Origin of the sequence: Streptomyces durocortorensis, assembly GCF_016901035.1 — a bacterium.
GTDB lineage: Bacteria > Actinomycetota > Actinomycetes > Streptomycetales > Streptomycetaceae > Streptomyces > Streptomyces durocortorensis.
In genome coordinates, this window is the sequence record NZ_JAFEUF010000028.1 from 1 (window position 1) to 47,981 (window position 47,981).

At 71.1% G+C, this 47,981-nt stretch carries 37 protein-coding genes, 3 tRNA genes and 3 pseudogenes; 17 read left to right on the forward strand and 26 right to left on the reverse strand.

Features of this window, described 5'->3' with window-relative positions:
* The coding region (locus JS521_RS37655; protein ID WP_443732175.1) for an SCO2400 family protein at nucleotides 1–323 on the reverse strand (323 nt) is incomplete at its 3' end.
* A 124-nt stretch (nucleotides 324–447) separates the two neighbouring features.
* Here JS521_RS37655 and JS521_RS08575 point away from each other — a divergent pair.
* The 3 genes from JS521_RS08575 to JS521_RS08585 all read left to right on the forward strand — a co-directional run bounded on the left by JS521_RS08575 (nucleotide 448) and on the right by JS521_RS08585 (nucleotide 3,803).
* Complete coding sequence (locus JS521_RS08575) at nucleotides 448–1,017, forward strand: hypothetical protein (protein ID WP_205082128.1); 570 nt, start codon at nucleotides 448–450, stop codon at nucleotides 1,015–1,017.
* A 135-nt stretch (nucleotides 1,018–1,152) separates the two neighbouring features.
* Nucleotides 1,153–2,190, forward strand: a complete 1,038-nt coding sequence (locus JS521_RS08580; protein ID WP_205082129.1) for a rod shape-determining protein — start codon at nucleotides 1,153–1,155, stop codon at nucleotides 2,188–2,190.
* Between the two features lie 89 nt (nucleotides 2,191–2,279).
* Entirely contained in the window at nucleotides 2,280–3,803 is a 1,524-nt protein-coding gene (locus JS521_RS08585; protein ID WP_205082156.1) for a sensor histidine kinase, read from the forward strand.
* A 24-nt stretch (nucleotides 3,804–3,827) separates the two neighbouring features.
* On the opposite strand, the gene JS521_RS08590 is transcribed toward JS521_RS08585, so the two are convergent.
* Nucleotides 3,828–4,259: an Lrp/AsnC family transcriptional regulator gene (locus JS521_RS08590; protein WP_205082130.1), complete on the reverse strand. Its 432-nt coding sequence runs from the start codon at nucleotides 4,257–4,259 to the stop codon at nucleotides 3,828–3,830.
* 118 nt (nucleotides 4,260–4,377) lie between these two features.
* On the opposite strand from JS521_RS08590, the gene JS521_RS08595 reads away from it, so the two are divergent.
* Nucleotides 4,378–5,601, forward strand: coding sequence for a nitrate/nitrite transporter (locus JS521_RS08595; RefSeq protein ID WP_205082131.1), 1,224 nt, complete (start codon nucleotides 4,378–4,380; stop codon nucleotides 5,599–5,601).
* A 60-nt stretch (nucleotides 5,602–5,661) separates the two neighbouring features.
* Here the strand turns inward: JS521_RS08595 and JS521_RS08600 are convergent, their stop codons facing one another.
* Both JS521_RS08600 and JS521_RS08605 read right to left on the reverse strand, forming a co-directional pair.
* Nucleotides 5,662–7,854 (reverse strand): glycoside hydrolase family 99 protein, encoded by a 2,193-nt coding sequence (locus tag JS521_RS08600; protein ID WP_205082132.1) that lies wholly within the window; start codon nucleotides 7,852–7,854, stop codon nucleotides 5,662–5,664.
* Complete coding sequence (locus JS521_RS08605) at nucleotides 7,851–10,340, reverse strand: PQQ-dependent sugar dehydrogenase (protein WP_205082133.1); 2,490 nt, start codon at nucleotides 10,338–10,340, stop codon at nucleotides 7,851–7,853. Before JS521_RS08605 ends, JS521_RS08600 begins: the two co-directional genes overlap by 4 nt.
* A gap of 328 nt (nucleotides 10,341–10,668) precedes the next feature.
* On the opposite strand from JS521_RS08605, the gene JS521_RS08610 reads away from it, so the two are divergent.
* Nucleotides 10,669–12,162, forward strand: a complete 1,494-nt coding sequence (locus tag JS521_RS08610; RefSeq protein ID WP_205082134.1) for an acyl-CoA synthetase — start codon at nucleotides 10,669–10,671, stop codon at nucleotides 12,160–12,162.
* Nucleotides 12,155–13,522: a carboxyl transferase domain-containing protein gene (locus JS521_RS08615; RefSeq protein ID WP_205082135.1), complete on the forward strand. Its 1,368-nt coding sequence runs from the start codon at nucleotides 12,155–12,157 to the stop codon at nucleotides 13,520–13,522. Before JS521_RS08610 ends, JS521_RS08615 begins: the two co-directional genes overlap by 8 nt.
* Before the next feature lie 28 nt (nucleotides 13,523–13,550).
* Here the strand turns inward: JS521_RS08615 and JS521_RS08620 are convergent, their stop codons facing one another.
* Nucleotides 13,551–14,816 carry an MFS transporter gene (locus tag JS521_RS08620; protein ID WP_205082136.1) on the reverse strand — a complete coding sequence of 422 codons (1,266 nt, stop codon included), beginning with the start codon at nucleotides 14,814–14,816 and terminating at the stop codon, nucleotides 13,551–13,553.
* Nucleotides 14,817–15,011: 195 nt separating this feature from the next.
* On the opposite strand from JS521_RS08620, the gene JS521_RS08625 reads away from it, so the two are divergent.
* Nucleotides 15,012–16,055, forward strand: a complete 1,044-nt coding sequence (locus tag JS521_RS08625) for a LacI family DNA-binding transcriptional regulator (RefSeq protein WP_205082137.1) — start codon at nucleotides 15,012–15,014, stop codon at nucleotides 16,053–16,055.
* Here JS521_RS08625 and JS521_RS08630 read toward each other — a convergent pair.
* The 3 genes from JS521_RS08630 to JS521_RS08640 are packed head-to-tail and all read right to left on the reverse strand — an operon-like array spanning nucleotide 16,039 to nucleotide 19,552.
* Complete coding sequence (locus tag JS521_RS08630) at nucleotides 16,039–16,749, reverse strand: sulfite exporter TauE/SafE family protein (RefSeq protein ID WP_205082138.1); 711 nt, start codon at nucleotides 16,747–16,749, stop codon at nucleotides 16,039–16,041. The two genes, JS521_RS08625 and JS521_RS08630, sit on opposite strands and share 17 nt — an antisense overlap.
* Nucleotides 16,746–18,227, reverse strand: a complete 1,482-nt coding sequence (locus JS521_RS08635; protein ID WP_205082139.1) for an amidohydrolase family protein — start codon at nucleotides 18,225–18,227, stop codon at nucleotides 16,746–16,748. Before JS521_RS08635 ends, JS521_RS08630 begins: the two co-directional genes overlap by 4 nt.
* Nucleotides 18,224–19,552: a uracil-xanthine permease family protein gene (locus tag JS521_RS08640; protein ID WP_205082157.1), complete on the reverse strand. Its 1,329-nt coding sequence runs from the start codon at nucleotides 19,550–19,552 to the stop codon at nucleotides 18,224–18,226. The genes JS521_RS08635 and JS521_RS08640 overlap by 4 nt, the downstream gene beginning before the upstream one ends.
* An 810-nt stretch (nucleotides 19,553–20,362) precedes the next feature.
* Between JS521_RS08640 and JS521_RS08645 the strand changes: the two genes are divergently transcribed.
* The 3 genes from JS521_RS08645 to xdhC are packed head-to-tail and all read left to right on the forward strand — an operon-like array spanning nucleotide 20,363 to nucleotide 25,171.
* Entirely contained in the window at nucleotides 20,363–21,844 is a 1,482-nt protein-coding gene (locus JS521_RS08645; RefSeq protein WP_205082140.1) for a xanthine dehydrogenase small subunit, read from the forward strand.
* Nucleotides 21,841–24,342, forward strand: a complete 2,502-nt coding sequence (gene xdhB, locus JS521_RS08650; protein WP_205082141.1) for a xanthine dehydrogenase molybdopterin binding subunit — start codon at nucleotides 21,841–21,843, stop codon at nucleotides 24,340–24,342. Before JS521_RS08645 ends, xdhB begins: the two co-directional genes overlap by 4 nt.
* A gap of 1 nt (nucleotide 24,343) precedes the next feature.
* Entirely contained in the window at nucleotides 24,344–25,171 is an 828-nt protein-coding gene (gene xdhC / locus JS521_RS08655; protein ID WP_205082142.1) for a xanthine dehydrogenase accessory protein XdhC, read from the forward strand.
* A 57-nt stretch (nucleotides 25,172–25,228) separates the two neighbouring features.
* On the opposite strand, the gene JS521_RS08660 is transcribed toward xdhC, so the two are convergent.
* The 3 genes from JS521_RS08660 to JS521_RS08670 form a co-directional block, all read right to left on the reverse strand.
* Nucleotides 25,229–25,639: a hypothetical protein gene (locus JS521_RS08660; protein WP_205082143.1), complete on the reverse strand. Its 411-nt coding sequence runs from the start codon at nucleotides 25,637–25,639 to the stop codon at nucleotides 25,229–25,231.
* 439 nt (nucleotides 25,640–26,078) lie between these two features.
* Nucleotides 26,079–27,134, reverse strand: coding sequence for a hypothetical protein (locus JS521_RS08665; protein ID WP_205082144.1), 1,056 nt, complete (start codon nucleotides 27,132–27,134; stop codon nucleotides 26,079–26,081).
* A 352-nt stretch (nucleotides 27,135–27,486) separates the two neighbouring features.
* A complete protein-coding gene (locus tag JS521_RS08670) occupies nucleotides 27,487–27,879 on the reverse strand; it encodes a PPOX class F420-dependent oxidoreductase (RefSeq protein WP_205082158.1) in 393 nt (130 codons plus the stop codon).
* A 41-nt stretch (nucleotides 27,880–27,920) separates the two neighbouring features.
* Between JS521_RS08670 and JS521_RS37480 the strand changes: the two are divergent.
* Both JS521_RS37480 and JS521_RS08680 read left to right on the forward strand, forming a co-directional pair.
* Nucleotides 27,921–28,443 (forward strand): annotated as a pseudogene (locus JS521_RS37480) (transposase); the annotation flags it as partial.
* A gap of 452 nt (nucleotides 28,444–28,895) precedes the next feature.
* Nucleotides 28,896–29,414, forward strand: coding sequence for an SMI1/KNR4 family protein (locus JS521_RS08680; protein ID WP_205082145.1), 519 nt, complete (start codon nucleotides 28,896–28,898; stop codon nucleotides 29,412–29,414).
* 111 nt (nucleotides 29,415–29,525) lie between these two features.
* On the opposite strand, the gene JS521_RS08685 is transcribed toward JS521_RS08680, so the two are convergent.
* The 8 genes from JS521_RS08685 to JS521_RS08720 all read right to left on the reverse strand — a co-directional run bounded on the left by JS521_RS08685 (nucleotide 29,526) and on the right by JS521_RS08720 (nucleotide 36,912).
* Complete coding sequence (locus tag JS521_RS08685) at nucleotides 29,526–29,795, reverse strand: XRE family transcriptional regulator (RefSeq protein WP_205082146.1); 270 nt, start codon at nucleotides 29,793–29,795, stop codon at nucleotides 29,526–29,528.
* 179 nt (nucleotides 29,796–29,974) lie between these two features.
* A complete protein-coding gene (locus JS521_RS08690) occupies nucleotides 29,975–30,349 on the reverse strand; it encodes a nuclear transport factor 2 family protein (RefSeq protein ID WP_205082147.1) in 375 nt (124 codons plus the stop codon).
* Between the two features lie 89 nt (nucleotides 30,350–30,438).
* Nucleotides 30,439–30,969 carry an SDR family oxidoreductase gene (locus JS521_RS08695; RefSeq protein WP_205082148.1) on the reverse strand — a complete coding sequence of 177 codons (531 nt, stop codon included), beginning with the start codon at nucleotides 30,967–30,969 and terminating at the stop codon, nucleotides 30,439–30,441.
* On the reverse strand, nucleotides 30,962–32,734 hold the full coding sequence (locus tag JS521_RS08700) for an ABC transporter ATP-binding protein (protein WP_205082149.1): 1,773 nt from the start codon (nucleotides 32,732–32,734) through the stop codon (nucleotides 30,962–30,964). The genes JS521_RS08695 and JS521_RS08700 overlap by 8 nt, the downstream gene beginning before the upstream one ends.
* Nucleotides 32,731–35,052 carry an ABC transporter ATP-binding protein gene (locus tag JS521_RS08705; RefSeq protein ID WP_239486968.1) on the reverse strand — a complete coding sequence of 774 codons (2,322 nt, stop codon included), beginning with the start codon at nucleotides 35,050–35,052 and terminating at the stop codon, nucleotides 32,731–32,733. The genes JS521_RS08700 and JS521_RS08705 overlap by 4 nt, the downstream gene beginning before the upstream one ends.
* Nucleotides 35,049–35,471, reverse strand: a complete 423-nt coding sequence (locus JS521_RS08710; RefSeq protein ID WP_239486969.1) for a hypothetical protein — start codon at nucleotides 35,469–35,471, stop codon at nucleotides 35,049–35,051. The genes JS521_RS08705 and JS521_RS08710 overlap by 4 nt, the downstream gene beginning before the upstream one ends.
* A gap of 212 nt (nucleotides 35,472–35,683) precedes the next feature.
* Nucleotides 35,684–36,031, reverse strand: a complete 348-nt coding sequence (locus JS521_RS08715; protein WP_073958126.1) for a DUF1330 domain-containing protein — start codon at nucleotides 36,029–36,031, stop codon at nucleotides 35,684–35,686.
* Entirely contained in the window at nucleotides 36,028–36,912 is an 885-nt protein-coding gene (locus JS521_RS08720) for a dienelactone hydrolase family protein (RefSeq protein WP_205082150.1), read from the reverse strand. The genes JS521_RS08715 and JS521_RS08720 overlap by 4 nt, the downstream gene beginning before the upstream one ends.
* A 53-nt stretch (nucleotides 36,913–36,965) precedes the next feature.
* Between JS521_RS08720 and JS521_RS08725 the strand changes: the two genes are divergently transcribed.
* Nucleotides 36,966–37,964 (forward strand): GlxA family transcriptional regulator, encoded by a 999-nt coding sequence (locus JS521_RS08725; protein ID WP_205082151.1) that lies wholly within the window; start codon nucleotides 36,966–36,968, stop codon nucleotides 37,962–37,964.
* Nucleotides 37,965–38,118: 154 nt separating this feature from the next.
* Here the strand turns inward: JS521_RS08725 and JS521_RS08730 are convergent, their stop codons facing one another.
* From JS521_RS08730 to JS521_RS08750, 5 genes and pseudogenes are all read right to left on the reverse strand, one after another.
* Entirely contained in the window at nucleotides 38,119–38,673 is a 555-nt protein-coding gene (locus JS521_RS08730) for a TIGR03086 family metal-binding protein (RefSeq protein ID WP_205082152.1), read from the reverse strand.
* A gap of 228 nt (nucleotides 38,674–38,901) precedes the next feature.
* Nucleotides 38,902–39,151 (reverse strand): annotated as a pseudogene (locus JS521_RS36540) (dihydrofolate reductase family protein); the annotation flags it as partial.
* 612 nt (nucleotides 39,152–39,763) lie between these two features.
* A tRNA-Ile gene (locus JS521_RS08740) sits at nucleotides 39,764–39,837 on the reverse strand.
* Nucleotides 39,838–40,072: 235 nt separating this feature from the next.
* Nucleotides 40,073–40,145: transfer RNA gene (locus tag JS521_RS08745), tRNA-Asn, on the reverse strand.
* Between the two features lie 5 nt (nucleotides 40,146–40,150).
* A tRNA-Asn gene (locus tag JS521_RS08750) sits at nucleotides 40,151–40,223 on the reverse strand.
* A gap of 182 nt (nucleotides 40,224–40,405) precedes the next feature.
* Between JS521_RS08750 and JS521_RS08755 the strand changes: the two genes are divergently transcribed.
* The 4 genes from JS521_RS08755 to JS521_RS08770 all read left to right on the forward strand — a co-directional run bounded on the left by JS521_RS08755 (nucleotide 40,406) and on the right by JS521_RS08770 (nucleotide 46,110).
* Complete coding sequence (locus JS521_RS08755; protein ID WP_003969335.1) at nucleotides 40,406–40,711, forward strand: hypothetical protein; 306 nt, start codon at nucleotides 40,406–40,408, stop codon at nucleotides 40,709–40,711.
* Nucleotides 40,712–40,771: 60 nt separating this feature from the next.
* Nucleotides 40,772–42,223, forward strand: a complete 1,452-nt coding sequence (locus JS521_RS08760; RefSeq protein ID WP_205082153.1) for an FGGY family carbohydrate kinase — start codon at nucleotides 40,772–40,774, stop codon at nucleotides 42,221–42,223.
* A gap of 225 nt (nucleotides 42,224–42,448) precedes the next feature.
* On the forward strand, nucleotides 42,449–44,182 hold the full coding sequence (locus JS521_RS08765; protein WP_205082154.1) for an ABC transporter ATP-binding protein: 1,734 nt from the start codon (nucleotides 42,449–42,451) through the stop codon (nucleotides 44,180–44,182).
* Nucleotides 44,182–46,110 (forward strand): ABC transporter ATP-binding protein, encoded by a 1,929-nt coding sequence (locus JS521_RS08770; RefSeq protein WP_205082155.1) that lies wholly within the window; start codon nucleotides 44,182–44,184, stop codon nucleotides 46,108–46,110. Before JS521_RS08765 ends, JS521_RS08770 begins: the two co-directional genes overlap by 1 nt.
* A gap of 15 nt (nucleotides 46,111–46,125) precedes the next feature.
* On the opposite strand, the gene JS521_RS08775 is transcribed toward JS521_RS08770, so the two are convergent.
* On the reverse strand, nucleotides 46,126–47,217 hold the full coding sequence (locus JS521_RS08775) for an RNA polymerase sigma factor (protein ID WP_205082161.1): 1,092 nt from the start codon (nucleotides 47,215–47,217) through the stop codon (nucleotides 46,126–46,128).
* Between the two features lie 236 nt (nucleotides 47,218–47,453).
* A pseudogene (gene dnaG, locus JS521_RS08780) lies at nucleotides 47,454–47,927 on the reverse strand (DNA primase); the annotation flags it as partial.
* Between the last annotated feature and the right edge of the window lie 54 nt (nucleotides 47,928–47,981).

Genomic DNA, 47,981 nt, shown 5'->3' on the forward strand with positions numbered 1-47,981 from the left:
CCCGGCTCCCCCCCGCCCGGCCGGGCCGGGCGGCGCGGGGGGGGGGGGCCGGGGCCCCCCGGCCGGGGGGGGGGGGGGGGCTCGGGGGGGGCCTCGCGCCGGGAGGGGCGGGGCTTGCGTGCGGCCTCGCGCCGGGCGTCCCTCCGGGCGCGGCGGGGGGCGTCGGTCTCGTCGGCCGGGGCCGCCGTCCCGTACGGCGCGTCCGGTGCGGAGCCGGCGGGCGCGGGCACGGCGTAGGGGCCCAGCGCCTCGGCGGGCGTACCGCACCCGGCGCAGGCCAGGGCTCCGTTGAGATGGCGTCGGCACGGGTGGCAGTAATCCATGGCGCCCGCAGATTAGGCGGGCGCGGAACAGCCGGGGAAGCCGCCCAGGTGAGGATTGTGTGAGGAAGCCCGGATTCCGGTGACGGCCGGTCCGATACGCCTGACACGCGGGAGGATGGGCCACATGAGCACTCCCGCCCCCTTCGGCCCGCTCCAGTTCCAGCTCGTCCTGCTGCGCCGGATGGCCGATTTCCAGCCGGACCTGGTCGAGGAGGCCCGGCACGAACTGAGCGCCTCCCTCGCCGACATGCGGGAGGCCAACCGCCGCTGGCAGGCCATGGTGCGGGCGCCCCGGGGACGCGGATCGCTGCGGCGCTACCGCTCGGTCCTCGGCGAACCGGAGCTGATCCTGCCGCGCCGGGTCGGGGACCTGGAGTGCGAGGCGCTTCTGTGGCCGGTGCCGCTCTGGCCCGACCTGCGGTTCGAGGTGATGGCCGGGCCCGGCGGCGCCGTCTGGAACGAGTGGCTGGTCCGGGCCCCGGGCGCGGCGGGCCCGGAGCTCACCTCCGTTACGGATCTGCTCCCCTGGTCGTGCACCGTGGACGAGGCGGCCCGCGCCTTTCCGCCGGCCCGGCCGATGGAGGGCAGCGCCCCGACCCGGTGGGCGCTGGCCGTCACCGACCCCACGTCCGGCCGTGAGCGGGTGGCCGAGTTCACCTGGGGCCTGTTCCAACGGCTGCTGCAGGACGTGTGAGCTGAGAGCCCGTCAGCTCCTCCTCCCCTTCCGGCGCATCTCAACGCGCGCGACGGGCCGGACAGCGCGACCATGCAAGGAGAGACCGGCCGCCAGCCGGTGCCCCCTTTCATCCGCGCGCTCGGGAGAATCGCCGTGACCGTCAGCCTTGAGCAGTTGCAGCGTTGCCATGTCGCCGTCGACCTCGGGGCCGCGAGGACCCGGGTTTACGTGAAGGGGCTCGGGCTCGTCGTCGACGAACCGAGCGTCGCCGCCGTCAACACCCGTACCGGCTCCCTCATCGCCGTCGGCGCCCTCGCCGAGCAGATGACCGGCCGCACCCCCGAGTACATCCGGGTGGCCCGCCCGGTCTCCGGCGGGACCGTCGTCGACATCGAGATGGCCCAGCGGATGCTGCGTCATCTGCTGGGCGACAAGCTCCGCCGCCAGTTGCGCCGCAAGCCCCGGCTGCGTGCCGCCGCCTGCACCCCGCACGAGGCCGATCCGCTGGCACAGCGCGCGACGGTGGAGACCCTCGTCGGGCTCGGCGCCCGCCGGGTCGAGCTGGTGGACACCCTGATCGCGGCCGCCGTGGGCTGCGGGCTGCCGGTCGAGCAGCCGACCGCCACCATGATCATGGCGTGCGGGGCCGCCACCACCCAGATCGCGGTGCTCTCGCTCGGCTCGATCGTCACCGCCGTCCGGATCCCGGTGGGCGGCAACGCGATCGACGAGGCGATCATCCAGCACCTGCGCCAGCACCACGAGCTGCTGCTGCCGAGCCAGTCGGTGCGCCCGCTCCAGCTGGCGCTGCACGGCAACGGCCTCCAGCTCACCGGCCCCGCCCTCACCGACATCCACGGCCGCGACGTGGCGACCGGCCTGGCCCGCACGGTGCAGGTCGACACCGCCGCCGTACGGCAGGCCATCAACACCCCGCTCACCGCGGTGCTGGACGGGGTCGGCAAGGTGCTCCGCGACTGCCCGCCGGACCTGGTGGCCGACCTCGCGGACCGCGGGATCATGATGGTGGGCGGCACGGCGCTGCTCCCGGGCCTGGACCAGATGCTGCGGGACGCGACGGGGATGCCGGTGCACATCGCGGAGCGGCCCGACGTCTGCTCGGTGCTCGGCCTGGGCGCGATGCTGGACGGCAAGATCCAGCCGATGGTCCTGAACCCGCTGGCGGGGTGAGCGCGTCGGCGCGGATGAAGGAGCCTGTGGAGTCCGGCCCGGCCGCGTCCGAGCCCGCCGAGTCCGGTCCGGGCGTCGGGCGGCTGCCGATGCTCCTGGAGGCGGTCCTCAACGTCGGCAGCGACCTGGAGCTGGGCTCCACCCTCCAGCAGATCGTGGAGACCGCCGCCGCCCTCACCGGGGCGCGCCACGGTGCGCTCGGGGTGCTGGACCCGGACCGGGACCGGATCGAGGCGCTGTACACCGCCGGGATGACGGAGGCGGAGCGGCAGCACCTCGACCTCTTCCCGGAGCTCTTTCCGGAGCTCTTTCCGGACCTGCTCCCGGACCTCCTTCCGGACGGCTCCGTCGAAGGGCCGACCGCGTTGACCCGGCCCGGTCCCCCGGCGGACCGCCCGCCGGTGCGGAACTCCCTCCGGGCGCCGATCGTGGTGCACACCGAGGTCTTCGGCCACCTCTGCCTCGGCGGAAAGCGGCCGGGGCCGTTCACCGACACGGACGTGGCCCTGCTGCGGGTCCTGGCCGCCCAGGCGGGCATCGCGATCGGCAACGCCCGGCTGTACGGGACGGCCCGGCAGCGCGAGCGCTGGATCGCGGGCGCGGCGGCCGTCACCACGGCCCTGCTGACCGGCACCGATGCGGCCGACGCGCTGATGACGGTGGCCGAGCAGGCCCGGGTGCTGGCGGGCGCGTCGGCGGGGGTGATCCTCCAGCCGACGGAGGAGGGCGGCATGGAGATCGTCACCGCCTCCACGACCGACGATCCCGCGGGCATCGTCGGCACGGTGATCGAGCCCGGTTCCGCGGTGCTGGTGCAGTTGCTCGGCGGCGAACCGGTCTTCATCGACGACTCGGCCACCGATCCCCGGATGACCACCGGCGTACGCTCCCGCTTCGGGCCCAGCATGATGCTGCCGCTGCAGAGCGGCGGGCGGCTCATCGGCACCCTCGCTCTGCCCCGGAAGCGCGGCGAGCGCCCGTACACGGACGTGGACCGGCTGCTGGCCACCCAGTTCGCCTCGCAAGCGGCCCTGGCCCTGGTGCTGGCGGACGCGCAGGCCGACCGGGAGCAGCTCGCGGTGTACGAGGACCGCGACCGGATCGCCCGTGACCTGCACGATCTGGTGGTCCAGCGGCTCTTCGCCACCGAGATGATGCTGGAATCGACCCGGCGACGCGCCACGTCGGAGGAGGAGAGCGGGGTGCTGCTGGGGCGGGCCGTGGACGAGCTGGACTCGACCATCCAGGAGGTCCGCACCGCCATCTTCGCCCTCCAGCAGCCGCCCGCCGCGGCCCCGAGCACCTTCCGGGGCCGGGTGCTGCGGGAGACCGGGGGCGCGGCGGCCCTGCTGGGCTTCCCGCCGTCGGTGCAGTTCACCGGGGCGGTGGACGCGCTGGTGGGCGAGGAGCCGGGCCGGGAGCTGCTGGCCGCCCTGCGCGAGGCGCTGGCCGCCGCGCACCGCAGGGCCGGGGTGTCGGCCCACGAGGTGGAGGTGGACGCCACGGTCCGGCTGCCGGACGGACGCAGCGGGGTGCGGCTGGTGGTCGCCGACGACGGGCGCGGTGAGGACGGCGGCCGGCCGACGACGGTCACCTGGCAGGCCCCGATCTGATCCCGGGCCCGCCCCCGCCCGCTCTCAGTGCTTCGGGGCCGCCCGCAGCGCGATCCGGGTGTTGGAGTGGGCGATGCCCGCCTCCCGTTTCAGCCGGCGCAGCAGGGTGTCCAGCGCCGCGGGGTCGGCCGCGGTGGCCCGCAGGAGGTAGTCGTGGCCGCCGGTCACGTGCACCACCTCCGTGATCCCGGGCAGCATCAGCACCGAGCGTTCGAACTCCTCGTTCGTCGTGTCGAGGCGCAGCGTCACATCGATGAAGACGACCAGGCCCGAACGGGTGTCGGCGGCCGGGTCGACGATGACGGTGAAGCCCCGGATGACCCCGTCGCGGCGCATCCGGCGGACCCGGTCGCCCGCCGCGTTGGCGCTGAGCCCCACGCGTACGCCCAGATCCCGGTACGAGATCCGGGCGTCCTCCTGGAGAATGCCGAGGATTTCCCTGTCCAGCCGATCCATACGGCGATTGTCCCAGCTTGTGACGATATTGGCTGAGGAAGCCCGGGGACGGACCGTAGTCGCCCGGTCGGCGCAGCCCGACGGGCCGTGCGATGTCCCGCGCCCTTGACTTGCTGGTGTGGACACCTCTGTCAAGCAGTCCCCCGAGCCGCCCGCACCGGCGGCAGCGGCGCCGTCCCCGGCCGCGTACCGCAATCTCGTCCTGGCGACGGTCGGCTTCGCGCTGACCTTCTGGGCGTGGAATCTGATCGCGCCGATGTCCGGGGACTACAAGGACCGGCTGGGGCTCAGCTCGTTCCAGCAGTCGTTCCTGGTGGCCGTGCCGGTGCTGGTCGGGTCGCTCGGCCGGATCCCGGTGGGGGCGCTGACGGACAAGTACGGCGCGAAGCTGATGTTCCCGCTGGTCTCGGCGCTGACGATCGTGCCCGTACTGCTGCTGATCCCGGCGAAGAACTCGTACGGCGCGATGCTCGCGGTCGGGTTTCTGCTCGGGCTCGGCGGGACGACGTTCGCGATCGGCGTTCCGCTGGTCAACGCGTGGTTCCCACCGCACAAACGGGGCTTCGCGCTGGGTGTGTTCGGCATGGGCATGGGCGGGGTGGCGCTGTCGGGGTACTTCACCCCGCGGATCGCCAAGCACGGCGACAATCTGCCGTTCCTGGTGGTCGCGGGGGCGCTGGTGGTGTTCGCGCTGGTGGCCGCCGTGCTGGTGACCGACCACCCCGGCCGGAAGATCCCCACGGACACCCTGGCGCACCGGCTCGGCGAGGCCGGGAAGCTGCGGGTGACCTGGGAGCTGTCGGCGCTGTACGCGATCGGCTTCGGCGGCATCGTGGCGTTCGGGGTCTATCTGCCGACGTATCTGAAGACCTGGTACGAGATGTCGCCGACCGAGGCGGGCACCAAGGCGGCCGGGTTCGCCCTGGTCACGGTGGTCTTCCGGCCGGTCGGCGGCTGGCTCTCGGACCGGATCCACCCGGCGATGGTGACGTCGGTGGCGCTGCTCCTGGCCGCGCTGATGGCGATCGTGCAGGCCTTCGAGCCGCCGCTGAACCCGGTCGGCACGATCGCGCTGCTGGCCATGGCGGCCGGGCTCGGCACCGCCAGCGGCAGTGTGTTCGCCCTGGTCTCGCAGGTGACGCCGCAGCCGAAGGTGGGCAGTGTGACGGGCATCGTCGGGGCGATGGGCGGGCTCGGCGGGTTCGTGCCGCCGCTGGTGATGGGCGCGATCTACAGCGCCAAGGACTCCTACGCGATCGGCTTCATGCTGCTGTCCGATCTGGCGCTGGCGGGGTGTGTGTACGCGTACGGGCGGATGCGGACCGTCCAGCGCGACGAGTGAGCCCCACCTGGGTGTGAGAACGGCCGCGTTCCCCCCGGCACGCGCCCGTTCGTGTACGAGCTACCGGCGCTGCCGGAGCAGTTGTTCGAACCGGTCGGCCCAGTACGCGGTCCGGTCCAGGTAGGCCGTCTCGGCGGCCTCGCCGGTCGTGCCGTAGGCCCCCTCGAAGGTCTCGTAACCGTGGCCCGGGGGCGGGGTGGAGGAGGCGGGTTCGATGGAGCTGCCCTCGTGCCACTCGTTGAACGAGGTGACGGAGACCCACGTGGGGTCGCCGCCGATGGCCGGGTCGAGGGCGTTGTTCCACTCCAGGTCGTACGAGGCGCCGCCCTCGCGGCCGAGGGTGGGGGTGGTGTTGCCGGGGACGGCCCGGTCGTCGATGAAGCCGGGGGCGACCGAGGGGGCCCAGACGAGACCGTTGGCCTTGGCGTAGTCGCCCGCGTTCTTCCAGCCGGGGGCGGTGGCGCCGGCGATGCCGTCGTAGGTGTAGATCCCGCCGAAGTGGTCGACCTTGGAGGTGTCGGTGGTCTGGGCGAGGACGATGGCGGTGTCCTTGACGGCGTCGAGGGCCGACCAGTCCTGGATCTTCAGGCTCTCGAAGATGTAGTAGGCGTTGCGGTCGCCGTTGGCCGCGTCCCGGTAGAACGCGGGGTGGTCGCCGAACTTCCCTTCCAGATAGGCGATGTCGTCGACGACGGACGCGGCGGTGCGGCCGCCGTACGGTTCGATGTGCCAGGCGACCTCGATGCCGTGGCGGGCGGCGGCGTCCATCACGTCACCGGCGAGGCCGTCCTCGTAACCCCCTTGTCCCCACCAGCTGTAGACGATGACGCCCGCGCCGGACCGCTTCACCCACTCCATGTGCTGGTCGACCGCCCCGGCGATGTCCCCGGAGTCGTACGGGCCGAGCTTCGGGTAGAGGTCGGCGCCGATGGCATCGGGCGGGGTGTGGCCGCCCTGCTGCCAGTGCCGCCAGTCGCCTGCCGGGCCCTCGGGGGTGCCGTACCACGGGTAGTAGAAGAGGTGGACGTTGGACGAGCCCTCGTCCTCGGTGGCCGGGGCGCGGGTGAGGGTGAAGCGGTCGACGTCGAAGAGCGCGCCCGCTCCCCCGGTGAAGCCCAGGAACAGCGGGCCCGTCCCGGCGCTCAGGGTGGTGGTGACCTCGGTGAAGGTCTCCCAGCCGCCGGTCGGGACGACGTCCGCCGAACCGAGGAGCGGGCCGGTGGCCGAGCCGGAGCGGACCTCGATCGTGCCGCCCGCGCCGGCCGAGGAGACGGTCGCGGTGAAGGCGGTGGCCCCGGCGGTGTCGAGGGAGGAGTAGCCCGCCCAGTCGCCGTCGTCGATGTAGCCGAGGGTGGCTCCGCCGCTCGCCGAACCATGGGCGGCGCTCTGGACGCCGGAGGAGGAGGTGTACGCCTCCGCCTCCGCGCTGTCGCCGCCCGGGTCCGGGCCACCCGGGTCACCGGCGGAGCAGTCCGCCTCGACGGCTCCGGCCGCGTACTGGACCCCGCCTAGCAGGAGTTGACGGAAGTCCGGGTCGGCGAAGGACTCGATGGTGTGGCCGAGCCCGGTGTAGAAGGAGCGCCCCTCCTGCTGTTCGTGGCACCACGTGATGGGGTGGTCGCCGCCCATCTCGCCGCCGCTGTAGCTGGATTCGTCCAGGGACTGGAGGACGTGGACGCTGTCGCGGGGGTTGGAGCGGTAGTTGTACCACTCGTCGGTCCGCGTCCAGGTGTCGTCCAGGTGGGCGGTCGCCGGGTGGACGTGGTCCTCGGTGGTGAGGCGGGCCTCCTGGATCGCGGGGTGGCTCTGGAACCACGCCCCGACCAGGTCCTCGTACTCCGGCCAGTCGTATTCGGTGTCGGCCGCCGCGTGTACGCCGACGAAGCCGCCGCCCCCGTCGACGTACCCCTTCAGGGCGCTCTGCTGGGTGTCGTTCAGGACGTCGCCGGTGGTGGAGAGGAAGACGACGGCCTCGTAGTCGGCGAGGTTCGCCGGGGTGAAGGCGGTCGCGTCCTCGGTCGCAGTGACGGTGAAGTCGTTGGCGGCACCCAGTTGTTCGAGGGCGGTGATGCCCGCCGGGATGGAGTCGTGGCGGAATCCGGCGGTCTTGGAGAAGACCAGGACCTGGTACGGGTCGGCGGCTGCCGCGCTCTGGACGCCGGGGCTCAGGAAGGCGGCCCCGAGGGCGAGAGCGACGGCGCAGGCGAGGCGGCGACGGATACGGGTACGAGGACGGGTACGGGTTCGTCTCATCGGTCGTTCACCTGTGCTCCCTGGGTGCTGAAGGTGAAGGCGTCCAGGTCGAAGAGGCTGCCCTGGCCCGTCGGGCCCTTGAAGACGAAGAACAACTCCGTTGACCCGGAAGGGGCGTTGTTCACGTCCGCCGTGACGTCCACATAGTTCTCCCAGCCGCCGGTCGGGGCGACGGTGAGCGTGGAGAGCAGCGTGCCGGTGGCGGAGCCGGCCCGTACCTCCAGGGTGCCGCCCGCGCCGCCCGAGGCGACCCGGGCCGTGATGGAGGTGGCGTTGGACAGGACGTACGGCTCGAAGGAGACCCAGTCGCCGTCGTCGGTGTAGCCCACGCTCGCGCCGCCCTCGGCCGGGCCGTGCGGGGCGACCTCGATGCCGTTCTGGGCGGCGAAGTGCTCGCCCTGGCGGTGGCGGGGCTGGAGGATCGAGTCGCTGTGCGTGGTGAGCCCGCCCGCGTCGGTGTACTCGGCGTCGAAGACCCCGTAGATGTTGGCGGCACTGTCGTGCTCCCCGTCGACGGGGACGTCGATGGTGCCGGAGCAGCCGTTCTTCGAGGTGATCTGGTGGCGGTGGCTGTCGTGGCCGAGGAGGTAGGTGACCTTCACCTTGGAGCAGTCGACCGTGCCGTCCTCGGGGTCGCTGACGCTCACGGTGAAGGGGACGGAGTCGCCGAAGGAGAAGAGGCTGCCGTCGGCCGGGGTGGTGAGGGTGACCGTGGGTGCGGTGTTGCCCACCGTCACGACCAGGCTCGCGGTGCCGGTGAGACCTTCGGGGTCGGTGACGGTCAACGTCGGGTTGAAGGTCCCGGCGGTGGTGTAGGTGTGGCTGGGGTTGGCGTCGGTGGAGGTGGCTCCGTCGCCGAAGTCCCAGGCGTAGCTGAGGTTTCCGCCCTCGGGGTCGGCGCTGCCCGCCGAGGAGAAGGAGACGGCGAGCGGGGTGGGTCCGGAGGTCGTGTCTGCGGCGGCCTTGGCGACCGGGGAGCGGTTGCTGCCCGCGAGGTACTCGACGCGGTAGAGCGCCTGGTTGTTCGCGCCGGTGCCGTAGTCGAGGACGTAGAGCGCACCGTCAGGTCCGAAGGCGGAGTCCATCACCTGGGTGCCGGTCCACGGGAAGGTGTCGATGGTCCCGGGTGATCCGTCGGCCTTGACCTCGACCGGCTTGATCCACTTGCGGCCGTACTCGGTGGCGAAGAAGCGGCCGTCGAGGGAGGCGGGGAACTTCACGGCGGAGTCGAGGTCCGCGTCGAAGTTGTACACGGGCCCGGCCATCGGGGACTCGGAGCCGCCGCCGAACTCCGGCGGGGAGCCCGCGTCACCGGCGTACCGGATCCAGGCGGGCTGGGCGGGCGGCAGGGTGGCGAGGCCGGTGTTGCGGAAGGAGTCGTTGGCGGGGCCGGAGGCGCAGTCGTACTTCGCGCCGGACGGGCCGCTGGGGAAGGTGTACTCGCCGTACGTCTCGGTGGGCGTGTTGGTGCCCGTGCAGTAGGGCCAGCCGAAGTTGCCGGGCTCGGTGACCCGGTTGAACTCGACCTGGCCGCTGGGGCCCCGGTTCGGGTCGGTGGTTCCGGCGTCGGGGCCGTAGTCGCCGATGTAGACGGCTCCGGTCGACTTGTCGACGGACATCCGGAAGGGGTTGCGGAAGCCCATCGCGTAGATCTCGGGGCGGGTGTTCGCGGTGCCGGGGGCGAAGAGGTTGCCCGCCGGGACGGTGTAGCCGCCATCGGCCGTGGGCTTGATGCGGAGCAGCTTGCCGCGCAGGTCGTTGGTGTTGCCGGAGGAGCGCTGGGCGTCGAACTGCGGGTTGCGGTCGGTGCGTTCGTCGATGGGCGCATAGCCGGCCGACTCGAAGGGGTTGGTGTCGTCGCCGGTGGTGAGGTAGAGGTTCCCGGCCGCGTCGAAGTCGATGTCACCGCCGACGTGGCAGCACTGGCCCCGGTCGCTCTCGACCTCCAGGACGACCTTCTCGCCGGCCGTGTCGAGCGTGCCGTCGGCCTTGAGGACGAAGCGGGAGAGGTTGAGGTGGCCCTTCCACGGTGCGAAGTCGGCGGCCGAGCCGGTGGTGGGGGCGTCGCCGGGCGGGGTGTCCAGGAGCGGCGAGTAGTAGAGGTAGACGTAGCGGTTCGTCGAGAAACCCGGGTCGACGGCGATGCCCTGGAGCCCCTCTTCGTCGTGGGTGTAGACGTCGAGCTTGCCCGCCGTCTTCGTGGAGCCGGCGGCGTCGGTGAGCCGCACCGTGCCGTCGCGGGCGGTGTGCAGCACGGACCGGTCGGGCAGCACGGCGAGCGACATGGCCTCGCCCAGTTCGGCCGCTCCGAGGGCGAGTTGGACCTGCTGGTAGTCGGCGGCGGGGATGTCGGCCGCGATACGCGGGGCGCGCGCCTCGGGGTCGGCGGCGAGGGCCGGTCCTGCGGCGGGGACGGCGAGCGTGGCCGCGAGGAGTGCGGCGAGGGCGGTGGCGTATCTGGACCACCGCGGGGGTGCGGGTGACATGGTCGGGTGGTTCCTTCCTGACGGTACGTGGGGTCTGTCAGGCAAGGCGCTGTCGCGCTTTGCGACGTGCAGGGGGGAGCCTCGGACGCTCGGGTGCGGGCGGGATTTTCCCTGGAGAGAGCGCTCCAACTCGCTTACTGGGCAAGCTTTTTGCATGCTGGCAACGCAAAATTAATTTGTCAATGCCGTGTCGAAATTGCGGTTCGATGCTCCGTGCAGCCATGTGGCGGACGGGGTCGGCCCTCCGAAAGCCCGACCTGGGGTGACGCTGCCCTCATCGGTCTCCGGGTCCGAGCGAGGCCGCCGCCGACGCCCTAGGCTTCCCGGCGTGACCGATCTTCTTCCCGCGCTCCAGTCCCCCGCCGGCCCGGCGGCCTCCCGGGAGGCCGTCCGCTTCGGTGACCTCTCCCTGACCTACGGCGAGCTGGCCGCCGCCTCCATCGCTCTCGCCGCCCGGATCGCGGACGCGGGCCGGGTCGCCGTCCGGGCCACCGCGACGCCGGAGACGGTGATCGCGGTGGTGGCGGCGCTGCGGGCCGGAGTGCCGGCCGTGCCGCTCAACCCGCGTACCGGAGAGCGGGAGCTGGCGCACATCCTGGCCGACAGCGAGCCCACGGCCGTGCTGGCCGGCCCGGAGGACACACTGCCGCCCGCACTGGAGAAGCTGCGGCGCGTGACGGTGGACGCGCGGGCGGGCGCGACCGATGAGGTGGGCGAGGCGCGCCCCGCCGTCCACGACGTCGGCGAGACCGGCCCCGAGGCCCCCGCCCTGATCGTCTACACCTCCGGCACCACCGGCCCGCCCAAGGGGGCCGTCCTGCCCCGCCGGGCCGTCGCCGCGTCCCTGGACGCGCTGGAGGACGCCTGGGGGTGGACCGGCGACGACGTCCTGGTCCACGCACTGCCGCTGTTCCATGTCCACGGGCTGATCCTGGGCGTCCTCGGCCCGCTGCGGCGCGGCGGCTCCGTACGCCACCTGGGGAAGTTCTCGGTCGAGGGCGTGGCCCGTGAGCTGGGGTCCGGGGGCACGATGCTGTTCGGCGTACCGACGATGTACCACCGGCTGGCGGAGGTGCTGGACGGACCGGCGGGTACCGCCGAACGGGACGCGCTGGCGGCTTCGTTGAGCGGGGCACGGCTGCTGGTCTCCGGCTCGGCGGCGCTGCCCGTGCACGACCACGAGCGCATCGCGGCGGCGACCGGGCGGCGGGTCATCGAGCGGTACGGCATGACGGAGACCCTGATGAACACGGGGATCCGGGCGGACGGCGTCCCGCGCCCCGGCACGGTGGGCCCGCCGCTCGCCGGCGTGGAGCTGCGCCTCGCGGAGGACGACGGCGCGGTGCTCGACGAGCCCGGGGCGATCGGCGAGATCCAGGTACGCGGCCCGAACCTGTTCACCGGCTACCTCAACCGGCCCGACGCCACCGCCGCCGCGCACACGGCGGACGGCTGGTTCCGCACGGGCGACGTCGGCACGGTGGACGCGGACGGATACGTCACCATCGTCGGGCGCAAGGCCACCGACCTGATCAAGAGCGGCGGCTACAAGATCGGCGCGGGCGAGATCGAGAACGTCCTGCTCGCGCACCCCGGGGTCCGGGAAGTGGCCGTGACCGGCGAGGAGGATCCGGACCTCGGCGAACGGGTCGTGGCCTGGGTCGTCGCCTCGGACCCCGACTCTCCGCCCTCCCCCGAAGAGTTGGCGGACCGGGTCTCGGCCGAACTCGCCCCGCACAAGCGCCCGCGCACCGTGCGCTATCTGGACGCCCTGCCCCGCAACGACCTGGGCAAGATCATGAAGAGGTCGCTCCGTGCCTGAGGAGACCCCCGCCCGGGCGACGGCCCGCGAGATGATCGCCCTGCTCACCGGCGCGGCGGGCTTCACCGAGCACCGGCCGCCGCCGAGCCCCCTGCCGCCGGACGGACCGCTCGGCTGGGCGGGGTACGACGCGGCCCGGGAACGTGCCTCGACGCGGACCGGCGAGGAAGAGTCCGTGGTGTACGGCACCGGGGTCGTCGGCGACCGCGCATGCGTGCTGCTCTCCTTCGAGTTCGGCTTCCTGGGCGGCTCGTTGGGCCGGCAGACGGGAGACCGGCTGGCGGCCGCGTACGAGCTGGCCCGCACCCGCCGCCTTCCGCTGCTCGCGCTCGTCGCCACGGGCGGCAGCCGGATGCAGGAGGGCATGGTCGCGCTCACCCAGCTCCAGCGGGTGGCCGCCGCCTCCACCCGGCTGCGCGCGGCCGGGCTCCCGCAGATCGCCGTGGTCCGCGACCCGACGACCGGCGGCGGCTGGGCCACGGTGGGGGCGGGCGCGGACGTGGTGCTGGCGCTGCCGGGCGCGCAGGTGGGCTTCGCCGGTTCCCGGGTACGGCCGCCGGATGCCGACCCGTACGCGTACAGCGCCGAGGGGCAGTTGGCGGCGGGCCAGGTGGACGCGGTCGTCCCGCACGAGGAGCTGGCCGCCACGCTGACGCACTGGCTGACCGCGCTCGGCCCGCACGAGGATCTGCCCGCCGCGCCGGTGCCGCGCGCGCTGTCGGCCGCCGGAGCCGAGTCGGCGGCCCCGCTTCCGGAGACCGGCCGGGAGGCGGTGGCGCGGGCCCGGGATCCGCGGCGGCCGCGCGCCGAGGCGTACCTGGCCGACTACCTCGCCGTACGGCTCCCCCTCCGCGGGGACCGCTCCGGTGGCACGGACCCGGGGCTGCTGTGCGGCTTCGGGCTGCGCCCGGACGGCGGGCCGGTGGCGTACGTCGCGCAGTGCGGGACCGCGACCCGCCCGGCCGGATACCGTACGGCGGCCCGGACGATCCGGCTCGCGGACCGGCTCGGCGTCCCGGTCCTCACCCTCGTCGACACCCCGGGCGCGGCCAACGACGCCGAGGCGGAGCGGGCCGGGGCGGGCGCGGCCATCGCGGACACCTTCGCGGCGATCGCGGCGGCCCACGTCCCGGTGACGACGCTGGTGATCGGCGAGGGCGGCTCGGGCGGGGCGCTGGCGCTCGCGGCCCCGGGCAACACCCATGTCACCGTGGACAGTTACTTCTCGGTCATCGCACCCGAACTGGCCGCCGCGATCCTCAAGCGGCCGCCCTCGGAGACCGGGGCCACCGCCGACCAGCTGCGGCTGCGCCCGCAGGACCTCGTGGACCTGGGCTTCGCCCGCTCGATCGTCGGGTGAACCGGAGGCGCGTGGTCACGGCCGCGGGTCACGGCTGCGGGTCGCGGGCGTCGTAGCGGGCGAAGGCGCGCCACTTCAGCGCGAGCAGGGCCACGCCCGTCACGCACAGGACGCCGCCGCCGGTGACGGCGACGGCGGGCGAGGCGAGGTCGGCGACGGAACCGGCCAGGAAGTCGCCGAGGCGGGGGCCGCCCGCCACGACGACGATGAAGACGCCCTGGAGCCGACCGCGCATCTCGTCGGGCACGGCCGCCTGGAGCATGGTGTTGCGGAAGACCATGGAGACGGTGTCGGCGCAGCCGGCGAGGGCCAGGAAGACCAGCCCCAGCCAGAGGTTGCGGGTGAGTCCGAAGACCGCGATCGCGGTGCCCCAGGAGCCGACGGCCAGCAGGATCGCCAGACCGTGCCGCCGGATCCGGCCGAGCCAGCCGGAGAACACCCCGCCGAGCAGGGCGCCCAGGGCCGGGGCGGCGACGAGCATGCCGGTGGTCCGCGCGTCGCCCCCGTACCAGAGGACGGCGACGACCGGGAAGAGGGCGCGGGGGTGGGCGAGGACCATCGCGCACAGGTCGGTGAAGAAGGTCATCCGCAGGTTGGGCCGGGTGCCGAGGAACCGCAGCCCGTCCAGGACGGAGGCCCGCTTGCCCGCCTCGCCGGCCTTCCGGTCGGGCAGCATCGACGGCATCCGCCACATCGCGTACAGGGAGGCGGTGAAGCAGACGGCGTCCACGGTGTACGCGGCGCGGTAGCCCCACCAGCCGACGATCAGGCCGCCGAGCATCGGCCCGACGAGCGTGCCCGTCGTGCTGGTCATGGTGGTCAACGCGTTGGCGGCGGGCAGTTGTTCGGCCGGGAGGAGCCGGGCGATCATCGAGGAGCGGGCCGGTGCGTTGAGGGCGAAGCAGACGGCCTGGAGGGCGACGACCGTGTACAGCAGCCCGACCTGCTCGATACCGGCGACGGTCGCCGCCACCAGGGCGAGGGAGAGCACGAAGGACCCGGTGGCGCTGAAGAGTCCGAGCTTGCGCCGGTCGACGGTGTCGGCGACGGCCCCGCCGTAGAGCCCGAAGACGACGAGCGGCACCAGCGAGCAGAACCCGATGAGCCCCACGGAGAACGCGGACCCGGTGATGTCGTAGACCTGGAGCGAGACCGCCAACGCCGTCATGCCCTGGCCGATCCAGGAGACGGTGTTCCCGAACCAGAGCCGCCGGTAGTCGGGCGAGGTCCGCAGGGGTGTGAGGTCGGCGAGTATATGGGTGCGTCGTGCACGCGGTTCGGCTGATTCGGTCACAGGGGATGGTAGCCGCGCCCGCCGCGCGACCGTCTGCCGCCTGTGTGCGGCCTCGGGGCGGGCGGCGGCATCGGGGCGCGCGGAGGCCCCGGGGCACGTAGAGGCTCGTGGGGGTCACAGGGGAGCGCGGCCCCCGGGGAGGACGGTGGGCGAAGATGGGGTGCCCCGTCCTCGGCCCGCAAGGAGTGACTCTCGATGCGAACCTCCGGTTCCGGCTCGCGTCCACCGACGATCGCCGATGTCGCGCGGCTCGCCGAGGTTTCGCGTACGACGGTCTCCCACGCCCTCAACGGGATCGGCAAGGTCGATCCGCGGACCAGGGAACGCATCAAGCAGGTCGCCGCCGAGCTCGGATACCGGCCCAATCTGCGGGCCCAGCGGCTGCGCCGGGGAGAGGCGAAGGCCATCGCGCTCGCCTCGTCGATGCCGTTCGCGGTGGCCGGGGGGCCGTCGCGGCTCGGGTTCTACATGGAGATCGCCGCGGCCGCCGCGGAGAGCGCGTTGCTGCACGGCTACGCGCTGGTGCTCGTACCGCCCGTGCAGTCGGGGTCCGCGCTGTACTCCGTCGACATCGACGGGGCCATCGTCGTCGAGCCGGACGTGGACGACGCCGCCGCGGCGCAGTTGAGGGAGCGGGGCCTGCCGTACGTGGCGCTCGGGCGGCCGGTGTCGCCGGACGACACGTCGCCGTACGTCGACCTGCGCGGCGGCCCGGTCGCGGAACTGCTGTTCGCGCATCTGCGCGAGCAGGGCGCACGGCGGCCCGCGCTGATCGTCGGCTCCGGGTCACGCCACTCGTCGGTCGACGCGCTCGCCGCGTACGAGCGGGTCGCCGAGCGGTACGGCTGGGAGCCCGTCGTGGCGAGCGCACCGGAGACGGGCGGCGAGCAGGCCGGGTACGAGAGCTGTGCCGCCCTGCTGGCCGAGCATCCCGGGACCGACGCGGTCTGCGCGCTGGTGGACGCGTTCGCGGTGGGCGCGGTGCGGGCGATCCGGGACAGCGGGCGGTCCGTACCGGGCGACGTCATGGTCGTCACCCGGTACGACGGGCTGCGGGCGCGCACCTGCGAGCCGCCGCTGACCGCCGTGGACCTTCATCTGGACCGTGCGGCGGCCGCCGCGGTGGAACTGCTGCTCGGCCGGCTGCGCGGCGAGGGCGCCGGCGCCGAGGTGGCGACGGCGCCCTCGCCGCAGGTCGTTGCGCGTGCCTCGTCGCTCCGGATCACAGCCCGAGCATGAGCACCAGGCCGGAGACCAGGGCGAAGACGAGCACGCACAGGCGCATGCGGCGCGCGTCCAGCCGGTGGTGCACCAGCCGGCTCAGCCACGCGCCCGCGGCGATCACCGGCAGCAGCGCCACCGCGAGACCCAGGTGTCCGGGCTCACCCTCACCGGTCCCGAACAGCAGGCCCAGCGAGGCCACTTCGCCGACGAGGAAGCAGGAGGCGACGGTCGAGCGCAGTTCGGCCGGCGGCCGGTGCTGGTAGACGAGCGCGAGCGGGGGGCCGCCGACGCCGGTCGCGGTCTCCGTCAGTCCGGTCACCACGCCCGCCCCGAGATACGCCGCCCGGCCGGGGGTGAAGGCGGGGGCGACCAGGCTCACGACCGCCGCCAGTACGGTCGCGATGCCGACGAACAGGCCGATGCTGCGGTCCGGGATCAGCCAGAGCAGCGCGAGCCCGGCGGGGGTGGCGGCCAGCCGGGCCCCGGTGATCCAGCCCGCGCCGCGCAGGTCGATCGAGGCCCGTTCGCGCCAGGCGACGTACAGGTTGAGCGGGATCATGGCCGCCAGGACGAACACCGGGAGCAGACCGGGGTCGAGCATCCCGGCCACGGGCGCGACGATCAGGGCGAAGCCCAGGCCGCTGCTGCCCTGGACGAACGCGGCGACGGCCACCGTGACGGCGAGGACCACGAGTGCTTCCGTACTCACTGTGCGGTGCTCCCCCGCCGTGCCGCCGTGGACGTGGGGTGTACGCGGGTGATGGGGGCTCTTTCGACGGCGGCCCGGGCCCGTTCTGCCGCGTGCCGCACGAAGGCGGGGCCGTCCCAGTCGGTGGGGGCGCCCTGCCACAGGCGCAGGCGCCCGGCGACGAACACGGCGGTGATCTGGTCGCGGTTGCCTCGGCGTACCAGCTCCCACGGCACGTCCCAGGAGAGCGCGAGTTCGGGGGTGGTGAGGTCGACGAGGAGGAAGTCGGCGGCCAGCCCCTCGGCGACCCTGCCGGTGCGCGCACCGAGGCCGACCGCGTCGGCGCCGCCGGCGGTGGCGTGTTCGAGCCAGGTCCAGCCGGCGCCGCACGACGAGTCCCCGGTGGCGAGCCCGTAGGCGATCCGCTGGGCGAACTCGGCCGCGTCCGCCAGCCGGAACCCGTCACCGCGGGTGCCGTCCGTGCCGAGCCCGAAGCGGATGCCGCGCTCGGCCATGGCGGTGGCCGGGGCGACGGCGTTGCCCTTCCAGGCGCTGGCGACCGGGTTGTAGCTGACGGCGGTCCCGGTGTCGGCGAGCAGGGTCAGTTCGCGGGGGGTGAGCAACGTGGCGTGCGCGGCGAGCAGTTGAGGGCCGAGCGCGCCGATCCTGTGGAGGTGTTCGAGCGGGCGCAGTCCGTGACGTACGAGGGAGCGCTCGACCCCCGCCAGGTGCTCGTTGACGTGGATCTGCACGATCGCCCCGGCCTCCGCGGCGAGACGGGCGGTGCGCCGCAGGGTCGCCGAGGTGGCCGCTTCGGGGATCGAGACGGCGAGGGAGGGGTGGATCAGCGGATCGCCGCCGTAGCGGGCGAGGTGCTTCTCGGCGTTCTCCAGGACGGCGGTGGTGGTCGTGGAGCCCTCGGCGGCGGTGCTCGCGGAGTTCTCGGCGGCGGGTGCGGCAGCGGGGTCGGCTGCGGATTCGGCGGTCGCGGTCGTGGCGTCGCCGGTGACGTCGTTGCAGACGAGGCCGAGTACGCAGCGGATTCCGGCGTCACGGGCGGCCGACGCGACGACGTCGACGTCCACATCGGCGCGCGTACCGGCGTCGGTGACGGTGGTGAAGCCGCCGCGCAGGGCCTCCAACGCCGCCAGTTTGGCCGCGACATAGGCCGATTCCTCGTCCAGTGCTCCTTCCAGCGGAACCCAGACCCTGCGGAAGATCTCCGAGGGCTCACCGAAGGCGAGCGCGGAGCCGAAGCTCTGGGTCAGATGGTGGTGGGCGTCGACGAAGCCGGGCATCAGGAGATGGCCGGGCAGCGTGACCGCGTCGAGCTGCGGGTGCGTACGCGTCAGCTCCTCGGCAGGCCCGACGGCCCGGAAGGAGCCGTCGGCGACGACGACCGCGTATCCGTCGACGGCCCCTTCCGGCAGCAGCACGGCATCGGGTACGAGGAGGAGCGGGCCCGAGGAGTCGAGGAGGTCGCGGGTGAGCTGGTTCATCGGTCGCTTTCCGTACGTGAGGTGGTCAGCCGGGCGGCGATGCGCGGCCTGACGTGGTGGAACAGGATGTTGAGCACGGCGGCGACGAACGCGCCCACGGCGACGCCGCTTTCGAGGAGGATGCGGACGTTCGGCGGGAAGCCCGCGTACACGCCGGGGATGAGGATCGGCAGCAGGCCCAGCGCCAGGGCGACGGCGCAGATGAACGTGGCGGTGTGCCGGTCGAGGTCGGAACGGCCGAGCATCTGCACGCCCAGCACGGTGATCACCGCGAAGACGACCATGGCCGTGCCGCCGACCACGGCGGACGGGACGACGCTGATCGCGCGGGTCACCGGCGCGAGGAACCCGATGACGATGAGGACCACACCGGCGGCGGCCGTGACGTACCGGCTGCGGACGCCGGTGACCCGGACGATCCCGATGTTCTCGCCGCTGGTCACCATCAGCGGCAGTCCGAAGAACCCGCCGAAGAGGGAGGTCAGCGCATCGCCGCGGACGGTCTTGGGGACGTCGGTGCGGGTGTCGATCTCCTTGCCGACGGCCTCGGCGTTGATCACCGTCTGGCCGGTGGCCTCCGCCATGGAGGCGAGGCTGTAGAGCATCAGCGGCAGCGCGGCGATCAGGCTGAACTGGGGTGAGCCGAACGGCATCAGCTCCGGCACGCTGAACAGACCGCCCTCGGCGGCACGGCCGAGGTCGATGCTGCCGAGGAAACCGGCCAGCACGGTGCCGGCCACCAGCCCGAGCATGACGGCGAGTTGCCGCAGGATGCCGGTGAACAGCAGATAGAAGACGACGGTGAAGCCGATCGTCGCCATGCCGAGCGCGAGGTTCGTCGGATCCGCGAAACCGGGCTCGCCGGGCCGGCCGGTGACGAGGACCGCGCCGACCTTCACCAGGTTGACCCCGACGATGACGATCATGGTGCCGATGACCAGGGCCGGGAAGAACCTGAGCAGCCGCGAGAAGACCGGCAGGACGACGAAGTAGAAGCCCGCGGTGAGGATGACGGCGCCGGTGGCGGTGCGCAGACCGTGCTGCTCGGCGATGGCGATGAACAGGATGAGCGGCGCGCCGCCGGGCAGCATGACGAACGGCAGCCGGGGGCCGAACTTCCACGGCCCCAGCGACTGGATCAGCGACCCGACGCCGGAGAGCACGAACGCCGCGGAGAGCAGATTGATGGTCAGGCCGGCGTCCAGCCGGAGGGTGGCGCTCATCAGGAAGATCGCCGAGATGGGGGTGGCGGCCATGACGAGGACGTGCTGGATCCCGAAGAGGACGATCCGCCCGAGGGGGCGCGACTCGTCGACGGGGTGCACGGCTGGGGTGCCGTGCGGGGCGTGGCGTGCGGTGCCGTGCTCGGTGGCGTGCTCGGCTTCGCGCTCGGTGCCGTACGCGGCGCCTTGCTCGGCGTCGTGCGGGACCGGCTTCGGCGTCGGTGGTGGTTGGTGTTCGGCTCCGGGTGCCGACTGGCGATGACTGGACACGTCGGTACTCCCATTCGGGCGTGAGGAACGCTCGGACATCAGCCGCGATCCAGCCCCGAACGGAGGGCCAAAGCGAGGTGGCCAAATCGATTTGGCCGTCAGTATGGGGAGGCTCCGCGAGCATCGTCAAGAGCTGTGAACTCGGAGCGCCGGGCCCTCGCCGACCGAACGGCAGCCGTGCGGCGGCAGGGGCGCGAAAGACGACGGGGCGACGGCGGTCGTGGAAACAGCTCTCACGGGCCTCGGCACAAGCAGCCCTCACGGGCCTCGGCACCGGGCGGCCCCTTGACCTCCCTGGGGGCAGCAACTAATTTGCCGTAGACGCCGACCCACAGCCCTCGAAAGGAGGCGACCAGCCGATGTTCACCTACTCCGACCTCGGTCGCCTCGCCGAGTGCACCGCCTGGGTTCCGGGGCGTATCGCGCACGGCTGCTGAACGCGCCCCTCCGCCCGTGCCCTTCCGCGGCACCTTCGGCTACCTCGTTCTCCCCTTTTCCCTTCACCTTTTCGCGGTGCCCGCTGTCGCGCGCCGTTTCGCGCCCGCCCGCTCCTCCTCCGTGGGTGCGTACGAATCCAGAGAGCTGTCCGACATTGACGAAGACGATGAACCGACCGACCGCGCACCGGAACGGGGGCCTGTCGTGACGGCGCCGCGCATCACGGTCAACGGGACCGAAACACCGATCTCACCGGCCGCGCCCCACACCACGGTGCTGGACTTCCTGCGCGAGCGTGGCCTCACCGGAACCAAGGAGGGCTGCGCCGAGGGCGAGTGCGGCGCGTGCGCCGTCCTGGTCGCCCGACCCGGGGCGAACGAGCCCACCGACTGGGTGGCGGTCAACGCCTGCCTGCTGCCGGCCGCGGCGCTCGACGGACAGGAAGTGGTCACCTCCGAGGGGCTCGCCACCGCCGGCGCGGCCGGCTCACCGGGCACGCTGCACCCGGTGCAGGAGGAGATGGCGGTCCGGGGCGGCTCCCAATGCGGTTACTGCACACCGGGGTTCGTCTGCAGCATGGCCGCCGAGTTCTACCGGCCCGACCGCTGCGCGCACGCGGACCCGGCCGAGGGCACCGACCCGGCCGAGAGCGCCGACCCGGAGCACGGACCGAACGGCTTCGATCTGCACGCGCTGAGCGGAAACCTGTGCCGCTGCACCGGATACCGCCCCATCCGCGACGCCGCGTTCGCCGTTGGCGCGCCCGCCGACGAGGACCCGCTCGCGCAGCGTCGTGAGCAGTCCCCGCCCGTTCCGGTCGCCACCGAGTACGTCCGGGACGGCAGCGCGTTCCTGCGGAGGAACACCCTGGGCGAGACCTTGCGGTTGCTGCGCGAGCGGCCCGACGCGGTGGTGGTCGCCGGTTCGACCGACTGGGGCGTGGAGGTGAACATCCGCGCCCGCCGGGCGGATTGCGTGATCGCCGTCGACCGGCTGGACGAACTGCGGGAGCTGCGCGTCGGATCCGACTCCGTCGAGATCGGGGCGGCGCTGACGCTCACCGAGATCGAACGCCGCCTCGACGGCCAAGTCCCGCTGCTGGCACAGCTGTTCCCGCAGTTCGCGTCGCGGCTCATCCGCAACGGTGCGACGCTCGGGGGCAATCTGGGGACCGGTTCCCCCATCGGCGACAGCCCGCCGGTCCTGCTCGCCCTGGAGGCGTCGGTGGTGCTCGCCGACGCCGACGGTGAACGCACGGTGCCCCTCGCGGACTACTTCACCGGTTACCGGCAGAGCGTGCGCCGTCCCGGCGAGCTGATCCGCGCGGTACGCGTCCCGCTGCCGCTGTCGCCGGTCGTGGCCTTCCACAAGATCGCCAAGCGGCGCTTCGACGACATCTCCAGCGTGGCGGTCGCCTTCGCGCTCGATGTCGAGGACGGGATCGTCCGGAAGGCCCGTATCGGACTGGGCGGTGTGGCCGCCACCCCGATCCGTGCCCTCTCCACCGAGGAGGCCCTGGAGGGCAGGGCGTGGACGGCGGAGACCGTCGACGCCGCGGCGCGGGTACTGCGGGCGGAGGGCACGCCGCTGAACGACCAGCGTGCCAGCGCCGCGTACCGCTCCGCGATGCTGGGCCAGAGCCTGCTGAAGCTGTACGCGCAGACCACCGAGGCGGTTTCGTCATGAGCCATCTGTCCCAGCGTCCCGAGAAGCCGGCCGTCGGCGTGTCGATGCCGCACGAGAGTGCTGTCCAGCACGTCACCGGCGCCGCGCTCTACACCGACGACCTGGTCCACCGCACCAGGGACGTACTGCACGCCTACCCGGTCCAGGTCATGAAGGCCCACGGCAGGATCACCCGGCTGCACACCGGGCCCGCGCTCGCGGTGCCCGGTGTGGTCCGCGTACTGACCGGCGCCGACGTGCCCGGCGTCAACGACGCCGGCATGAAGCACGACGAACCGCTCTTCCCCGACACGGTCATGTTCCACGGTCACGCGGTCGCCTGGGTGCTCGGCGAAACACTGGAGGCAGCCCGGCTCGGGGCGGCGGCCGTCGAGGTGGACCTCGACGAACAGCCCTCCCTCATCGCCCTCGGGGACGCGATCGCGGCCGGGAGCTTCCACGGCGCCCGGCCCGTGATGCTCACCGGCGATGTCGACGCCGGCTTCGCCGACTCCGCGCATGTGTTCTCGGGCGAGTTCCAGTTCTCCGACCAGGAGCACTTCTATCTGGAGACGCACGCGGCACTGGCCCTGGTCGACGAGAACGGGCAGATGTTCGTCCAGAGCAGTACCCAACACCCGTCCGAGACGCAGGAGATCGTCGCGCACGTGCTCGGCCTGCACAGTCACGAGGTGACTGTGCAGTGTCTGCGGATGGGGGGCGGCTTCGGCGGCAAGGAGATGCAGCCGCACGGCTTCGCGGCCGTCGCCGCGCTCGGCGCCCGGCTGACCGGCCGGCCGGTCCGGGTCCGGCTCAACCGCACCCAGGACCTGACCATGTCCGGCAAGCGCCACGGGTTCCACGCGGAGTGGAGGATCGGCTTCGACACCGAAGGCCGTATCCAGGCTCTGGAGGCCACCCTGACCGCGGACGGCGGCTGGAGCCTGGACCTGTCCGAACCGGTGGTCGCCCGCGCGCTGTGCCACATCGACAACACGTACTGGATCCCCAACGCACGTGTCGCGGGCCGGATCGCCAAGACCAACAAGGTCTCCAACACCGCCTTCCGCGGCTTCGGCGGACCGCAGGGCATGCTGGTGATCGAGGACATCATGGGCCGGTGCGCACCGCTGCTCGGCCTGGACCCGATGGAGCTGCGGGAGCGCAACTTCTACCGTCCGGGCCAGGGCCAGACGACGCCGTACGGTCAGCCGGTCACGCACCCCGAACGCATCTCGACCGTCTGGCAGCAGGTGCGCGCGGACGGCCGCCTGGCCGAACGGCGGCGCGAGATAGCGGCGTTCAACGCCGCGCACCCGGACACCAAGCGCGGGCTGGCGATCACCGGGGTCAAGTTCGGCATCTCGTTCAACCTCACCGCCTTCAACCAGGGCGGCGCGCTGGTGCTGGTCTACAAGGACGGCTCGGTCCTGATCAACCACGGCGGCACGGAGATGGGCCAGGGCCTGCACACCAAGATGCTGCAGGTCGCCGCGACGACGCTGGGCATCCCGCTGCACAAGGTGCGCCTCGCCCCGACGCGTACCGACAAGGTGCCCAACACCTCCGCCACCGCGGCCAGTGCGGGGGCGGACCTCAACGGCGCGGCGGTGAAGAACGCCTGCGAGCAGATCCGCGAGCGGCTGCTCCAGGTGGCCGGCGGGCGGCTGGGGGCGAACGCCTCGGACGTACGCATCGTCGAGGGCGTCGCGCGTGCCCTGGGCAGCGAGACGGAGCTGGCCTGGGACGAACTGGTGCGCACCGCGTACTTCCAGCGCGTACAGCTGTCGGCGTCGGGCTTCTACCGGACCGAGGGTCTGCACTGGGACGCGAAGGCCTTCCAGGGCTCACCGTTCAAGTACTTCTCCTACGGAGCCGCCGCGGCCGAGGTGGAGGTGGACGGCTTCACCGGCGCGTACCGCATCCGGCGGGTGGACATCGTGCACGATGTCGGCGACAGCCTCTCCCCGATGATCGACATCGGTCAGGTCGAGGGCGGTTTCGTGCAGGGCGCGGGCTGGCTGACGCTGGAGGACATGCGCTGGGACACCGGTGACGGGCCGGGCCGCGGCCGGCTGCTGACCCAGGCGGCGAGTACGTACAAGCTGCCCAGCTTCTCGGAGATGCCGCAGGAGTTCCACGTCCGGCTGCTGGAGAACGCCACCGAGGAAGGCGCCGTCTACGGGTCCAAGGCCGTGGGCGAGCCTCCGCTGATGCTGGCGTTCTCGGTACGGGAGGCGCTGCGACAGGCCGCCGCGGCGTTCGGGCCCGCCGGAGTGAGCGTGGAACTCGCCTCGCCCGCCACCCCGGAAGCGGTGTACTGGGCGATCGAGGCGAGCCGTCGGGCCGCCGCTTCCCCCGACGGTCACCGTGGCGACGGGCCCACCACCGGTCACGATGGCGACGGGTCGACCGCCGGGACCGGGTCCACGGCCGAGGCCGGTTCCACGACCGGGGCCGGGCCCTCCACCGGGGCCGGACCGCGAGCCGAGGCGGAAGCGCTGAGCAGCAGTGCCTGACATGACCTGGTTCGCCGCGGTCGCGCGGCTGCGAGCACGCCGGGAGGCCGGCGTGCTGGTGACCGTCGCGACCGTGCGCGGCCACGCCCCTCGTGACCCCGGCGCGAAGCTCGTCGTGGGGCGGAGCGAGACATGGGGCTCGATCGGTGGCGGCAACGTCGAGGCGGTCACCATCGACCGGGCCCGAGAACTGATCGCAGCGTCCGCGGCCGGACCGGAGCTGATGGATTTCGCCCTGAACGACAAGGTGACCAACCGGCACGGCGTCCAGTGCTGCGGCGGCACGGTCTCGGTGCTGCTCGAACCGCTGCCGGTGGTACGGGCGGTGGCGATCTTCGGCGTCGGACACGTCGGAATGGAACTGGCACGCGTCCTGGCACGCCAGAACCTCGACCTCCATCTGATCGACAGCCGCTCGGACCTCCTCACCGAGGAACGGCTCGCCGTCCTCGGGGACGCGGTGGCGGGGGTGCACGTCCACCACACTCCGCTGCTGCCGGAAGAGGTCCTGGAGCAGTTGCCGCGCGGCACCCACATCCTGATCATGACCCACGATCACGCCGAGGACGCCGCGCTGTGCGACGCCGCCCTGCGGACGGCCCACCTGGGTTCCATCGGGCTGATCGGCTCGGCGGCCAAGTGGAGACGCTTCCGCAAACGCCTCCTCACGGAGGGCGGCCACGACGAGGCCGCCATCGACCGGATCAAGACCCCGATCGGACTGGCCGACATCACCGGCAAGGACCCCGCGACCATCGCCGTGAGCGTCGCGGCCGATCTGCTGCTTGCCTTCGAGGCGGAGGGCGTCGACGAGGGCGCGCGACGGTGACGATCTGGCGGAGGCCGGCATCGGCGAGAAGTCACCCGGCCGATGCCCCATGCCGGCTCATGGGTGTCCAGCTGCCCCGTCACGGTCCCGCAGCATGTCCGCGAGGTGGTGGGCGACCGCCCTGCCCAGTTCGGTGGCGGAGGCGTCCTCACCGCCCCGTACCCCCAGTCGCTCCGCCAGATCCGTCAGGTGCAGATCGACCGCCGTCTCCACGAGCGTGGCAAGCAGACTCGCGGCGTCGCGGGCGCGGGCGACGGCCGTGACGAGCACGGCGGCTCCGGCCAGCGCGCTGGGCCACCACAGCACCGCCAGTGCCGCGTACAGCAGCGCCCAACCGGCCAGGCGTGCGGCGGAGTCGTACGCCTGGCGGGCGCTGATGACGTCGGCGCGCAGTGTTTCGGGCAGCAGGGCCCAGAGTCGTGGCCAGGTCGGCTCCAGGTCGAGCCCGTAGCGGCCGTACACCCGCACCGCGGCTCCGTGGAAGGCGTCCCCGATCCGGGTCGGACGCTCAGGTTTTCGCGTCTTCCGCCGCCGCGCCGCATACCGGGCGTAGGCCGACGACAAGCGCCTGCCCCGGCTCCGGTCTGCGTCGGCCCGTCCGATGGTGTGTCGTGCCCGCACGTCCCCGCGCAGCTGGTTGCGAAGGCGCCACCGCACCACCCAGGCGAGCGGCGGTCCGGCCGTGGCCCACAACCCCAGAACCGGCAGCTACCAGGGCGGAAACGGCGACACGTCGGGCGAAGCCACCCGGGATGCCATAGCCCGCGCCGGCGGCGGCCAGTGGATCACCTGGGCGTGCACCACGCGGTAGCCCACGCATGCGCCCCGCTCCTGTGTGCGGATCGGCTGCGGAGCCTTCCTCGACGCACCGTCGATCTCACCCTGCCGGCACGAGCCCTCTGCCCGGTCAGGAGACGTCTGCCCGCCAGCCGGTGAGGTCGCCCTCGTCCGCGTCCTCGAAGCCGACAGCGACCGGCGCATCGCCGTCCGCCAACAGGTGGATGGTGCACTGCGTCAACGTGCCACCGGGCGGAACCATGCCGCCGGTCCCACCGGCCGGACAGGCAGCGACTTCCACTTCGCCGAAGACGTAGGCCGGGGCGCCTCCGATCTGCTGAGCGCCCTCGGTGAGCACACGGACGCTGCTGGCCTGGCCGGGAAAGAGGTCGGTCTTCCCGGTATTGCGGTAGGAGATCGTCACGTAGTACGGGGTGCGGTCCCGCTGATCGTCGTCGAGTTCGGCACCGGCGAGATCAGCCACGCTGCCCTTACGCACGGACTGAAGAGTGGCGGGCAGTTCGATGACACCTCCCTGCTCCTCGCCGGCGTCCCACCGGACGGCGATCGTGTCACCCTGGGCCGCCATCTCTTTCGAGGCCGCGGCGAGGCCACCGTCGACCGGCCAGGTGGCGACCTGGTCGGCCGGGCTGATGAACCCGCCCCCGGAGGTGTGCGTCACGGCCAAGGCGCCAATGCCCTTCGGCACCATGTACGTCGCACAGGTGGTGTACGAGTCACCGGGTGCCAGCGTGTCCGGCGCGGAGTCCTCGCAGGACGACGGGCCGCTGGTGGTGACCGGTGTTCCGCGCGTCCAGTCGGTGCCGGTCAGGGTGAGGTTGCGGAAGGCCTCGTAGGCGTAGGGGATCTTCTTCTTGCCCGTGTTGCTGACCTCGAAAGTGAGGTAGTGGGGGATCTTTCCCTTCAGCTCACCGTCCAGCCGCACACCGTCAAGGTCGTCCTCCGATGCGCGGACGAGGCTCTTGACCTTCAGCCGAATCTCGTACGTCTTCCCGCCGAGGGCTGTATGGACGACCTCCCGGGCCCCGGTCTTCACCGGCAGCTCCGTGCCGGAAGCCGGGCTCCCCACCGACTCCGCCAAGCCTTGTACGCCTGCGCAGCCGACGAGCAGGGCTATGCCTGTCGCTCCCACGGCGGTCATCTTGAAGTGCCTGATCAGGCGCACGGCTTCCCCCTGTTACGCAATATTCTGCTGTCTCCTGTCGCGTGGCACACGATAAACGGTCGCCGGACGCCGGTATGCGGCCGACCAGGCCGAAGAGCCGAAGAGCCCCGGGGCAACCAGCACCGAGCCGGGGATGTCGAGTTCGGCGCGTTGAGCCGCACGGGGCTGACGTTCCATCAGCAACAAGTCGTCACAAGGCCAGTTGGCGTACTCGGTCAGCGCGCCGCCGAGCAGATCACGGAGCGCGCCGCCGCCCGCGACGGCACCGAAGATCGAGAGGGCCCGGCCCGTTCCTTGAGGTCGGTGAAGATGGCCGTCAGAAGGGGACAGGGCCGCCGGGGACAGAAGGGGATCACTCCGCGAGTCGGATCCGGATGCCCACCGTTCGATGTCCGGACCCCTTAAGCCGGCTGCCCAGCAAGCCGACCCGCGCGACGAGACCGTACTTGCGCTTCATCAGGTCGAGGTAGTGGACGGTGTCCTGGTCGGCGGGCAACTCGGCGACACCCGGCACAGGATCCCCCTTCGGAGTCCCCCGCCAGTCGCAGGGGGCGACGGTGACCCGGCCGCTGTTGCGGATCCGTTTGACCTTGCCGGCGTCGGCTGCGCTCCACACGGCCAGGCAGTCCCCGTCCTTCATCACCCACACCGGAGTGGGCACCGCCCGCCCGTCCCGGCGGAACGTCGTGAGAAGTAGGGCCGGTGTCGGTGGGACAGGGAATGCTGGTGCCCATGGAAGACCCAGAGCAGCAGGACAGTGACGACGTAGAGCCGGACGACGCCTGGGCCTTGGACGGAACGTGGGAGGGAATCCTCACTGCGGTCCTTGCAGCCGCCGACGAGGGCAACGACATCGGCTGGACGGTATCTGTGGACTCCACCGTCCGCCGGGCCCACCAGCACACAGCGGGAGCACGAAAAAGGGGGCGCCAGATCGGGCTGAGCCTGACGATCACGGGCTCGGACGTTCCCGCGGCGGCCTGAGCACAAGGTGCGTCTTGCTAGCGACAGCCACGCTCGTCCGTTCCCGTTCCCGTCCCGTGCGATCCGGAGCCATCTCCGTCGGCGCGGGATCCGTGCCGCCATTCCCCAACCGTCCGACCAGGTAGGTCACCGACGGCGACGCGGTCGTGTGGGAAGCCCGCCTGCCACCTTCGACGCCGAGGCGTACAAGCGGCGCAATGCTGTCGCGCGATGCATCGCCCGGCTCAGGCAGTGGCGTGGTCTCGCAATGAGAACGGACAAGCTGGCCACTGTCTACCTGGCCGCACTCCATCTTGCTGCCATTCTCATCTGGGCCAGGCGATAGACCTCTGTCTCACCGATGGTCATCCGGCGCGCACTCGGGTCACGTGAGGTCCATGACGGGGACCTTCAGCGAGTTCCCGTATGTGAGCCGGTCGTGGGCGCACGGCATTAAGGCCGGGCGCGGAGAGGGAAGGTCTCGCCGCCGGGCGGGGAGGCTCTGCGGTCAGACCAACAGAGGGGAAAGGGGTCGTTCAAGAGGTCCGGCCGTGGCGAATGGATCGCCACATCCGCGCCACACCCACTCTGCTTCGGGCGACAGTTAGCAGTGCAAGCCCTCACCACGTGTTCCTGTGCCACTGGACCAGCTCGACATCACCTGGAACAGTTCGAGCGACGCCAGCTGTTCGGTACCGGTCTACAACACCCCATAGAGTGAGACCGGGGGCGAGACCGGGGGCGTGTCGTATATCTGATACGCCCCCGGTCCAAGCCTTCAATCGGAATGTGAAGAGAATGTGGATCGAGCGAATCACTGAGGCTACACACTGGGAGCCGCTTCGGCTCGACATTCCCTGGAAAAGCATCGAAGAAGATCTTGGTACTCAACTTCCCGAAGATTACAAGAAGCTTGCCGAGACGTTCGGCAAGGGCGAATTCTCGGAGTTCTTGCGTGTTTTCACCGTCGATGCCACGAGGCAGTTCGACCTGGTCAGGATCTGGAAGAAGTATCTCGAGGGCGGCCCGGAGAGCGGCCCAGATCCCGCCTTCAAGCCCTACCGGATGTACCGGCCAGGTCGGCGCGGCCTCATTCCCTGGGCGTTCGGTGAGATGAAGTGCAGCTACTTCTGGCTAGCGTCCGCGGATGAGGATCCGGCGAGCTGGCCCATTGCCACACAGGGAGATCCGTATCCCTGGCACGAAGTGAACATGTCCACTTCCGAGTTCGTCTGTCGAGTGCTGACCGATCCCGATTTCGAGCCGTTCTCGATCGCGAGGCCGTTTCCGCAGCCTGACTTCTATCCGATGGACTGAAAAGTCATCTCATTTGGCGAGTCTGTGGTAGCAGATGAGTGTGCAGGCGATGCTGGTGAAGGCCAGGAAGTGATCGGCCTTGCGTTCGTATTTTAGCTCTGCCCAGCGCGCCTACTCGAGGTCTATGGCCGAGTCCGCCGAGGACTCACGGCCCATCGCCTCGGACGGCGTGGCCTTGATGCTGCCCGGAGCCCAGCCAAGGACTCCCTCGAAGCTTCGGGCAACAATCGGGGTGGGCAGGTCCCCACGGTCGCCTTCGAAGGTCCTGAAGGTCGCCTCACTCAGCCAGGTGCGGCGCGCGAGTTCACATTCCGAGATGCCTTCGGCCTCACGTAACTCGATGGGGGCTCTCGCCAGCCGCACAGATTCCTCTCGGCTCATGACCGCAGTGTGTCGCAGAGCCCAGGCTGGGACAGCCTGCTGACTTTTTCGCCCTCACCATGCAACCGGCGATCGTCACCAGCCCTGACCTGCACGCCAATCCCATGACAGAGTCAGATATCAGACAACGAATCGCATACCGCCCTCTGAGACCGTGACCCGACTCGGGCGATCACCGACTACTGCTCGACCTGCATGCGACGGACCAAACGACCCTCGAACTCGTACACATGACGGACCTCCTCTCGAGCAAGAACGGAACCGCCCGGGTCGCGAGCCACCAGTCTGACCACGACTTCGATCCGGCCGTCGCCCCGTTCCCGAAACTGCACAGGCGTGAGAGACAGCCGAAGCTGAGCCCACTGGCGAATCCAGTAGTCGCGGACCGACGCCCGTCCTTCGAGGTGCCCGCCTTCCCAGCCGTTGGGCCACTGGACATCGGCAGTCATGGCCGCGAGGACCCGATCGATCTCGCGGGCGTTGAACGCCTCGTACAGCTCGCGGAGCTCCCGCGATCGGGCGGACGTCGACGGCCTGTCGTCACTGTGGAGCACTGAATCATCCTCTCGCCAGAACGCGCGTGCTGCGCTGGTGCTGCGGGCTCGACGTCGCCGACCTTCGCGATCGTCAGCGGCCGAGCGGGTCACAGTCCACCAGCCGCTCGGATGCTGGCTCCGGTGACATAGCTGGCCTCGGAGCCGAGCAGCCAGACGATGGCCGGAGCGATCTCGTCGGGCTCTCCGGCTCGGCCCAACGGGATACGTGCGGCAGCGCGCCCGGCGCGGTCCGGATCCCCGGCATCGGCGTGGATCCTCGTGTGCACCGTGCCCGGCGCCACGGCATTGACCCGGATCCCTTGATCGGCGACCTCCTTGGCGAGTCCCACGGTCATCGCTTCGACCCCGGCCTTGGCTGCGGCGTAGTGGACGTAGTCGTGTGCCGTCACGTCGCCGGCCACGGCGACGGCTCTCACGCCGTGGTCCTGTGCTGCTGCGGCTGCCCTCTCGGCGGCAGCGCGGTCGTCGCGGTAGCCGACGATCAAGTCGTGTCCTGCACGCGCCAGGTGCGCGACGGTGGCGGCGCCGATCCCTCGCGCCCCGCCTGTGACGATCGTGAGCGGACGGACTGCCGGTGGCACGGGTCGTCCCGCGGGTCGGCTTCGTGTGTCACTCATGGTTGTCAGTCCCCTCGTGGCTGGTGTCTGCACTCCAGGTTTCCCAGAGGGCTGCGTAGGAGGTCGCGGTGGTGACGAGGTGGTCGTGGTGGCCGAGCTCGGTGATGCGGCCCCCTTCCATGATGGCGATGCGGTCAGCGTCTCGGGCTGTCTGGAGTCGGTGGGCCACGGCGATGATGGTGCGGCCCTGGATGGTGGCGGCGAGGGCTAGTTCGGTGCGGCGAGCGGTCGTCGGGTCCAGCAGGGCGGTGGCCTCGTCGAGGACGAGGGTGTGGGGATTGGCGAGCAGGACTCGGGCGAGCGCGACGTGCTGGGCCTGGGCGCCGCCGAGCCGATGGGTGCCGAGGTCGGTGTCGAGCCCGTCGGGGAGGTCGTCGAACCAGTCTGCGCCGAGGACGTCGAGGGCCTCGAGGAGCTCGGCGTCGGTGGCGTGAGGTGCCGCGATGGTGAGGTTGTCGCGCAGCGGGTCGGCGAACACGTGGTGCTCCTGGGTCACCAGGACGATGTGCTGGCGAAGCTGCTCGGGTGCGAGGTCGGCGACGTCCGCACCGCCCACGGTGACCCTCCCTGATCGGGGACGGTCGATGCCGGCGATGAGGCGACCCAGGGTGGTCTTGCCTGCTCCCGACGTCCCCACGACGGCGAGACGCTCGCCGGCCCGGACGTCGAGGTCGACACCGTGGAGGACGTCGGCCCCGTCGTAGGCGTAGCGGACGTCGGTGACGACGATGTCCTGGTCGGTGGGGACGGCCGTGACGCCCTCGGCGCTGCGTCGTGGCGGTTCCGCTGACGAGGCGAGGCCCTCGATGCGGGCGAACGAGGCGGCGCTGCTCTGCAAAGTCTCCACCCAGATCAGGATCGTGTCGATCGGGGTGGTGAGCTGGCGCAGGTAGAGGACGACCGCGACGACGGTGCCGAGGCTGAGCCGGTGGTCGAGGTAGAGCAGGCCGCCCACGCCGAACGCGGCGCCGACGGCAAGAGCGGTGGAGGCGTCGATGGTCGAAAAGAACACGCTCCGCAGGCGAAGGGTGCGCAGCTGGGCGGCTGTCGCGGCAGCGATCGCGGACGAGCAGTCGGCGGCCCGCCGCTCCTGCAGGCCGAGCGCTTCCACCGTCCGGGCGCCGGCGGCGGTGCCGGCCAGGACGTCGGCGACCTCGGCATGCGCGGCTGCCTGGGCCAGATAGGCCGACCGGGCGCGGCGCAGGTACCAGCGCAGGACCACGGGGATGGCGACGAGTGCGACCAGTCCGACGGCGCCCAGCACGGGGGAGAGCAGGACGACGGCGACGATGATGATCAGCGCCTGGGCAAGGGCGAACACCATCTCTGGCGCGGCGTCGCGCAGAGCGAACGACACCAGGCCGGCGTCGGTCGTGGCACGTGAGGTCAGGTCGCCGGTGCCGGCCCCTTCGACTGCTCGTGCAGGGATCCGCATGAGCCGGTCGGCCAGCTGCTCGCGCAGTCGGGCGGCGGTCCGTTCGCCGAACCGGTAGCCCAGGCGGCGGGCCTGGTGCCCGATCAGGAGCTGCGCGGCCGCGGCAAGCACCACGAGGAGGCCCAACCGGTCGATGGTCGCGACGCCGGCCCCGGCCTGCACCTCGTTGACGATCTGCCCGAGCAGCCACGGCCCGACCAGACCTGCGCCCGCCGCCGCGCAGTTGGCGAGGAGCACGGCGATGAATGCTGCGCGGTCGGAGCGGATGAGCCGCCACGCAGCACGGCGGACCTCGCCGGGCTCTGCCACCGGCAACGGCTGCGCGCTCATGCCTGGATCTCGGGGTCGTGGGCGCTGGTGACCGGTCGTCCGCGGTGGACCAGAGCGGCGTAGGCGGGGTTGGCCAGCAAGGCGGTGTGGGTGCCGCTTGCGACCACCCGGCCGTCGGCGAGCAGGTGCACCACGTCGGCTCCTTGCAGCACGAGCGCGGACGTCGAGGTGACCAATGTGGTCTTGCCGCGACGGTGGTGGGTGAGGCGGTCGACGACGGTGGCCTCCGTGGCAGCGTCGAGCGCCGAGGTCGGGTCCACCGCGAGCAGGACGGTCGGGTCGGCGATCGTCGCCCGAGCGAGCCGGACGCGTTGGCGTTGACCGCCGGAGAGGTTCCGTCCCCCGGAGTCGATCCTCGACCCCAGGCCCTCGGGCAGGCCCCGCACCACGTCGTCGGCGGCGGCGGTGTGCAGCGCGTCCAGGATCGCAGCCTCACCGAGGTCGGCGACGTCGAGGCGACCGGCCACCACCTGGGCCAGGGACCCGGCGAACAGGGCGGCGTCGTTGTCGGCCACCAGCACCTGCTTGTGCAGCTGGGCGGGATCGAGCTCGGAGGTCGGCTGCCCGGCCCAGGTGGCACCTGGGCGGAAGCCGCCGAGCCGGTCGACGAGGGCCACGGCGTCGGAGTACTGGGCGGTGGCGACCGCAGCGAACGTCCCCGGTGCGATCCGCAGCCCGGAGGCCTCGTCGATCAGGTCTCCACGCCCCGGGGGCACCGCCGAGCCGGTGCTGTCGGGGCGCACGTCAAGGAAGTCGGTCACCCGACGTGCGGCCACGAGAGCCTGGCTGAGATCGAGCGCGCCCTCGATGAAGGAGGCCACCGGCACCGCCAGCACCGCGGCGTAGCCGGCGACCGCGACCAGTTCGCCCACCGTGATGCTGCCCTCGACCGCGAGCCGGGCGGCCAGCCACACCACCACTGCGGAGAACAGTGTCGGCAGCCCCAGACCGGCTGCCTGGATCACGCTCGTGACGCGGCCGACCCGATAGCCGTGCTGCAGCAGCCGCTGTGACTCGGCGCGGAAACGGTCGGCGTAGACCGCTTTTCCGCCCAAGCCGTTCAGGACGCCCAGCCCCGCGACGATGTCCACGATGCGACCCGTCACTCGGCTCTGCTGCTCGCGATACGGCGTACCGACCGTCCGGAGCCGGCGCGTCGCCGGGCCCACGACCAGGGCCAGGACCGGAACCCCCGCCAGCACGACCACAGCCAGTAGCACGGAGATCCGCAACAGCAGCACCGCGATCACCACGTAGGCGAGCACCGCACCGACTCCCGGCCCGGTCGCAGTGAGGCTGCGCCCGATCGTCCACGCGTCCCCACCTCCGATGGCCACGACCTCCCCGGTGAGCGCGCGACGCGCCATCGTGTCTCCCAGACGGATGCCGTGGGCGTTCACCTCTGACACCGTCCGCAGCGCCGCATCCATGCGCACCCGGGTCATGGTGCGATGCCGCCAGATGCTCAGGCCCGCCAGGACGCCCCCGACCAGGAGCAGGACAGCCGTCCACCCCAGCACCACGTTCTGCTGGCTCTTCGCGAGGCTGTCGATCGCACGGGACAGCACGTACGGCGGTAGGGCGAGCCCCATCATCCAGGCGCTGCCGAGCACCGCTCCGAGCGTGACCCGGCCGCGCTGCCGGGACACGAGCCACGCCAAGTACGACCACGGCCCACGGGTGTGGGGGCGCCGCGGCGGCACGGTGCTCCGGCGCATGTGTCGGCGTCCCCATGCCTTGCCCGTCCGGACCACGACGACCAGCAGCACGGCGAGAAGTGCGGCGGAGGTCGCCGGGACGAGGTCCAGAGGCAGCGTGTAGCTCATCACGACCCGAGCCGCAGCATCGATGAGGAAGGCCAGTCCGAAGCCCCAGGTCATGCCCCGCATCGCTCGCCGAAAGGTCTCGCTCGTCTCCCAGGACCGGTGCCAGTCCTCGGCCGGCGCCGGGGGCATGAAACCGACGGTCGCCGTGAAGACGAGCGGTCGTGCCCGCAGCAGCGACAGCAGGACCCAAACTCCGACGAAGCCGGTCAGATAGCTCTCGCGGGCCATCAGGAGCCGCGAGTCGGCAGTCATGAGGCCGATCGCAGTCCCGACGGTGATGAGCCCGAGAACGAAGAGGCTCGCCCCGGGGACGCGCCGCCGAAGGACCAGGCCGGCGCTCAGGCGGAGCATGGGCAGGGCGGCCCCGGTGAGGAGCGCTGTCCAGACGGATGCGCCCAGTGCGCGGAGCACGTAGTAGGACGCGAGCGGGACGACGAGGTCGATGAGGAGGAAGCCGGTGAAGGCGGCCGGACCGCTTCTCGGGGCCCTCATCGTGGCTCCGTGGCCTGCAGTGCACGTCGGACGATGGTGACCAGGTGCTCGGCGTGGCCTCGTGGGTCAGCCGTCGGGTCGCAGGCGGCGCGGGCCGCGGCGGCGTCGATCGACGCCCGCATCGTCATGGCCAGCACCCCGGCGTCCACATCCGCGGCCTCACCCGTCGCCTGCCCTCGCTCGATCAGCTCTCGCAGGTGGGCACTCAGGGGATCCTCGCCTCCCGGGGGGCCGTCCGCAGGTCGCATGTTCGCCGCCACCTCCATGACTGCGCGCACGTGCCTCGGATGGTCGGCGACGAAAGTGAGGTTGCTCCTGATGCAGGTCGCGAGCTCGCCGATCACCGAGTCGCTGTCGCCCGTCACCTGGCCGATCTGCCACCCGGCCTCGCGGTAGAGGGAGGTCACCACCTCGCTCAACAAGTCCTCCTCGGTAGGGAAGTGGCAGGTCACCACTCCGTTGCTGACGCCTGCGCGGCAGGCAACCTCGGCGACGGACGTGCCTGCGCAGCACGTCCACCGCGCAGTCGACCAGCTCGGCTTTCCGGGCCAAGCCGCCGGGCGACGGGGTGGGTGAAGGTGTCGTACGCAGGTGCGAATCTGACACCGCCGTCCTTACGGGGGCGACGACCTCAGCGCGATGCCGGGGCGTTCCGGATGGCCTGCGCGGTGGCGCTCGGGTCGTAGTCCTGGGGAACGCCGCCGACGAGGATGATGTCGCCCTGGATGTGCCGGGAGCGAAGGGGTGCGATCTCCCGGTAGGCGGGAGAGTCCCACCAGTCCCTGGCCTCGTTGATCCCGGGAAAGCCGATCACCACGACGTGTCCGGCCCACGCGCCCTCCTTCACCTCCGGTGGCGTGCCGTGCACGAGGAAGCGACCCCCGAAGGGCTCGAACGTGCCGGCGATCCGCTCCATGTACTCGGCGACGTCCGGGTGCGGCTCGGCGTCGCGCAGATGGGCGATGGCGTAGGCAGTCACAGAAGGTTCCTATCTGGAGAGGGCCGGTTCGCGTGAGCGTCAGTCGAGCGGTCTGAGTCGGCGTGGCCGTGAAGCCGTTGGACAAGGAAGTCGAGGATCTCGTCGCGTGCCGTGGCGGTCGGTTCGCCCTCGCGATCGACGAGGTGAACAGTGACCACGCTGTGGGGATAGGGAACGTGAGCAGCGAAGAACGGCGGTGCATCACGATTCGCGGCAGTGTCGGGGAGTTCGCGGCTGACGAAGGAGTCACCCAAGGCTTGCGCGTAGGCATCGAAGCGTGCCCTGGTGCAGACCTTGTCACCCTCGAATCGGTAGGCCAGGACGGTGAGATCGTCACGGTCGAGACGTTCCTTCACGGCGGTGAGCTCGGCGTCGCTGATCTCCAGGACACCCGGCTCATCCAACGGCAGGGACGGCTGGCAGGCCACCGGCGCGACGACGGCGCTCTCGAGCATCATGGTGATGGCGAAGTTGCCGGTGAAGCACATCCCGACCGCGCCCACACCCGTCCCCCCGCACTCACGGTGCGCCGAGCGAGCGAGGGCCATCAACCACGTCGTGATGGGGCTCGACTCGCCACCGCCGAGTGCGCGGAACTCCTTCGAGACGCAGAGACGACGAAACACCTGTGCCCCGCTGTCGGCGTCACCGAGGGCGCCGTCGGTGCCGAAGAGGGAAGGCAGGTAGACCGTCATGCCACGATCGCGGACCCATCGGGCGAAACGAGCGACGTGTGGGCTGATGCCGGGCATCTCGTGCATCACGATCACACCGGGACCGTCACCGCTGACATACACGCGACGCACCTGACCGAGGAGCGAGATGGACCGCACGGTGAAGTCGGCGAGGTCGTCGTCTTGGGTCACGTCGTGATCCGCCATGGAGGTCCCCCCGCGATGGATCGTCGCGGAGTGCGGCCGATCTGGTGACTACGATGGATCACTATGAAGTCCTTGAGGGAGCGAGACCGGCCACATTCCGGGCGGTTCGAGACATGACCTCGGTCCGCGTCCTGGATCTCGAGGGAGCGATGGCCACCTCCGTGGCCATCACGGTTGATGTCCTCGACACCGCGAACCGGCTGGCCCTCCGATCGGGACGGGCCAATCAGTTCGACGTCCAGCCCTGGGTCGCCAACGGCTATGGAGACGCAACGGATCCGGTGGATCTCGTGGTCGTCCCTGGTCTCGGGATGAGAAACACCCAAGAGGTTCGCAGCCGACTCGCAGCGCCCGATGCCAGAGCGGGGGCGCACTACTTGAAGGAAGCCGCCACAGCAGGTAGCGAGATCGCAGCCTCGTGCGCCGGAGTGTTCCTCCTCGCCGAAGCCGGCATCCTCGATCAGCGACGTGCGACTACCACCTGGTGGCTGGCGCCGCTGTTCGCCTGCAGGTACCCCGCAGTTCGGTTGACACCTGCTGATCTCGTCGTCACCGACGGCCCGGTGACAACCGCAGGGGCAGCCTTGGCGCACCTGGACCTGATGCTGACTCTCGTAGGGCGTCACGCTGGGGAGGCGCTCGCCCGGGAGTGCGCCAGGTACCTCGCGGTTGACCGTCGTCGGTCGCAGTCTCCCTACGTGATGCCCGAGACGATCGGGGGCGCCGACAGCGATGTCGCAATCGCGCGGTCGTGGGCGCTCCAACACCTCGACACAAGCATAGGGGTGAGGGACTTGGCCGCCGCCGCACACCTCAGTCCGCGCACCCTCACCCGCAGAATCAGCGAAGCCACAGGTATGTCACCTGCTCGATTCCTACGACGCCTGCGTGTCGAGCGAGCTGTCGAACTTCTACACAACACTGACCTCGCCGTCACCGGAGTCGCCCATGCGGTCGGGTACAGCGACCCGACGGCACTTCGACGGGCCATGAGCCAAGAACTCGGCATGAGCCCCCGGACAGTCCGCGGACAGCGCACCCGCGCCCACTGAATGACATCCGCGACCGGCGCGCCCCATCGCCTTGCACGAGAGCGTCCGAAGGCCGTCGGCACTCGGCTCGGCCGAGGGTCCTTCAGCGGACCAGATGACCGGAGGGCGTCAGTCACCAGAGCAGGATCGTCATCCGCACGATCGGAGATGTCGCCTACGGCCGTCGCCCGAACGAGTCGAGCAGCCGGATCTGTGGTGACGCGTCAGCAGGCAGCGTTCCGCTCGGACCGGCACCATACGCTCCGAAGGAAAGCATTTCGTCCAGGTGCGGCTCGACCGTGTTCAGCACGCCGAGAACAGTCTGCGGATCGAGGGTCTCGTCGAGACGCGCGGCACGCAAGAGGTCCCACGCGTGCACTACCAGGTCGACGAGACGGAATCGCAAGTAGGCGGCGACGGGAACATTTCCGTTCGGGCCCGCGACCTGTTGCCCGGGCGATGTCGCGAAGAATGCCTGTGCTTGGCGCTGTGCGGACTCACTCACGTCAGCGACTGGGTCATCGCCGACCTGCTTGGCTGCGAGCATGGCGCGGGCCTCGCCGCGACCAACACCTGCCAGCAGAAGTGCGGTGAAGCGGTTCCCCACCACCACGTGCTCAATCAACTCGCGTGCCGAGATTCCCGACGGCGTCGGTTGCTCCGACGAGTCCGCGGGCAATTGGCGCACAACTCGTTCGAACTCTGCCGAAGCTGCCCTGATCAACTCCATGTGCTACAGGCTAGCGGCACGAGCCGCTCGTCCGGGAGGCGACCAACCCGACTTGCCTGCATACCCCCGGCAAGGATTCGGCCGGTTCCACTCCACGAGCTGCGTCTCTCGAGGGAATCCCGTACTGGTCACGCTCCGGTGACTATCGGGCGCACGCTGAGCGTGCCACAACAGGATCGATCAACGGGACGCAGTTCCGTGGAGCCGTCGAGCAGCGCGATCGGTCGGTCAACGTCTCCGGAGTAGGTGGTGGACCGCCCCGCTGGGGCTGGGGACGACGTCGTGATGGAATCGGTCATCGAGCTCGTCCGGGGACTGCCAGAGCCTGGTGCTCGGACGAGCTCCAGGGGGAGACCGCTACGTACAGGGTGTCGACCGGATCCGCCTCGAGGAAGGCGCGGATGGTCCGCGCGCCCCCGCCGAGGTGGACGTCCCGACCGTCGGCTGCTGCCCGGGCCTGGGCCAGGGCTTTGTCGGGGTGTCGTCGACGACACACACAAGGTGAGACGAGCGCAACTCTCACCTCAGGCACCGTCTGTGATGTTGCGTAACACACTCCCGGACAGCACCCCTGCCCGCTCACGTGGGACTCCGCCGTCACCATCACTCACCGCCAGACGCCTTGTGCGCCCATAACCGACCGCCGCTCACTCGCAGAAGGAGCCGTCGGCCCCCGCCGCTCCCGGCTCAACCGGGAACCTCACCCAGGACCTTGCCCGGGCACCGCAGAACTGACGAGTTCGACTTCACGAGCCATCACACGGGCACTGCCCCTACAGCTCCGCTGCGCGTCGGCAGGCTGACCTGGCAAGCGCCAGTACCTCAGCGGGAAAGACCGCGCCGGAGATACCCCCCTCACCATCACAGGCGTGAGCGACCAGGATTCGCCGTTCAAGCGGCCGTGGGAGCACACCACGACGCTCCCACGGACAGGACACCGGGAAAGTCCCAGGTCACAGCCACGTAAGACCTTTTACGCCTACCCCAAGCGCCACGTTCGCTGCACCTCCGTGCGGCGTTCGCTGCACGGAAACCGCCGCCGAAGAACGCGTTTCCCCAGGCAAGAACGATTCTGCCTGGGGACGCTCGGTGGGGCGGGTGGGACTCGAACCCACGGCCGACGGATTATGAGTCCGCTGCTCTAACCGGCTGAGCTACCGCCCCGTTTCGGCGTGGCGCGTACAAGTGTGCGCTCCGTCTGCCGCAGCATAGCCGGTCATACGATCTCTCGCTCCGGTTGGCCGGCTTCACCTGATCTTGAGGACGTCGCTGCGTGCTGCCCGGTTGCAGGGGAGATCCAGGAGACCCGAAAGAGTCGTTCCGGGGGCCGTCCGACGGGCCGGGAGAGGGCCGGGCCAGGTACGCGAAAGAGGACCCCGAGGGGTCCTCTTTCGTTCCGCTCCCCCGACTGGACTCGAACCAGTAACCCTCCGGTTAACAGCCGAATGCTCTGCCAATTGAGCTACAGGGGATCGCGCTCCCCCGACTGGACTCGAACCAGTAACCTGCCGGTTAACAGCCGGCTGCTCTGCCAATTGAGCTACAGGGGATTGCTGCGTTGCTTCGAAATCGTACCTGCCTGGCGGCTGCCGGGCGGCGCGCGTTCGCTGCGACACATACATTAGCGCAAGCAGGGGGGTGCTCCGCCAATCGGTATCGCCCGGGGTGATCTCGGGTGCTCGCGGGTAGGCGGGCTGCACACGTCGCACCAAGCGTAGGAAGGGTGGCAGCCATGCGGTACCGGCTCACGTTCATCGCCGGAGTGGCCCTCGGTTACGTGCTCGGCACGCGAGCCGGGCGCGAGCGTTACGAGCAGTTGAAGAAGTCGGCCCGGCAGTTCACGGAGAACCCCGCCGTGCGCAACGCAGCCGAGAGTGCCGCGCACAGCGGACGGGACATCGCCGGCAAGGCGTACCACTCGGTCAGCGACAAGGTCGGGGACAAGGTCCCCGCCTCCGTCGCCGAGCGCGTCCGGTCGCTGCGGGACCGCAGCAGCCAGAACGGCTTCGAGGACGACTGGGGGACGACCAACACCTAGCCGTCCCGCGAGGTGCGACGGGAGTTACGGGAAAGTCCGTCGGTGCGGCAGAATCTCCGTATGGGCATAGTCGCGGGGCTGGACAGTTCGTCCACTTTCACTCACATCGTCGTCTGCGACACGGACTCGGGCGCCGTGCTCCGGGAGGGGTACGCCGCCCATCCGGTCGAGGCCAAGGCCGCCGAGGTCGATCCGCAGGTCTGGCTGCTCTCGCTCGGTGAGGCGGCCTCCGGCGGGCTGCTCGAAGGTGTGCAGGCCATCGGGGTCTCCGCGCAGCAGCACGGGCTCGTCCCGCTGGACCGGCAGGGCAATCTCGTACGCCCGGCCCTGCTCGGCAACGACCGGCGGGCGCAGGTCGCCGCGGCCGATCTCATCGACGGGCTCGGCGGGCGGCAGGCCTGGGCCGAGGCGGTCGGGGCCGTACCGCAGGCCGCGCAGCCCGTGACGAAGCTGCGCTGGCTGGCGCGGACCGAGCCGGAGAACGCCCAGCGGGTGGCCGCCGTGCTCCAGCCGCACGACTGGCTCGTGTGGCAGTTGCTGGGCCGGCCCGCCCGGCGGACCACGGACCGGGGCGCGGCCTCGGGTACGGGGTACTGGTCGGCCGGGTCCGCCTCCTACCGGCCCGATCTGGTGGAGCTGGCCCTCGGGCACTCCGCCGCGCTGCCCGAGGTGCTCGGGCCCTCCGACTCCGCCGGGACGACGCCCGAGGGGCTCCTGATCTCCGCCGGGACCGGCGAGACCATGGCCGCCGCCTTCGGGCTCGGGGTCGCCGTGGGCGACGCGGTGGTGTCTCTGGGGGCCTCCGGGTCCGTGATGGCGGTCCACCACGAGGCCCTCGCCGATCCGAGCGGGATGATCACCTCGTTCGCCGACGCCACCGGCATGCATCTGCCGGTCGTCCACCTCTCCAATGCCGTACGGGCGCTGCGCGGCACTGCCGAGATGCTGGGCGTGGACGGGCTGGAGGAGCTGTCCGCGCTCGCCCTGAAGTCCACCCCGGGAGCGTCGGGGTTGGTCCTGCTGCCCTATCTGGAAGGGGAGCGCACTCCTCAGCTTCCCCACACCGCCGGCACCCTCTGCGGGCTGCGGCGTGAGTCGATGAAGCCGGAGCATCTGGCGCGGGCCTCGTTCGAGGGCATGCTGTGCTCGCTCGCCGACGCCCTCGACGTGCTGCGCGGGCGGGGTGTCGAGGTGCGGCGGGTGTTCCTGCTGGGCGCGGCCGCCGAACTGCCCGCCGTGCAGGCGCTGGCCCCGGCGGTGTTCGGCACCCAGGTCGTGGTGCCGGAGCCAGCCCAGTACGCGGCGATCGGCGCGGCCCGGCAGGCGGCCTGGGCGCTCGGGGTCTCGCAGGGGGCCCTCGACCCGCGCACTCCCCCGGCCTGGCAGGGCGCCGCGGCCCAGGTGCTGGAGCCCGGCGACGAGCTGGCGGTGGGCGGTGCGGTGCGGCAGCAGTACGCGGCGACCCGGGACCAGATCCACCCCGGGGCCTTCGGCGGCCAGCACCCCGCGTAGGGCCTGCTTCTCTTCTCGGTCGGGGGCGCGCACCCCGGCGCAGTCCTCGCACCGCAGTGCGCCCGGCGTCCTTGCACCGGGGTGCGCGCCGCCGTGAGCCCGGGTGCGGGAGTCTCCCCCGCGCTCCAGGTTTGACCCGGGCTTGGGGAAAACGGTTCGCCCGTGACGTACGGCGTACGCGAAACTAGGTCGGCCTCTGCCTGCCGCCGATTCCGAGAGACCCGCGTGCTCATAAAACTCCTGCGGGCCCATCTGGGCCCGTACAAGAAACCCATCGTGCTGCTGGTGCTCCTCCAGCTGCTCCAGACCTGCGCCACTCTGTATCTGCCCAGCCTGAACGCCGACATCATTGACAACGGTGTCGTGACGGGCGACACCGGCTACATCCTGGAGTTCGGCGGTCTCATGATCGCCGTCAGTGTTCTCCAGGTGCTGTGCAATGTGGGGGCCGTCTACTACGGGGCGCGCACCGCCTCCGCCCTCGGGCGTGATGTGCGGGCCGCCGTCTTCGACCGGGTGCAGTCCTTCTCGGCCCGGGAGCTGGGGCGCTTCGGGGCGCCCTCGCTGATCACCCGGACCACCAACGACGTCCAGCAGGTCCAGATGCTGGTGCTGCTGGCGTTCACCCTGATGGTGTCGGCCCCGATCATGTGCGTCGGCGGCATCATCATGGCGCTCGGCCTCGATGTGCCGCTCTCCGCCGTGCTCCTCGCGGTCGTGCCGGTGCTCGGGATCTCGGTCGGCCTCATCGTGCGCAGGATGGGGCCGCTGTTCCGCACCATGCAGGAGCGGCTGGACGGCGTGAACCGGGTGCTGCGCGAACAGATCACCGGCAACCGGGTGATCCGGGCCTTCGTCCGGGACGGGTACGAGGAGGAGCGCTTCCGGGGCGCGAACACCGAGCTGACCGATGTGTCGGTGGCGACCGGGCGGCTGATGGCGCTGATGTTCCCGACCGTGATGACGGTGGTCAACCTGTCGTCGGTCGCGGTGGTGTGGTTCGGCGCGCACCGCATCGACAGCGGCGGGATGCAGATCGGTGCGCTGACCGCGTTCCTCGCGTATCTGATGCAGATCGTGATGGCCGTGATGATGGCCACCTTCATGTTCATGATGGTGCCGCGCGCCGAGGTGTGCGCCGAGCGCATCGAGGAGGTCCTCGGGACCGAGTCGAGTGTCGTGCCGCCCGTCGCGCCCGTCACCGAGCTGCGGCGGCACGGGCATCTGGAGGTGCGCGGGGCCGAGTTCCGGTATCCGGGTGCGGAGGAGCCGGTGCTGCGGGCCGTCGATCTGGTGGCCCGGCCCGGGGAGACCACCGCGGTCATCGGGTCGACGGGCAGCGGGAAGTCCACACTGCTCGGGCTCGTACCCCGGCTGTTCGACGTGACGGACGGCGAGGTGCTGGTCGACGGCGAGGACGTGCGGACGCTGGATCCGGCGCTGCTGGCGAAGACGGTCTCCCTGGTGCCGCAGAAGCCGTACCTCTTCTCGGGGACGGTGGCGACGAACCTGCGGTACGGGAATCCGGACGCCACCGACGAGGAGCTGTGGCACGCGCTGGAGGTGGCGCAGGCCAAGGGGTTCGTGGAGGGGCTGGAGCACGGGCTCGACGCGCCGATCGCGCAGGGCGGCACCAATGTGTCCGGTGGTCAGCGGCAGCGGCTAGCCATCGCGCGGACGCTGGTGCAGCGGCCGGAGATCTATCTGTTCGACGACTCGTTCTCCGCGCTGGACTACGCGACCGACGCGGCGCTGCGGGCGGCGCTCGGCCGGGAGACGGCCGGGGCGACCGTGGTGATCGTGGCGCAGCGGGTGTCCACCATCCGTGACGCGGACCGGATCCTGGTGCTGGACGAGGGCCGGCTCGTGGGGACCGGCACCCATCACGAGTTGATGGACGGCAATGAAACGTACCGGGAGATCGTGCTCTCCCAGCTGACGGAAGCGGAGGCCGCGTAATGGCCGGTCCGGGCGGACGGATGATGGCCGGGGGCGCACCCACCGACCGGTCGATGGACTTCAAGGGGTCGAGCAAGCGGCTGCTGAAGCGGTTCGGCCGGGAGAAGGCCTCGCTGTGGCTGATGCTGGGCGCGGTGGCGGTGAGTGTCGCGCTGTCGGTGGCCGGGCCGAAGATCCTCGGCATGGCGACCGATCTGATCTTCGCCGGTGTGGTCGGGCACGAGATGCCCGAGGGCACGACGAAGGCGCAGGCGATCGAGGGGCTGCGGGAGGACGGCCGGGGGTCGATGGCCGACATGCTGTCGGGCGTGGACTTCACCCCGGGCGAGGGCATCGACTTCGGCGCGGTGGGGAACGTCCTGCTGCTGGCCCTGGCGGTCTATGTCGGGGCCGGGCTGCTGATGCTGGTGGCGACCCGTCTGTCGATCCGGGTGATCAACCGGATCGTGTTCCAGTTGCGCGAGGACCTGCAGACGAAGCTGGCGCGGCTGCCGCTGTCGTACTTCGACCGGGCCAAGCGCGGTGAGGTGCTGAGCCGGGCGACGAACGACATCGACAACATCTCGCAGACGCTCCAGCAGACGATGGGGCAGCTCATCAACTCCCTGCTGACGATCGTCGGCGTGCTGATCATGATGTTCTGGATCTCGCCGCTGCTGGCGCTGGTCGCGCTGGTGACGATCCCGCTGTCGGTGGTGGTGGCCACGCAGGTCGGCAAGCGGTCGCAGCCGCAGTTCGTGCAGCAGTGGCGGGTGACGGGCACGCTCAACGCCCATGTCGAGGAGATGTACACCGGGCACACCCTGGTGAAGGTCTTCGGCCGGCAGCAGGAGTCCGCGCGGGACTTCGCCGAGCAGAACGACGCGCTGTACGAGGCGGGCTTCAAGGCCCAGTTCGCCAGCGGGATCATGCAGCCGCTGATGATGTTCATCTCGAACCTCAACTACGTGCTGGTCGCCGTGGTCGGCGGGCTCCGGGTCGCCTCGGGTGCGCTGTCGATCGGGGACGTCCAGGCGTTCATCCAGTATTCGCGGCAGTTCTCGATGCCGCTGACGCAGGTCGCCTCGATGGCGAACCTGGTGCAGTCCGGCATCGCGTCGGCGGAGCGGGTCTTCGAGCTGCTGGACGCCGAGGAGCAGGACGCGGATCCGGAGCACGGGGAGCGGCCGGAGCGGATGGACGGACGGGTCTCGCTGGAGAAGGTGTCGTTCCGCTACGAGCCGGAGAAGCCGCTGATCGAGGATCTGTCGCTGAGCGTGGAGCCGGGGCAGACCGTCGCGATCGTCGGTCCGACCGGGGCGGGCAAGACGACGCTGGTCAATCTGCTGATGCGGTTCTACGAGGTGACCGGCGGGCGGATCGCGCTCGACGGGGTCGATGTGGCGAAGATGTCCCGGGACGACCTGCGGTCCTCGATCGGCATGGTGCTCCAGGACACCTGGCTGTTCGGCGGGACGATCGCGGAGAACATCGCGTACGGCGCTTCGCGCGAGGTCACCCGGGAGGAGATCGAGGAGGCGGCCCGGGCGGCGCATGCCGACCGGTTCATCCGGACGCTGCCCGACGGGTACGACTCGGTGATCGACGACGAGGGGACCGGTGTCAGCGCGGGCGAGAAGCAGCTGATCACCATCGCGCGGGCGTTCCTGTCCGACCCGGTGATCCTGGTGCTCGACGAGGCGACCAGCTCGGTGGACACCCGGACCGAGGTGCTGATCCAGAAGGCGATGGCGCGCCTGGCCCACGGGCGTACGTCGTTCGTGATCGCGCACCGGCTCTCCACGATCCGGGACGCGGACGTGATCCTGGTGATGGAGAACGGGTCGATCGTCGAACAGGGCACACATGATGAGTTGTTGGCGGCCGGTGGCGCTTATGCACGGTTGTACGCCGCCCAGTTCGCGGAGGCGCTGGCCGAGGTGGACTGATTCCCCTCGAGTGGATCAGTCGAGATAGCCGCGGAGTTGGTCGGCGAAGGCGTGGTCCCGCAGCCTGCTGAGGGTCTTGGACTCGATCTGGCGGATGCGTTCGCGTGTCACGCCGAAGATCCGTCCTATCTCCTCCAGGGTGCGGGGCCGCCCGTCGTCCAGGCCGTACCGCAGTTGGACGACCTTGCGTTCGCGCTCGCCGAGGGTGGAGAGCACCGCCTCCAGGTGTTCGCGCAGCAGCAGGAAGGCGGCGGACTCGACGGGTGAGGTGGCGTCGCCGTCCTCGATGAGGTCGCCGAAGGAGACGTCGTCCTCCTCGCCGACGGGGGCGTGCAGCGAGACCGGCTCCTGGGCGAGGCGCAGGACTTCGGTGACCCGCTCGGGGGTCAGGTCCAGCTCGACGGCGATGTCCTGGGCGGTCGGTTCGACGCCGCGCTCCTGGAGGAGTCGGCGCTGGACACGCACCACGCGGTTGATCAGCTCCACGACATGGACGGGGACGCGGATGGTGCGGGCCTGGTCGGCCAGGGCGCGGGACATCGCCTGGCGGATCCACCAGGTCGCGTACGTGGAGAACTTGTAGCCCCGGGCGTAGTCGAACTTCTCCACCGCCCGGATCAGGCCGAGGTTCCCCTCCTGGACCAGGTCGAGCATCGTCAGCCCGCGGCCCACGTACCGCTTGGCGACCGAGACGACGAGGCGGAGGTTGGCCTCGATCAGGCGGCGTTTGGCCGTGCGGCCCATCACCACCAGCCGGTCCAGGTCCCCGGCGAGGCGGGAGTCGAGGTCCGGGGTGCCCGAGAGGCGTTCCTCGGCGAAGAGGCCGGCCTCGACGCGGCGGGCGAGCTCGACCTCCTCGGCGGCGGTGAGCAGCGGGATGCGGCCGATCTCGCGCAGATACTGCCGGAACAGGTCGGAGGTGGGGCCGCCGGAGTCCGCCCGGTTCCGCGGCTCCGGGGGGTCGGGGAGGTGCGTCGCTTCCACCATGACTGCCTCGGGTGGGTGTCCGGGCGGGCCTGCCGCGTTCTCCGGGTGGTGCAGGGCCCTGTGCTGCGCCCGGATGGCCGCGATGGGCTCGGTCGTGGTCGTCACGGTCCGGGTCTGCACGGGGGCGACCTCCAGGTGATCGCTGCCGGATGACGGGGCGGAGGTCTGTCCGGCCCCGGGGGTGCTCCCCTGGGGACCGGCGTGCTCCGATGACTCAGACATTCCCCAGTGTGGGGTACGGCACACGGCTGTCACGAGGGGCGTGCGGGGACTTTTTGGTTCCGGTCCGTCACCGGGCGACTACCGGCCGGGCGGGAGCGGGTGCCTCGGAGCGCGGTCACCGGCCCCGGGCGGGCTCAGAGCGCGGCGGCGCCGTGGGCGCGCAGGGACTGGGCGTACTGCTGGAGCACCCAGACCTCGTTCTGCGCGGCGGCCAGGTCCTGGGGGGCGACGTTGCTGCCGAGGCGGGCGAGGCTGCCCTGTACGTCGTTGATGCGGCGGTCGACGGCGCGAAGCCTGACGTGGACGAGGTGCATGCCCGCGTAGGTCTCGTCGATGGACTTGCCGCGGAAGACCTCGACGGCCAGCTCGGTGACGAGGTTGCGGACGGTGTTGTCGGGGGCGGCGTCCAGGACCGCGCCCAGATACGCCCGGTCGTCGGTGAGGCCCTGCTCGGCGCCGCCCGCCTCCTCGATGCACCGGCGCACGGCGGCGTAGGGCGGGGCGGTGAACTCGTCCACGCCGTACGCGTCGAAGGCCGGGGAGACCAGGGCGGGCTTCTGGAGGGCGAGCTTGAGCAGCTCGCGCTCGGTGCGGTGGGCGGGGTTGCGGCTGACAATTATACACAACTACTAGACCACGAGACACGCACACATAGACAGATA

Bases quoted from the DNA above. Each gene is read 5' to 3' on its own strand.
- JS521_RS08705 (WP_239486968.1), bottom strand. From the start codon at position 35,052: ATGAGGGCCCCGAGAAGCGGTCCGGCCGCCTTCACCGGCTTCCTCCTC.
- JS521_RS08720 (WP_205082150.1), bottom strand. From the start codon at position 36,912: ATGGCGGATCACGACGTGACCCAAGACGACGACCTCGCCGACTTCACC.
- JS521_RS08600 (WP_205082132.1), bottom strand. From the start codon at position 7,854: ATGAGACGAACCCGTACCCGTCCTCGTACCCGTATCCGTCGCCGCCTC.
- JS521_RS08605 (WP_205082133.1), bottom strand. From the start codon at position 10,340: ATGTCACCCGCACCCCCGCGGTGGTCCAGATACGCCACCGCCCTCGCC.
- JS521_RS08635 (WP_205082139.1), bottom strand. From the start codon at position 18,227: ATGAACCAGCTCACCCGCGACCTCCTCGACTCCTCGGGCCCGCTCCTC.
- JS521_RS08755 (WP_003969335.1), top strand. From the start codon at position 40,406: ATGCGGTACCGGCTCACGTTCATCGCCGGAGTGGCCCTCGGTTACGTG.
- JS521_RS08590 (WP_205082130.1), bottom strand. From the start codon at position 4,259: ATGGATCGGCTGGACAGGGAAATCCTCGGCATTCTCCAGGAGGACGCC.
- xdhC (WP_205082142.1), top strand. From the start codon at position 24,344: ATGACCTGGTTCGCCGCGGTCGCGCGGCTGCGAGCACGCCGGGAGGCC.
- JS521_RS08680 (WP_205082145.1), top strand. From the start codon at position 28,896: ATGTGGATCGAGCGAATCACTGAGGCTACACACTGGGAGCCGCTTCGG.
- JS521_RS08700 (WP_205082149.1), bottom strand. From the start codon at position 32,734: ATGAGCGCGCAGCCGTTGCCGGTGGCAGAGCCCGGCGAGGTCCGCCGT.
- JS521_RS08770 (WP_205082155.1), top strand. From the start codon at position 44,182: ATGGCCGGTCCGGGCGGACGGATGATGGCCGGGGGCGCACCCACCGAC.
- JS521_RS08685 (WP_205082146.1), bottom strand. From the start codon at position 29,795: ATGAGCCGAGAGGAATCTGTGCGGCTGGCGAGAGCCCCCATCGAGTTA.
- JS521_RS08585 (WP_205082156.1), top strand. From the start codon at position 2,280: ATGCTCCTGGAGGCGGTCCTCAACGTCGGCAGCGACCTGGAGCTGGGC.
- JS521_RS08575 (WP_205082128.1), top strand. From the start codon at position 448: ATGAGCACTCCCGCCCCCTTCGGCCCGCTCCAGTTCCAGCTCGTCCTG.
- xdhB (WP_205082141.1), top strand. From the start codon at position 21,841: ATGAGCCATCTGTCCCAGCGTCCCGAGAAGCCGGCCGTCGGCGTGTCG.
- JS521_RS08760 (WP_205082153.1), top strand. From the start codon at position 40,772: ATGGGCATAGTCGCGGGGCTGGACAGTTCGTCCACTTTCACTCACATC.
- JS521_RS08730 (WP_205082152.1), bottom strand. From the start codon at position 38,673: ATGGAGTTGATCAGGGCAGCTTCGGCAGAGTTCGAACGAGTTGTGCGC.
- JS521_RS08695 (WP_205082148.1), bottom strand. From the start codon at position 30,969: ATGAGTGACACACGAAGCCGACCCGCGGGACGACCCGTGCCACCGGCA.
- JS521_RS08725 (WP_205082151.1), top strand. From the start codon at position 36,966: ATGGATCACTATGAAGTCCTTGAGGGAGCGAGACCGGCCACATTCCGG.
- JS521_RS08625 (WP_205082137.1), top strand. From the start codon at position 15,012: ATGCGAACCTCCGGTTCCGGCTCGCGTCCACCGACGATCGCCGATGTC.